The sequence below is a fragment of the Hydrogenophaga palleronii genome (genome assembly GCF_031457455.1).
In the GTDB taxonomy this organism is placed as follows: domain Bacteria; phylum Pseudomonadota; class Gammaproteobacteria; order Burkholderiales; family Burkholderiaceae_C; genus Hydrogenophaga; species Hydrogenophaga palleronii_A.
The window spans coordinates 1-57,671 of the sequence record NZ_JAVDWU010000018.1 but is presented as its reverse complement, the minus strand read 5'-3'; the positions used below and the strand labels follow the sequence as shown (position 1 = coordinate 57,671).

50 protein-coding genes (1 of these 50 running past the window's edge) are annotated in these 57,671 nt (G+C 65.4%); 30 read left to right on the top strand and 20 right to left on the bottom strand.

What is annotated here, in order from left to right:
* From J2W49_RS25550 to bfr, 3 genes are all read right to left on the bottom strand, one after another.
* On the bottom strand, positions 1-156 hold the 5' end (the start) of the coding sequence (locus tag J2W49_RS25550) for an NADP-dependent malic enzyme (RefSeq protein WP_310322696.1). Its footprint begins 2,172 nt before the window's first position; the window shows 156 of its 2,328 coding nt (coding positions 1-156); the start codon lies at positions 154-156; its stop codon lies beyond the left edge, outside the window.
* Positions 157-411: 255 nt separating this feature from the next.
* The gene (locus J2W49_RS25545; protein WP_310322694.1) at positions 412-651 is read right to left on the bottom strand and encodes a (2Fe-2S)-binding protein; all 240 of its coding nucleotides are present in this window, start codon (positions 649-651) and stop codon (positions 412-414) included.
* Between the two features lie 203 nt (positions 652-854).
* On the bottom strand, positions 855-1,325 hold the full coding sequence (gene bfr, locus J2W49_RS25540) for a bacterioferritin (RefSeq protein WP_310322691.1): 471 nt from the start codon (positions 1,323-1,325) through the stop codon (positions 855-857).
* A gap of 322 nt (positions 1,326-1,647) precedes the next feature.
* Between bfr and J2W49_RS25535 the strand changes: the two genes are divergently transcribed.
* From J2W49_RS25535 to J2W49_RS25500, 8 genes are all read left to right on the top strand, one after another.
* Positions 1,648-3,840, top strand: a complete 2,193-nt coding sequence (locus tag J2W49_RS25535; RefSeq protein WP_310322689.1) for a TonB-dependent hemoglobin/transferrin/lactoferrin family receptor — start codon at positions 1,648-1,650, stop codon at positions 3,838-3,840.
* Positions 3,841-3,886: 46 nt separating this feature from the next.
* Entirely contained in the window at positions 3,887-4,204 is a 318-nt protein-coding gene (locus tag J2W49_RS25530) for a hypothetical protein (protein ID WP_310322686.1), read from the top strand.
* A 36-nt stretch (positions 4,205-4,240) separates the two neighbouring features.
* Positions 4,241-5,332, top strand: a complete 1,092-nt coding sequence (locus J2W49_RS25525; RefSeq protein WP_310322684.1) for a hemin-degrading factor — start codon at positions 4,241-4,243, stop codon at positions 5,330-5,332.
* Positions 5,333-5,469: 137 nt separating this feature from the next.
* Positions 5,470-6,447, top strand: a complete 978-nt coding sequence (locus tag J2W49_RS25520) for a heme/hemin ABC transporter substrate-binding protein (RefSeq protein ID WP_310322682.1) — start codon at positions 5,470-5,472, stop codon at positions 6,445-6,447.
* 29 nt (positions 6,448-6,476) lie between these two features.
* Positions 6,477-6,971, top strand: a complete 495-nt coding sequence (locus J2W49_RS25515) for a VOC family protein (protein ID WP_310322680.1) — start codon at positions 6,477-6,479, stop codon at positions 6,969-6,971.
* Positions 6,968-8,086 carry a FecCD family ABC transporter permease gene (locus J2W49_RS25510; protein ID WP_310322677.1) on the top strand — a complete coding sequence of 373 codons (1,119 nt, stop codon included), beginning with the start codon at positions 6,968-6,970 and terminating at the stop codon, positions 8,084-8,086. The genes J2W49_RS25515 and J2W49_RS25510 overlap by 4 nt, the downstream gene beginning before the upstream one ends.
* Positions 8,083-9,051 (top strand): heme ABC transporter ATP-binding protein, encoded by a 969-nt coding sequence (locus J2W49_RS25505; RefSeq protein ID WP_310322675.1) that lies wholly within the window; start codon positions 8,083-8,085, stop codon positions 9,049-9,051. Before J2W49_RS25510 ends, J2W49_RS25505 begins: the two co-directional genes overlap by 4 nt.
* A 44-nt stretch (positions 9,052-9,095) precedes the next feature.
* The gene (locus J2W49_RS25500) at positions 9,096-9,548 is read left to right on the top strand and encodes a hypothetical protein (RefSeq protein ID WP_310322673.1); all 453 of its coding nucleotides are present in this window, start codon (positions 9,096-9,098) and stop codon (positions 9,546-9,548) included.
* Between the two features lie 46 nt (positions 9,549-9,594).
* Here the strand turns inward: J2W49_RS25500 and J2W49_RS25495 are convergent, their stop codons facing one another.
* From J2W49_RS25495 to J2W49_RS25455, 9 genes are all read right to left on the bottom strand, one after another.
* Entirely contained in the window at positions 9,595-10,719 is a 1,125-nt protein-coding gene (locus J2W49_RS25495; protein ID WP_310322671.1) for a DUF1513 domain-containing protein, read from the bottom strand.
* 12 nt (positions 10,720-10,731) lie between these two features.
* On the bottom strand, positions 10,732-11,811 hold the full coding sequence (locus J2W49_RS25490) for an imelysin family protein (RefSeq protein ID WP_310322669.1): 1,080 nt from the start codon (positions 11,809-11,811) through the stop codon (positions 10,732-10,734).
* Positions 11,808-13,301, bottom strand: a complete 1,494-nt coding sequence (locus J2W49_RS25485) for a di-heme oxidoreductase family protein (protein ID WP_405001086.1) — start codon at positions 13,299-13,301, stop codon at positions 11,808-11,810. The genes J2W49_RS25490 and J2W49_RS25485 overlap by 4 nt, the downstream gene beginning before the upstream one ends.
* 169 nt (positions 13,302-13,470) lie before the next feature.
* Entirely contained in the window at positions 13,471-14,667 is a 1,197-nt protein-coding gene (locus tag J2W49_RS25480; protein ID WP_310322667.1) for an imelysin family protein, read from the bottom strand.
* A 186-nt stretch (positions 14,668-14,853) separates the two neighbouring features.
* Positions 14,854-17,001: a TonB-dependent siderophore receptor gene (locus tag J2W49_RS25475; RefSeq protein ID WP_310322665.1), complete on the bottom strand. Its 2,148-nt coding sequence runs from the start codon at positions 16,999-17,001 to the stop codon at positions 14,854-14,856.
* A 516-nt stretch (positions 17,002-17,517) separates the two neighbouring features.
* Positions 17,518-18,486, bottom strand: a complete 969-nt coding sequence (locus J2W49_RS25470) for a 1-phosphofructokinase family hexose kinase (RefSeq protein ID WP_310322660.1) — start codon at positions 18,484-18,486, stop codon at positions 17,518-17,520.
* A 55-nt stretch (positions 18,487-18,541) separates the two neighbouring features.
* Positions 18,542-19,117 (bottom strand): MOSC domain-containing protein, encoded by a 576-nt coding sequence (locus tag J2W49_RS25465; protein ID WP_310322658.1) that lies wholly within the window; start codon positions 19,115-19,117, stop codon positions 18,542-18,544.
* A 4-nt stretch (positions 19,118-19,121) separates the two neighbouring features.
* The gene (locus tag J2W49_RS25460) at positions 19,122-20,519 is read right to left on the bottom strand and encodes an aminopeptidase P N-terminal domain-containing protein (RefSeq protein ID WP_310322655.1); all 1,398 of its coding nucleotides are present in this window, start codon (positions 20,517-20,519) and stop codon (positions 19,122-19,124) included.
* Positions 20,520-20,666: 147 nt separating this feature from the next.
* The gene (locus tag J2W49_RS25455; RefSeq protein WP_310322745.1) at positions 20,667-21,362 is read right to left on the bottom strand and encodes a nucleotidyltransferase family protein; all 696 of its coding nucleotides are present in this window, start codon (positions 21,360-21,362) and stop codon (positions 20,667-20,669) included.
* A 326-nt stretch (positions 21,363-21,688) separates the two neighbouring features.
* Here J2W49_RS25455 and tkt point away from each other — a divergent pair, with 326 nt between their 5' ends.
* The 4 genes from tkt (at position 21,689) to J2W49_RS25435 (ending at position 26,435) form a co-directional block, all read left to right on the top strand.
* Positions 21,689-23,773 (top strand): transketolase, encoded by a 2,085-nt coding sequence (gene tkt, locus J2W49_RS25450; protein WP_310322653.1) that lies wholly within the window; start codon positions 21,689-21,691, stop codon positions 23,771-23,773.
* 54 nt (positions 23,774-23,827) lie between these two features.
* Positions 23,828-24,826: a type I glyceraldehyde-3-phosphate dehydrogenase gene (gene gap / locus J2W49_RS25445; protein WP_310322652.1), complete on the top strand. Its 999-nt coding sequence runs from the start codon at positions 23,828-23,830 to the stop codon at positions 24,824-24,826.
* Between the two features lie 113 nt (positions 24,827-24,939).
* Positions 24,940-25,542, top strand: a complete 603-nt coding sequence (locus J2W49_RS25440) for a TetR/AcrR family transcriptional regulator (RefSeq protein WP_310322649.1) — start codon at positions 24,940-24,942, stop codon at positions 25,540-25,542.
* On the top strand, positions 25,539-26,435 hold the full coding sequence (locus tag J2W49_RS25435; RefSeq protein WP_310322647.1) for an alpha/beta hydrolase family protein: 897 nt from the start codon (positions 25,539-25,541) through the stop codon (positions 26,433-26,435). Before J2W49_RS25440 ends, J2W49_RS25435 begins: the two co-directional genes overlap by 4 nt.
* A 177-nt stretch (positions 26,436-26,612) precedes the next feature.
* On the opposite strand, the gene J2W49_RS25430 is transcribed toward J2W49_RS25435, so the two are convergent.
* From J2W49_RS25430 to J2W49_RS25420, 3 genes are all read right to left on the bottom strand, one after another.
* Entirely contained in the window at positions 26,613-27,362 is a 750-nt protein-coding gene (locus tag J2W49_RS25430) for an SPOR domain-containing protein (protein ID WP_310322645.1), read from the bottom strand.
* Positions 27,356-28,168, bottom strand: a complete 813-nt coding sequence (locus J2W49_RS25425) for a biotin--[acetyl-CoA-carboxylase] ligase (RefSeq protein WP_310322643.1) — start codon at positions 28,166-28,168, stop codon at positions 27,356-27,358. The genes J2W49_RS25430 and J2W49_RS25425 overlap by 7 nt, the downstream gene beginning before the upstream one ends.
* A 176-nt stretch (positions 28,169-28,344) precedes the next feature.
* A complete protein-coding gene (locus J2W49_RS25420) occupies positions 28,345-28,803 on the bottom strand; it encodes an SET domain-containing protein (protein WP_310322742.1) in 459 nt (152 codons plus the stop codon).
* Between the two features lie 189 nt (positions 28,804-28,992).
* On the opposite strand from J2W49_RS25420, the gene J2W49_RS25415 reads away from it, so the two are divergent.
* Entirely contained in the window at positions 28,993-31,971 is a 2,979-nt protein-coding gene (locus tag J2W49_RS25415; protein WP_310322641.1) for a DNA topoisomerase III, read from the top strand.
* 62 nt (positions 31,972-32,033) lie between these two features.
* Positions 32,034-32,678 carry a glutathione S-transferase family protein gene (locus tag J2W49_RS25410; protein WP_310322638.1) on the top strand — a complete coding sequence of 215 codons (645 nt, stop codon included), beginning with the start codon at positions 32,034-32,036 and terminating at the stop codon, positions 32,676-32,678.
* Positions 32,679-32,825: 147 nt separating this feature from the next.
* Here J2W49_RS25410 and J2W49_RS25405 read toward each other — a convergent pair whose 3' ends face one another.
* From J2W49_RS25405 to J2W49_RS25395, 3 genes are all read right to left on the bottom strand, one after another.
* A complete protein-coding gene (locus tag J2W49_RS25405) occupies positions 32,826-34,214 on the bottom strand; it encodes a sensor histidine kinase N-terminal domain-containing protein (RefSeq protein WP_310322740.1) in 1,389 nt (462 codons plus the stop codon).
* Between the two features lie 351 nt (positions 34,215-34,565).
* The gene (locus J2W49_RS25400; RefSeq protein WP_310322635.1) at positions 34,566-35,234 is read right to left on the bottom strand and encodes a response regulator; all 669 of its coding nucleotides are present in this window, start codon (positions 35,232-35,234) and stop codon (positions 34,566-34,568) included.
* Between the two features lie 67 nt (positions 35,235-35,301).
* Positions 35,302-35,784 (bottom strand): MarR family winged helix-turn-helix transcriptional regulator, encoded by a 483-nt coding sequence (locus J2W49_RS25395; protein WP_310322632.1) that lies wholly within the window; start codon positions 35,782-35,784, stop codon positions 35,302-35,304.
* Between the two features lie 143 nt (positions 35,785-35,927).
* Here J2W49_RS25395 and recA point away from each other — a divergent pair, with 143 nt between their 5' ends.
* Positions 35,928-37,061 (top strand): recombinase RecA, encoded by a 1,134-nt coding sequence (gene recA / locus J2W49_RS25390; protein WP_310322626.1) that lies wholly within the window; start codon positions 35,928-35,930, stop codon positions 37,059-37,061.
* 45 nt (positions 37,062-37,106) lie between these two features.
* Positions 37,107-37,571, top strand: a complete 465-nt coding sequence (gene recX, locus J2W49_RS25385) for a recombination regulator RecX (RefSeq protein WP_310322623.1) — start codon at positions 37,107-37,109, stop codon at positions 37,569-37,571.
* 12 nt (positions 37,572-37,583) lie between these two features.
* Here recX and J2W49_RS25380 read toward each other — a convergent pair whose 3' ends face one another.
* Complete coding sequence (locus J2W49_RS25380) at positions 37,584-39,143, bottom strand: MFS transporter (protein WP_310322620.1); 1,560 nt, start codon at positions 39,141-39,143, stop codon at positions 37,584-37,586.
* A 215-nt stretch (positions 39,144-39,358) separates the two neighbouring features.
* On the opposite strand from J2W49_RS25380, the gene J2W49_RS25375 reads away from it, so the two are divergent.
* The 5 genes from J2W49_RS25375 (at position 39,359) to J2W49_RS25355 (ending at position 44,624) form a co-directional block, all read left to right on the top strand.
* Complete coding sequence (locus J2W49_RS25375) at positions 39,359-40,057, top strand: response regulator (protein ID WP_310322618.1); 699 nt, start codon at positions 39,359-39,361, stop codon at positions 40,055-40,057.
* Positions 40,057-41,499: a sensor histidine kinase gene (locus J2W49_RS25370; protein WP_310322738.1), complete on the top strand. Its 1,443-nt coding sequence runs from the start codon at positions 40,057-40,059 to the stop codon at positions 41,497-41,499. The genes J2W49_RS25375 and J2W49_RS25370 overlap by 1 nt, the downstream gene beginning before the upstream one ends.
* Before the next feature lie 107 nt (positions 41,500-41,606).
* Positions 41,607-42,581, top strand: coding sequence for a Bug family tripartite tricarboxylate transporter substrate binding protein (locus J2W49_RS25365; protein ID WP_310322736.1), 975 nt, complete (start codon positions 41,607-41,609; stop codon positions 42,579-42,581).
* A gap of 85 nt (positions 42,582-42,666) precedes the next feature.
* A complete protein-coding gene (locus J2W49_RS25360; protein ID WP_310322616.1) occupies positions 42,667-43,110 on the top strand; it encodes a tripartite tricarboxylate transporter TctB family protein in 444 nt (147 codons plus the stop codon).
* A gap of 47 nt (positions 43,111-43,157) precedes the next feature.
* Entirely contained in the window at positions 43,158-44,624 is a 1,467-nt protein-coding gene (locus tag J2W49_RS25355) for a tripartite tricarboxylate transporter permease (protein WP_310322734.1), read from the top strand.
* A gap of 32 nt (positions 44,625-44,656) precedes the next feature.
* On the opposite strand, the gene argC is transcribed toward J2W49_RS25355, so the two are convergent.
* Positions 44,657-45,568: an N-acetyl-gamma-glutamyl-phosphate reductase gene (argC, locus tag J2W49_RS25350; RefSeq protein WP_310322614.1), complete on the bottom strand. Its 912-nt coding sequence runs from the start codon at positions 45,566-45,568 to the stop codon at positions 44,657-44,659.
* Between the two features lie 188 nt (positions 45,569-45,756).
* Between argC and sucC the strand changes: the two genes are divergently transcribed.
* The 9 genes from sucC to tfpZ all read left to right on the top strand — a co-directional run bounded on the left by sucC (position 45,757) and on the right by tfpZ (position 57,512).
* Positions 45,757-46,917 carry an ADP-forming succinate--CoA ligase subunit beta gene (gene sucC / locus J2W49_RS25345; protein ID WP_310322612.1) on the top strand — a complete coding sequence of 387 codons (1,161 nt, stop codon included), beginning with the start codon at positions 45,757-45,759 and terminating at the stop codon, positions 46,915-46,917.
* A 15-nt stretch (positions 46,918-46,932) separates the two neighbouring features.
* Complete coding sequence (sucD, locus tag J2W49_RS25340) at positions 46,933-47,826, top strand: succinate--CoA ligase subunit alpha (RefSeq protein WP_310322610.1); 894 nt, start codon at positions 46,933-46,935, stop codon at positions 47,824-47,826.
* Between the two features lie 242 nt (positions 47,827-48,068).
* Positions 48,069-50,813: a CHASE2 domain-containing serine/threonine-protein kinase gene (locus J2W49_RS25335; protein ID WP_310322609.1), complete on the top strand. Its 2,745-nt coding sequence runs from the start codon at positions 48,069-48,071 to the stop codon at positions 50,811-50,813.
* Complete coding sequence (locus tag J2W49_RS25330) at positions 50,810-51,595, top strand: Stp1/IreP family PP2C-type Ser/Thr phosphatase (RefSeq protein ID WP_310322607.1); 786 nt, start codon at positions 50,810-50,812, stop codon at positions 51,593-51,595. The genes J2W49_RS25335 and J2W49_RS25330 overlap by 4 nt, the downstream gene beginning before the upstream one ends.
* A gap of 43 nt (positions 51,596-51,638) precedes the next feature.
* Complete coding sequence (locus tag J2W49_RS25325; protein WP_310322604.1) at positions 51,639-52,265, top strand: FHA domain-containing protein; 627 nt, start codon at positions 51,639-51,641, stop codon at positions 52,263-52,265.
* Positions 52,266-52,341: 76 nt separating this feature from the next.
* Complete coding sequence (locus J2W49_RS25320; RefSeq protein ID WP_310322601.1) at positions 52,342-54,591, top strand: CHASE2 domain-containing protein; 2,250 nt, start codon at positions 52,342-52,344, stop codon at positions 54,589-54,591.
* A 143-nt stretch (positions 54,592-54,734) separates the two neighbouring features.
* Positions 54,735-55,547, top strand: coding sequence for a 3',5'-cyclic-nucleotide phosphodiesterase (locus tag J2W49_RS25315; protein ID WP_310322598.1), 813 nt, complete (start codon positions 54,735-54,737; stop codon positions 55,545-55,547).
* Positions 55,548-56,121: 574 nt separating this feature from the next.
* Complete coding sequence (locus J2W49_RS25310) at positions 56,122-56,610, top strand: pilin (RefSeq protein ID WP_310322595.1); 489 nt, start codon at positions 56,122-56,124, stop codon at positions 56,608-56,610.
* A 125-nt stretch (positions 56,611-56,735) separates the two neighbouring features.
* Positions 56,736-57,512, top strand: a complete 777-nt coding sequence (gene tfpZ, locus J2W49_RS25305) for a TfpX/TfpZ family type IV pilin accessory protein (protein ID WP_310322592.1) — start codon at positions 56,736-56,738, stop codon at positions 57,510-57,512.
* Positions 57,513-57,671 lie beyond the last annotated feature (159 nt).

Genomic DNA, 57,671 nt, shown 5'->3' with positions numbered 1-57,671 from the left:
CACACCGGGCGAATAGGCCAGGGCCAGGTCGCGCTGATTCGTGAGCTGCTTGGTGGCAGCAATGGCCACCTTGCCGGGCGTCGGAAACTCGTGGTACTCGAGGGCGGCACGGCGCAGTTCGGCGCGCTTGTTGTCCTGGTCGCTGGGGGTGCTCATGGCTTGTCTCCTGACGGTCCGTTTTATTGCAATGTGGAAGCGAATTGCGCATTCTAGATCTGTGGCCGGGAAAACCCCAGTCCGTAATAGTGCGTAACGCGCAGCGGTCCGCAGGGCATTTTCGACGGTTTTGCTGTCCATCGCCTGTCAACAGCCTTGGCGCAGACAAGCGCAGACGGCGCCGACCAGGCGTGAGCACGCCCAGGGCTTTCAAGGCGAAGAGAAAGGGAAGAAGAGGTCGACCCGACAGGCCGATCAGGCCGCAGCCAGCTGCAGCGGGATGATCGGGGCAGGCGTACCGGAAGTTTCAAGCTGCAGATGCGCCAGGGCATGGCTGCGGCAGCACTCCGACCAGACGGCGCGTGCACACGACTCGCATTTGCCGCATTGCGTGGCCACGCCCAGTTCCAGCTGGATGTCGTCAAAGCCCATGCCAGAGCGCGCCGCACGGGCGATGGTCTGGTCACTGACGCGATGGCAAACGCAAACGATCATGGTGAACGGGGCTCACGAATGGGAAACACGTGCTAATGATAATGGATCGTATTCCCATGCGCAACCGCCTTTCATCGCCTGCGGTCCTCATCCAGGGGGCACCGAAGGTCCGGCTTTGCCGGCCCAAAGGTGCCGTCCCCCCTCCAAGCGCCGAAGGCGCGCAAGGGAGGGGGGAAGCCGCGTCAGCGGCGCAGGGGGGAGTCTCAAGTGCCCATCTGGCTCTGCAGGTAGTTGGGCAGGCCCACCTTGTCGATCAGTTCCAGCTGGGTTTCGAGGAAGTCGATGTGCTCTTCCGTGTCGTCCAGGATGTCTTGCAGCAGATCGCGAGAAACGTAGTCGCGCGCGGTTTCGCAGTAGGCGATGCCGTCCTTGATGGTGGCTTGCGCGCCGCGTTCCAGCGCGAGGTCGCTCGAGAGCATTTCTGGCACGTTCTCGGCGATGTTGAGCTTGCCCAGGTCCTGCAGGTTGGGCAGGCCGTCGAGCATGAAGATGCGGTCCATCAGCTTGTCGGCGTGCTTCATCTCGCCGATCGATTCCTCGTATTCCTTTTTGGCCAGCTTGTCGAAGCCCCAGTGCTTGAGCATGCGGTAGTGCACGAAGTACTGGTTGATCGCCGTCAACTCGTTCTTGAGTTGCGCCTGCAGGTGGGCAATGGCTTGGGCGTCGCCTTTCATGGTGGGGTCCTTTCGTGTGGCTGTGACGGGCTGAACAACCCGACATCTTCTCACTGTTGAAAAGTTGTACAAGAAGCGAATTGTTTAATGCGAATCATTCGTATATGATCTGGGCTTGGATTCCCTTAGCCAGCCAGCACCCCGGCGTTTTTTGTACCCGGTGAATGCACCGCCAGCGCTGTTGTCAACCCTTCGGCCCTGCATCACCGTGACCGCTTCCCATTTCTGCGCCCTCCTTGGTTCCAAGGCACTTGCGTCTTCCAGGGACACAAAAAAACCTGCGTTTCATCTCTCGCCTGTCGTGGCAGCGTGCGGTCTCTTGATGGCAGCACCACTGGCCTGGTCTCAGGCTTCAGTGGAGGTCAATCCCTCGGCGCCAACAGCCGTGCGCGCGGGGGCCACCTTGAGCGAAGTGGTGGTCAGCGGCTCGCGCAGCGAGCGCAACCTGGAAGACGTGCCGGCGAGCATCGATGTCTTGTCCGGCGAGGCGCTCGACCCGGCCCGGGTGCAGGACATCCGGGATTTGGCCCGGGAGTTGCCAAACGTCAGCGTCAAGCGCGCGGCTCAGCGGTTCAGTGCCGTACAACCTGGTGGCACCGGCAGGGACGGCAATGCCGGATTCAATGTTCGCGGCCTGGAAGGCAACCGCGTGCTGCTCACGGTGGACGGCATCCGCGTGCCGCGCGAGCTCGCCAGCGGGGTCTTCGGCTCGGCGGTTTTTGGGCGCGACTACTACGACATGGGCCTGATCGAGCGGGTGGAAATCGTGCATGGCGCACACTCCGCGCTGTATGGGTCGGACGGACTCGCCGGTATGGTGGCCATGTACACCACCGAGCCGGCGCGTCTCATCAAACCCGGTCAGACATTTGGCGGTCGGGTGGGACTCACGCAGGACAGCGAAGACGACACGCGCGCCGTCGGCGCCACGCTCGCTGGTTCGGCCAGCGACACGGTGCAATGGCTGGGCAGTGTGCAGGCCGGGCGCAGCCGCGCACTGGACAACCAGGGCAGCAACCGTTCACAGAGCGCGGACCGCACCGCGCCCAATCCCCAGGAGGACCGCAAGCTCTCGGCGCTGGGCAAGGTTGTCATCAGCCCTGGCGCGGGCCAGAAGCACACCCTCACGCTGGAGCATGTCGACAAGGCCAGCGACGTGGAAGGCTACACGGGGCGCACCACGGCCATGGGTTTCCAGACGCTGGACCTGGACGGCACCACCGACATGACGCGCACCCGGGCCAGTTGGGACGGGCGCTTCAAGCTTGGCGCCCCCTGGGCAGACGAGCTCCGAGCCACGCTCGGCTATCAGACATCCGAATCTCAAGAAGTCACGCACGAAGAGCGCCTGGCTCTGGCGACCCATGCCCGAAGCAGCCGAACGCGCGACGTGACCTACAGCGAAGACCTGTGGCAAGGGGTTCTGCAAGCGGAAAAGACGTCCGCGTTGAACGCCAACTGGAGCGCGAACACTGTGTACGGCCTGGACGTCTCGGTGGCCGAACTGGACAACCTGATCACGGGCACACAGCCACCCGCCTACGAGCAGTACCCCTTGAAGCGCTTTCCCCCCACACGGGAGACCACCACGGCACTGTTTGTTCAGAGCGAGTTCGCCAGCGAACGCTGGAGCCTCATTCCCGCGCTGCGTTACGACCGTTTTGAACTCAAGCCCCAGGCCAGCGAGCTGTACCCGCTGGAGGCTGCTTCGCTCTCAGACTCGGCCGTCTCACCCAAGCTGGGCGTGGTTTTTCGTGCTGCGCCCACCTGGAGCGTGTTCGGCAATGTGGCGGCCGGGTTCCGCGCGCCCAGCCCGCTGCAGCTGAACAACTACTTCGAAAACCCGTTCGGCAACTACCGCAGCATTCCGAACCCGGACCTCAAACCCGAGACGAGCCGAACGGTGGAACTGGGCACGCGCGCGACCGCCGGCGCGCTGAACTGGGAGGCGGCGGTCTTCAGCGGCCGCTACAAGGACTTCATCGAAGACCTGGTGCAGGTCAGTGGTACCGGACGACCGGGTGACCCCACCCAGTTCCAGGCGGTCAACCGCGGACAGGTGCGCCTGAGTGGCTTTGAAATCAAGGGCAAGCTGGCGCTCGGCAAGCACACCGACCTGCGCCTGGGCTATGGGCAGACACGAGGCACCGACACCGAAACCGACCGACCGCTGAACTCGGTCAACCCGGCCAAGTTCGTGCTGGGCGTCGATCAGAAACTGGGTGCATGGACCGTTGGCGCCTTGTTGACCCACGTGGCACGCAAGTCGAAAAAACACATCGATTTCAGTGCCAACGCCAACCAGTTCGCCACCCCGTCCTTCACCACGCTGGATCTGCGAACTGCCTGGCAGCTGCGGCCTGGCCTGAAGCTCAGCGCCGCGCTGCGCAACCTCACCGACCGCACCTACTGGGAATGGACCAACGTGCGCGGCATCGCCGCCAACTCACCCGTGCTCGACAGCTACACCGCGCCCGGCCGCAACCTGGCGGTGGCGCTGGTGGCGGACTTCTGACGGCCAGCGGCCAGCACCTTTCACCCATCAAAAAGGAGAACGCGCCATGCATCACCCTTCTTGCGAAGCCTGCGACGAAGAATACACATTGCCCCCGGTTGAAGCCCTCATGGCAGGCACGCTGGCACTGCTCACCGGTTACGCGCAGTCGGCGCCTGACTGTGCGCACCGGCCCCTGATGGCCGCCAAGCTGGTGTCGAATCTGTTCTTTTTGTCAGGGCACCCGGACCTCTCACCAGCCATGCAAACCATGCTAGCCAACCTGCGCACACGCTGGCAGATGGAGGCCGAGCGGCAGCAACCCCACACCAGCCCACCCGCGCCCACACCGCTCTGGCACGCCGCGCCGGCAGGCGTGCAGTGAGCATTTCCAACCACCTCCACCTTCCCTGAGACTCACATGAGCACCGAACGCATCCCTGAACAATTCGCCCAGGCTCGTCTGGGTGGATTGCGTGCCCGCGAGGCCGCTGAAGCCATTGGCCTGAGCGAAGGCGCAGCCGTCGCAGCGCATGTGGGCGCCACCGATGGCCCACTGCGCGCGCACGCGCTGAATATCCAATGGCTCGCGCAACTGCAATCCCTGGAGGCGTGCGGTCCATTGCTGGCACTCACCCGCAACGACAGCGTGGTGCATGAAAAGACCGGCGTTTACCAGAAGCTGTCCGCGAGCGGCCACGTGGGTCTGGCACTGGGCGAGGACATCGACCTGCGCCTGTTCTTTGACCGTTGGCACGCAGGCTTCGTGGTGAGCGAAACCCCGGCCAGCGGTGGCGAGCCGCGCACCAGCCTGCAGTACTTTGACAGGCATGGCACCGCCGTGCACAAGGTGTACCCGCGCGAACAAACCGACACCACGGCCTGGCAACGGGTACTGGCATCGCACCAGGAGCCACAGCGCGAGGCGACTTTCGAAGCCAAGCCCGCCATCAGCGCGGCGGGGCACGCGAGTGCCATCGATGTACCAGCCTTTGCACGCGCCTGGCGTGCCATGACGGACACGCACCAGTTCTTTCCGCTGCTGCGCCAGTTCGGCCTGGAACGCCGCCAGAGCTTCCAGCTGGTGCAGGGGCAGTTCACGCACCGGGTGGAAAACGCCTCGGTGCGTGAGATGCTGATGGAGGTCGCCTTCGAAGGCACAGCCATCATGTGTTTCGTGGGCAGCCCGGGCTGCATCCAGATCCACACCGGACCGGTGAAACGGGTGGAGCCTTTGGAGATGCACGGCAAGACCCGGCTCAACGTGCTCGATCCCGGCTTCAACCTGCACCTGCGCGAAGACCGCATCGCCGACGTCTGGGTGGTCGAGAAGCCCACCGTGGACGGCGTCGTGACTTCGCTGGAAGCGTTCGATGCCGGCGGCGAACTGATGGCCATGTTCTTTGGTGCGCGCAAGCCGGGACAGGTCGAACAGCCGGCATGGCGCGATCTGCTGGCACACCTGCGCGTGCTGGAGCAGCCGGCACAAGACGTTCAGGCGGAGGCCGCATGAGCCCGCTGCCACCGACAGAAATCACGGCATTTGTCCCGGCGAGGGACTCCGCGCTGTCAAAGCGTTTCTACAGCGAGTTCGGCTTCACCCCTGTGGCCTGTCTGCCAGACGCCACCTCATGAACCCGACGCCCCGCCATGCCACGCCTTCCGCTCCCACCCCGCTCCGACAACACCTCGCGCAGAAGCGCGCTGCAAAGGCTCTCGCTCGCCGCCCTGGCTGGCTCGGCGGCGGTCGGCGCTGGCTGGCCTTTGCGCCTGAGGGCTGCGCCTGCGGTTGCGCAGAGCCCGAGCAGCCCACCCATCGCACGGCATGGCGCTGAAGCCCCACCCCGCCTGATCACGATTGGGGGCGGCATCACCGAGATCGTCTACGCGCTGGGTGCCCAGGATCAGCTGGTGGGCACCGACACCACCAGCCTGTACCCGCGAGCCGCACAGGCCACGCCCAAGGTGGGCTACATGCGCCAGTTGTCGGCCGAAGGCCTGCTGGCCTTGCGCCCGGATGCCGTGATCGCCGGCACCGACGCCGGACCGCCCGTGGTGCTGGACCAGTTGCGCAGCGCGGGCGTGCGCATTGAGCTGGTGGAGGCCGACCACAGCTGGGGGGAAGTGGGCCGCAAGGTGGCGGCGGTGGGGCGTGCGTCCAGGCGGGAGGCTGCCGCACAAGCCTTGAAGGAGCAGCTTGACGCACGCTGGCGCGCGGTGCGCGCGTCCATCGATGGGCAAGACACGCCAACGGCGCCCAGGGTGTTGTTCGTGTTGTCGCACAGCGGCAGCTCCACAGTGGCGGGTGAACAGACCGCTGCCGACGCCATGATCCGGTTCATCGGAGCGCGCAATGCCCTGGGCGGGTTCCGGGGCTACCGGCCCATGACGGCCGAGTCCATGGCCGCCGCCGCACCCGATGTGATCCTGACCACCACCCAGGGGCTTGAAGCCATTGGCGGCGAAGCCGCTTTCTGGCGCAGACCGGAACTGGCCCTGACCCCGGCCTATCGGCGCCGCGCAAAGGGAAGCGCGCTGGTGCACCTGGATGCGCTCGAACTGCTGGGCTTCGGACCCCGCCTGCCCGACGTGGTGGAGCGCCTGCACCGGCAAATCGTGCAGGCATGAAACCACTGACCACCCGCGAAGGAGCCGCAATGAACAAGCCACCCACCGTGGTGAGAACCCCCGATCTGGCCCGCTCGCTGGCCGACTACACGCAGGTGCTTGGCTTCAGCTGCGAACAGCACATCCCGGGGGTGGTGGCCTTGCTGTCGCATGGTTCCCTCAGCCTGCAACTCTGGGGCTGCGGCGCTCGCCCTGGTCGCTGGGAACAACCCGATCTGGTGGAGAACCGGTACTGGCCCGGGCATCACCGGGTGACGGTGAGCGGCATTCACACGTTGTATGCAAGCCTGCGCAGGGCGTTGTTGCGCCCTGTGCGCACGGGGCTGGCCGGTCCTGTCGCCGTGCACGCCGATCAACTGGCGCAGCGGCTCGGCACGCTTGGCCCCCGCCTGCAACCCTGGAAGGCCTGGGAATTCAGCCTCACCGATGTCGACGGCAACGTGCTGCACCTGATCGACTGGAGCCCTTGCCAACCCAGAGCTCAGACACCCCAAGCCCCCGGCGCCAGCTCGACGAAACCATGAACGTGTCCACTGCGCCCCAGCCTGCCGCTGCAAGCCCGGGGAATGCTGCGTGGCGCCGCGTGCACGCCCGCCAGCGGTTGCCCGGACCGGTGGTGTTGGGTGCACTGGCCCTGTTGCTGCTGCTGACCTTGCTGTTTGCCGTGGGTCAAGGGGCCTACAGCTTGCCGCTGCACGAACTGCCTGGCGTGCTCTGGGAGGCGCTGCCGTTCGGCCAGGCCGTGCAGCAGCCGCAAACCCACGAACTGGTGTTTTTCCACATTCGCCTGCCGCGCCTGGTGCTGGGCATCGTGGCGGGCGCCGGGCTGGGCCTGTCGGGCGCGCTCATGCAGGGCCTGTTCCGCAACCCTCTGGCCGACCCGGGTCTGATCGGTGTGAGCAGCGGCGCGGCACTGGCAGCGGGGGTCACCATCGTGATGGGCAGCCTGTGGTTTCCCGAACTGCCCCGTGCGCTGGGCAGCTGGACGCTGGTGTTGATGGCGTTCTGTGGAGGTCTCGCTGTCACGGTGCTGATCTACCTGCTCTCGCGCGGCGAAGGCGGCACGCGCGTGGGGCTGATGCTGCTCGCTGGCATCGCGGTCAACGCGCTTGCTGGCGCCGGTCTGGGCATGCTCAACTTCCTGGCCACCGACGAACAGCTGCGCAACCTGCAGTTCTGGTTGCTCGGCAGCCTGGGGGGCGCACGGTGGAGCGCCGTGGCGCTGGTGAGCGGGCTCACCCTGGTGGCGGGAGTGGTGGGCTGGCGGCTGGCCCGGCCCTTGAATGCACTGGCGCTGGGCGAAGCGCAGGCAGTGTTGCTGGGCGTGCCGGTGGAACGCGTCAAGCGCACGGCGATTGGCGTGACCGCGCTGGCCGTGGGCGCAGTCACCGCCACCACCGGCATCATCGGTTTCATAGGCTTGGTGGCGCCGCACATGGTGCGTATGCTGGCCGGGCCCGACCACCGCTGGGTGCTGCCCGGCTCGGCCCTGCTGGGTGCGGCCATGGTCACCCTGGCCGACGCCGTGGCCCGCACCGTGATGCAACCGGCCGAGCTGCCGCTGGGCGTGCTCACCGCCGCCGTGGGTGTGCCGTTCTTTCTGCTGTTGCTGCGCAGCGCACACGGGAGGCGGCTGTGACCGAACGGCTGCGCGACCCCGCTTGGCGCAACGCTTGCTGTGACGTGCCGGCGGGTGAATGTGCGCACTGGATGGAGTGCGATGGGGCGTCAGACGACGACACCGCTGTGCGGCCGCCGGTGGCAACTGCTGCTGAAACGCCCGCCTCTTCCCATGGCCAGGGGCTGGTGGCCCATCGCATTGGCGTTCGCGCTGGGGGCAGCAGCTTGCTGCAGGGCGTGGATCTGCAGCTGAGGTCGGGCGAAGTGGGTGCCATCCTCGGTCCCAACGGCGCGGGCAAGTCCACCTTGTTGTCCGTGCTCGCAGGCCTGCGCGCGCCAGACACGGGGGCGGTCTGGCTCAACGGGCAGCCGCTGCTGGTCGATGAATTGCACCGCGTTGCCCCACACCGGGCCGTGCTGCCGCAGGACACGGCCGTGGCGTTCGACTTCACCGTGCAGGAGGTGGTGGCGCTGGGGCGCTACCCGCACCGGTTGCGGCCCTCGCGCCAGGAGGCCGAGATCGTGCAGGCGGCCATGGCCGTCACTGGTGTGGGATCGCTGGCGAACCGGCCGGTGGGCAGCCTCAGCGGCGGCGAGCGCGCCCGTGCCCAGCTTGCGCGCGTGATGGCCCAGATCTGGGAAGCACCCGCCGACGACGCGCCCCGCTGGCTGCTGCTCGATGAACCCACCGCCGCGCTGGACCTGCGCCACCAGCACGCCACCTTGTCCACGGTGCGTCGCTGGGCGCGCGAGCAGGGAGTGGGGGTGCTGGCGGTGCTGCACGACCTCAATCTGGCGCTGCGCTACACCGATCAGGTGTGGGTGCTCGACCGCGGCCAGCTGCAGGTGAGCGGCCCGCCTGCCGAAGCGTTGACGCCAGCGCTGGTGCAGCGGGTGTGGCAGGTGCAAGCGACGCCGGTGCGCAGTGCCGACGGCGTGAGCCAGTTGCTCATTGCGGCCGATGGGCCGCTTCATTCGGCGTAGGTCGACACACAGGGAGAAACAACATGGCGACGATGCAAAGGGGAATGCATCCACCTTCACAGGTGGTTCGAGAGGTGCAGGAACTGACAGGTGAACACGGCGCACTGGCCCGGCAACTCGCCAGTTTGCAGGACCGTGTGAGCCGGCAGATCGCCGACTACGCGGCCCAGGTGCGGGTGCTGCAATCCGAGGTGGTGCGCTTGCGCGGGCGGCTGGTGCGGGCACGCACCGCGCTGCTCTGGGGCCTGACCAGGAGTGAGTTGCATCAGGTGTCGTTGTCGATGCCCCGGCGTGTGCTCATGGCCAGGGGCCTGTCGCTGGTGAGCGATGCCCTGCCGGAGGCCCACGCGGTGATCTGCCAGACAGCTTGTGCGGGTCATGCCCATCCCTGGCTGGAAGCGGACGGCGTGTGCAGGCGCACGGGGTCCGCTTGCGAGGCTGGACTCAACCCGGAAGAGAGTTCGACGCCGGCCTTGCCCCATCAGGTCGAACGCTGAAGCTGGCCACTTTTCGGACGGTGGCGAATCGAAGGCGCTCAGCCGCTCAGGCCCGGGGCCAGCCCTGCCAGTGGTTGTCGAACTGCACTGATGCGCCGGCACTGTGCGCCCGCACGCCCTCGGGGGCACACCACAGACTCTCGGTCCCGCTGGCCCACCAGTGGCGGTCGTGCCGGGCCAGCGCGGAGGCTCCTTCGTGTGTCTGGTTGCGCACCCAGCGCGCGCTCGCGGTGAACAGGGCCAAGTTGTTGGCACGCGGGCAGCTCACCACGAAGCCGCCACCGGGCAGGGCGCAGATGTCGCCGCCGTAGCCTTGCAGGGCGGGTTGTCCGATGGCTGCCTGCAGGCGTTGACCATCCCAGGCGGCGAACACGGGCGCGCGCTGTCGCGTCCCGGCGTCGGGGTGTTCGGCCTGCAAGGCGATGCCCACGGTGCCAGAGGCCGTATCCCATGCCAGATGGCGGATGCTCAGATGCGGGTCGGGCAGGCGCCATTGACCCAGCAAGCCGCCATCGCGCGCATCGAGCGCGACGAGTGAAGCGTCCATGCGCCCGAGTTCGCGCTTGCTGCGACCGGTTTCAGGCAGCGTGGGAATGCCGCCATTGGCCACGATCAGGCTGCCGGCGGGGATCGCGCCAACGCGCTGCGGCAGCACCAGCAGTTCGTGCGGGTCCATGCCCTGGGTCGGCCATTCGGTGGTCTTCGCCAGGGTGGTGCCATCGCGCACCGCGAGCTGGCCTTGCGCGGTCTCCAGGTCGGTTTCGCTGGTCCACACCCTGCGGCCATCTGCGCTGGCGGCCGCATGGCCATTGAAGCGCCGGTCGTCTTCGATCCAGTGCCATAACGTCTGGCCGCTCACCGGGTGCCAGCGCAGCAGCCAGTCGCCGGGTCGCCGCGCCACGGCCAGCACGCTGCCGCCCGCCTCCACCAGCAGGCCATGCGCGCGTGTGGGCACCGCGAGGGTTTGCCGCACCGACCAGTGCTGTGCGCCCACCTCGATCACGCCGATGCGCTGCTTGGCCGACGCCTGCCAGGCTGCGACCAACTGGGCATTCTCACGTGCCGCCCAGGCCGGCGCAAGGCCCAGGGCCGCCGCGCCCATCAGCCAGCGGCGGCGGGAGATCGCCCCTGCCGGTGTTGCACTGTCATCGGCTGCAGTGGATGTCTGCATGGCTTCGATCGGTCAATCGCCGTCCGCGTCGGAAAAGCCCAGCGGCACGTCCAGTGCGGGGGCCACCTCGTTCTGGAACAGCGCGGTCGCCGCCTTCATGGTCTGGGTCACAGCCAGCAACGCGTTCTCGTCCGAATCGGGTGTGAGCTGGTTCAGACCGACGGTGATTTTTTCCAAGGCCTGGCCCCAGCGTTGCGCCAGATCCAGCTCGCCTTTGCCCATGAGCAGGGCCTGCATGGGCACCAGGGCCTGGCCCGGTGCAGGCGGTGGCGCCCCTTGTGGCAACCGTGCCTGTGCGAGCAGGCTTTGCCACTGGGCGCGCCAGTCGCTCAGCGCGACCTCGCGATCGAGTCGGGCGAAAGGAACAGGTTCGCCTGCAGCGGACTTGCCGGTGGAGCGGTGGGTGGTGACGGGTTTTTCAATGTGGGCCCAGCGCAGGCGCTCTAGACCACCCAACCATTGGTTCACCCATTCGGCCAGCGCGGCCTGGGTGTCTTCGGGCGAGTCGGCCCAGTGCTTTTGGGCCGAAGTCGCCAGTGCGGTGGCCAGTTCACGCGCCTCGTGGGCGATGCCCTGTGCCACCAACTCGGCATAGCGACAGGCCGCGGATGGTTCCTTTTGGCGGCTCGCCTGCCATTGGTTCAGCAGCATCTCCAGCGCAGGGAAACCCTTGGCCGGCGTGCCCACACGCTCCATGTCGGCCAGCGAAGCGGGAGCCTTGTCCATCGAGCGGCGCAGCAGCGCCGGCCGCGTGGGCCAGAAATCGATCTGGCGCTGGGAGCGGCGCGTGAGCAAGGGTCCCACGGCGGGGGTCGACAGAGTTTCCCAGCTCAGCAGCGCGGCCTGCCATTGCTTGTGCAGCGCGGCCAGCGTGGCACCCCCCTGGCAATGCTGCTGCACAGCGTCGACCAGGTGCTCAGCCTGGGTTTTGAAGTCTCGCGCCAGCGGCGGCAGGTGGTGGGTGTACAGGCCCTGCATGGCCTGTTCGGCCGAGTAGTAAGGGGCTGCAACGGCGGGCGCGTTGGCTTGTGCGGCTGCGACCCCCGTCAGCGCCAAGCCCAGCGCTGCGACCAGCAACTGCCGACGGATCACAGCGACTCCACGAAGCGCACCAGCGCCTCACGGTCCTGGCGATTCATCCCGAGTACCCGTTCCTTGGCGGGCTGGGCTTCGCCACCGTGCCAGAGGATGGCTTCCAGCACGCCGTCGGCCCGGCCATCGTGCAGCAGGCGTTGGTGGCCGTTGACGTCCTTGATGAGCCCGATGCCCCAGAGCGGCGGCGTCTTCCACTGCCGACCGTTGGCCAGAAAGTCTGGGCGGCCGTCGGCCAGGTCCGGGCCCATGTCGTGCAGCAGCAGGTCGGTGTAGGGCCAGATGCGCTGGCCGCTGATGGCGGCGCTGGTCAGTTTCGGGAAAGGGGGCGTGCCCGTGACATAGCTGGGCCGGTGACAGGCGGCGCACTGGGCCTGCGCAAACAGCGCCTGGCCGCGCCTCACTTGCGGATCGCTCGGCTGGCGGCGGGCCGGCGGTGCGATCGAGGCGGTGTAGAAAATGACATGCCCCAAGGTGTCGTCGTCGATCTCGGGTTCGGCTGCGGTGGCCTGGGAAGCCGGCATCAGGCCGTCGCGTCCGGTGCGTCGGCCGCCGCCGTGCGGGGCGTTCAGGCAGTCCTTTTGAGCAGACGTGCAGGTCTCGCGCCAGAACACGCTGGTGGTGATGCCCATGTCGCCGAGGAAGGCGCCTGCGCTTTGGTGCGCCACGCTGCCGGTGTTGGCCTTCCAGCCGAATCGGCCGATGACCTCTTTCTGCGCAAAGGCATCCCAGACGCGGTTGGGCATGCCCTTGATAGGGCCGTCCAGGGCGGCCTGGGCACGGACGTTGGCCAGGATCTCGCTTTCGGGAATCGCCTCCAGCAGGCCCAGGCCGATCACCTGCGGTGCGATGCGCGGGCTGATCATGACGTCCTTGGCCATGGGGCCGTAGCCCAGTTGTGTCAGGCGGTAGATCGGCTTGTGCAAGCTGTAGCGCGTGCCGTCGGCAAAACGACCGTGCAACGGCTCGGACCGGATCTCCACGCGCCCTTCGGGCTTGACGCCCTGAACCGCAGCGTTGTTGAACTGGTCACCGTAGACAGGCTCGGGCTTGACGCCCGCATGCGGCTCGGGTGTACCGGCCACCGACAGGCGGATCAGCAGGGCCACGGTTTCGTCAGGCTCAGGGCCGATGGTGCGCTTCCAGTTCGGCGGTGCACCGCGCCCGTCCATGGCGTGGCAGCCGGCGCAGGAGCGGGCAATGAAGTGCGGCCCCAGGCCATCGCGAGCGGTGGTGGAAGCCGGCGCCTCGACCCAGTTGCGTTTGAAAAAGGAGTTGCCGATGACGAATCGGGTTTGTTCGGCGTCTGTGAGGTTGGCAAGGCCGAAAGAAAACGCCTGTCTGCCGGTGGCGAACACGGTGCCCTTGCCCCCCGTGTATTCGCCCAGCGGGTCAGGGTCGATTTCGGCATGCAGCACCAGGGCAGCAGAGCCGAGCATCAGAACCAACATGGCTAGCGCGAGGCGCGTGGCTGTGGAAGGAAGTTTCATGATCAGGATGCACGTGGCAGATGCATCAATGCGGTGGAGAGATGCCTTAGGTCAAGGGGCAGCAAGGGACGGCTCCGCCGGCCCAAGATGCCGTCCCCCCTCGAAGCGCCGAAGGCGCGCTACAGAGGGGGGAAGCCGCGTCAGCGGCGCAGGGGGGAGATCGCAACCTCTACGGCTCCACCAACGTCAGCTTGGTGATGCCCACGGCACCGGCCGACTCCACGAGCAACTTGGATTGTTCGACCAGGCTGGCAATGGTTTTTTCCACGATCGGGCGGCCCGCTGACCCCTGGATGATGGCGCGGTCGAACGGGGCCGGGATGCTCGCGGCGCCCTGGACCGATTCGGCGATCTGCGCCGTCGTCTTCTCGGCCAGAGCGACGTTCTTGGCGGCCACCAGATCACGCACGCCCGGGCCTTGCAGCTGGCTGCCGTCGCGCCGCTGGTACTGGCCCAGCCACACGTTCTGGATGCCCTTGGCGTTGGTCGCCGCGTCGCGGTGGGTGTTGTCGGAGAAGCAAGAGTGTTCGTCTTCCTGGTCCTGGGAGTTCAGCGCCACTTCCATGCGCTCGCCCGCCAGTTCGCCGCGCGAGAGCGAGCCCAGGCCCACAATGATCTTGCGCACCGATTCCTTGCCGCCTTTTTCAAACTTGGCGCGGTAGTTCTTCTTGCCCGGCTCCCAGGCCTTGGTGAGGTAGCTGAGGTCGTCGATCAGCAGACCGGTGGCCACGGTGAGGAACTGGCGGCGGCGGTCGGCGTTGGGTTTCTTGCCGTCCACATAGTCCTCGAAGGAGCGATCGCCCGCGCCGGTTTCGCTCAGGTCCTGGCCCCACAGCAGGAACTCGATGGCATGCCAGCCTGCGGCAATGTTTTCTTCGCCGCCACGCTCGTTGAACGCAACGAGGTTGGCCTTGGTGATCTTGAATTTGGCGTCGTTGATCAGACCGGCATTGGGCTTGCCTTCGACGTAGTCGACATAGGCTTCGTCCAGCGGCCAGGCATTGATCTGGCCTTCTGGACCTTTGTCGTCGTCGATCGGGCCACCGTAGAAGCGGAATGCCTCGGTCTGACCATAAAACTCGCGTGCGTCGAGCCAGGCTTGGCGGGCTTTGTTCAAGCCGTCGGCAGAAGGTGCTGCGACGAAGGTGGCGATGGCGGCCTGCATGTCCTTGGCGGCCGCCAGGGTGTCGCTGTAGTTGGCATGCACCAGCGCGGCGTAGTGCCGAGCCACGGCCTGGTGGTCAACGGAGGCGGCTGCTGCGGCGGCCTTGGGTGCCTGGCTGGTGGTCTGCGCCTGGGCGACGCCCGGCGAGAGCCATAAGGTGGAAACGCTGAGCACGGCCGCTGCAATGGCATTGAGTTTCATCTGGATGGACTCCTGAAAGTAAATGAGAACGATTCTATTTCAGTATCAATGCAGATGCACGCCATGCCGGGTGGCGTGATGGGCTGGCTGACCGTGCCTTGATCTGGGTCAAGTGTCTTGAGGCGCAGAAACAGCAATGCCCGGCAACGCCAGCCAGGCGTTCCGGGCATTGGGCAGGCCCAGTGATCAGAGCTTGTATTCCAGCGTGAGCGACGCAGTGCGGGGTGTGCCGTAGATGGCGCCGAACTGCACCGTGCGCAGGTACTTCTTGTCAAACACGTTGTTGACGTTCAGGCGCACGGTGGCCTTGTCGTTGAGCTCGTAGGCCGCAAAGGCGTCGACCAGTGCGTAGGCGCCCTGATTGGCCCCAGCCATCTTTTCCACATCGGACTGCCAGCGAACGCCCGAGCCCACACGCAGCTTGGGCAGTGCGGCAACGCGTGTGTCGGCGCGCAGCTTCAGCGTGCGCCGGGGCACCCATTCGTAGATGTCATTGCCATCGGCTCCGGTCAGCTTGAGCGAGGTGAAGCCGGCGGTGACCCGGGTGTCCTTGCCGACACGGCCGGTGGCCTCGATCTCGAAGCCGCGCGCTTTCACGTCCTTGGGTTCGTACCAGTTCTGCTGGGCAACGGGGTCGAAGCCCGCGATGGTGGCCATGCCCTTCTGCTCGGCGCTGAAGACGGCGAAGGTGGTCAGCAGGTTGCGGTCGAGCCATTCGGCCTTGACGCCGACTTCGGCGTTGACGCCTTTCATAGGCTTCAGGAAGGCGCCGTTGACGTCGCGCTGGTCCTGCGCCTGGAAGATGTCGGAGTACGAGGCATAGGCCAGCGCCTCGGGCGTCAGGTCGTAAGTGGCGCCGATGTAGGGGCTGGTCTTCTTGGTGGTTTCGTTGTCGAGGTTGGTGCCACCGCCGTAGATGGGGGTGCCGTCACGCTTGAGGTTGATGGCGTTGACGCCGACGATGCCCTTGAGCTTGTCGGTCAGAGACAGGCGGCCGGCGGCGTACAGGCGGGTGATGGTCTGGTCGCCATCGGCCGCCACCGACTTGGCACCCCAGACCGGCTCGGGATAGACGTCACCGCGGTAGGGGAATGCTGGCATTACCGGGAAGGTGGCACCCGCGTACGACTCGGTCAGGCTCTTCTGCTTGGAGTGGCTGAGTCCGACCACGGTCTCGTGCTGGCGGCCGAAGGCGCCAAAGCGGCCGGTCAGGTTGGCGTCGACCACGTCGCTGCTGGACCGGCTGTCGCTGCGATAGGGCCAACCGAGCAGCCCGGTATTGTCATCGTTGAGGTAGCCGGTCGCGGTGTAGGCATAGAACAGCTTGGTGGCGCCTTTGCCTTCGGTGCGGTTGTAGGTGAACTTGGCTTCCCAGTCGGGCGAGAGATAGTGGGTGTACTCCACGAAGGCGCTCTGCGTGCGGGTGTTCCAGAGCGTCCAGTCCTGTGCGGTGGACGCGGACACATCGAATTCGGCCAGCCTGCCGTCGGCATACGGCAGCGTCAGCGAGCCCCACATCGGCGAGCGCTGTTTGTTGTCCTGGTAGGTCAGGCCCAGGGTCAGCACGCCGTCTTGACCGATCTGGCCTTCGACGATGCCGGAGAAGGCGGTGCGCTTGTTGTTCAGGGCGCGCAGATGCGAATCCTTGTCCTCCTCGACCAGGACCAGGCGACCGGCCCATTTGCCGTCTTGCGTCAACACCTTGTTGTAGTCCAGGGCCGCGCGCTTGAGGCCGAAGGAGCCAACGGTGACGAGCGCCTCGCCACCGTCCTTGTTGGTGGGCCGTTTGCGAACGTAGTTGATGGTGCCGGACGCGTTGCCCACGCCGGTGAGCAGGCCGTTGGCGCCGCGGACCAGTTCGATCTTGTCGAACAGGTAGGTGTCTTGCTGGCCGACGACGAGACCCCAGTCGTTGGTCATGCCCAGGCCGTCGATCTGCGTCAGCATGACCTCGAAGCCGCGCGAACTGTAGGAAGTGCGGTTGGTCTCCCATTCGTCAACGGTGAGGCCGGTGCCGAAGCGCAGCGCGTCGTTGCTGTCGGTCGCGCCGAAGTCGCGCAGGGTTTCTCTGTCGATCGTGCTGATGGACTGGGGCGTGTCCTTGACTTCCATGGGCAGGTTGGTGGCACCCTTGGAAACGCGGTTCTCGCGTCGGGTGGTGATCACGACGGGGGACAGTTCCGGCTCGCTCGAGTTGGTGGCAGGCGGCGTGGCGGCCTCTGTCGCCGGCGCTTGCGCCAGGGCGGACGAATGCGCCCAGAGGCTGGCCATCAAAAGAGCAGAAGCGATGGCCACCGGGCGTTGCCGGGCGATGGAGTGTTGGGGTTTTTTCATGGGGTATGGGGCAATGTCGGGCGCGCGGGTCCGTGCCGCAACGCTTGGGGAGTGGGTAAGGACAGGGGGAGGACAGGCACGATGGCGCCCTGTCGGTGGGTCGTTGGCTGGCGGACGATTGGCTCGAAAAGCCGGTTGCTCGCCCGTTTGGCTGTTTCGAATGATAACGATTATCAGTCGTATTTTGTGAACTTTTTTGTCGCCATCTGATCTGCCGGAACCGGCCAAGACCCGGGAACACGCGACGACGGAACACGCGACGAGATGTGGCCCGTTCCGTGTCGAAAGCCGGGCCATCCATCCCCCTAAAAAGCGCGATGGACTGGGTGTCGGTGAAGCAACGGCGTCAGATACTTGCCTATTCTTTGTTCGAGCCGCTCACGCACGCCCAGCGGGTTGTTGGCATGCCTCGAAACGCGCAAAGATGGGCTGGTTGTTTGCTAGTGCTGATCATTGGCAACAACTTCTTGCTGTTTTTGTGTAAACCAAGTCGCTCCGAGACCTGGGTGGCTAGGCTCAGCCGGGCGTGCGCGTCAGTGCCACGGTGGGTTGCAGGCGCCGCACGTCTGCGGGGTCGCACAGGCCGGTGCCTGCCGACAGCAGGGCCGCCGAGCCGGCTGCCACGCCCCAGGTGAAGGCCTCGGTGAGGGGCCGGTGCTGCTGCAAGGCCCAGACCAGGCCACCCACGAAGCTGTCGCCCGCGCCCACCGCGCTGGCCACTTCAATGGGCAGGGGTTCGGCGACCCACGTGCCCTCGGTTGTGGCCAGCACCGCGCCCAGGTGGCCCAGCGTGAGCGCCACGACCTGGGCCCTGCCGTCGTTCACCAGCGCTGCCGCCGCAGCCTGCCAGGCGGCGGGCTCTTCCAGGGGTTGGCCGGTGAGTTCGCGCAGCTCGCGCAGGTTGGGCTTGATCAGGTACACGCCGTCGTCGAGCGCGGCGGCCAGTGGTGCACCTGCCGTGTCCAGCACCAGACGCGCGCCGCGCGCGCGGCACAGGCGGGCGAGCCGCGCGTAAAAGTGCATGGGCACCCCGGGCGGCAGACTGCCGCTGGCCACCAGCACATCGGGGAAAGGATCCAGCGCCTGCAGGTGGTCCAGCGTGGCCTGCCATTCCTCGGCGCTCAGTGTGGGGCCTGGCATCACGAACCGGAACTCCGCGCCGGAGCTGCTTTCGTGCACGGTGAAGCTGATGCGCGTGTCGTTCACTATGGGCAGCAGGGTGGCCGCGAGGCCTTCCTGCGTCAGCCGGGTGCGCAGCCAGTCGCCGGTGGGGCCACCCGCCAGGCTGAGTAGCGCGGGCGCGCCGCCCAGGCGGGCCAGCACCCGCGCCACGTTGATGCCACCACCGCCCGCGTCGTGCAAGGTGTCGCTGCAGCGCAGCTTGTGCGTGGGCACCACGCGTTCGGTTTCCGTGGCGAGATCGACCGCGGGGTTCATCGTCAGGCACAACACGGAAAGATCGGCAGGGGTGGCGGCTGGGTTCATCCCTGTGTTCTACCGCAAACCCCGCGCAATACCCAGATGGGCGGCGACCGGCGCGTCAGCGCAGGTGCTTGATGCGTTTGGCGGCGAAGGCCTCGCTCACGCGCAGGCCCTGGGTGCCGCGCTGCACGCTGAACGGCTGTCCGGCCTCGATCTGGCCGCTTTGCACCACGGCCATGTAGAAGCCGCTGCAGCCGTGGTCCATCATCAGCCTGCCTGCGTCGCGCAAGCCCATCACCGCGTTGAACTTGAAGCAGGGCTCGCGCGGCGCGGTCACGCGCAAAACGCAGCCCGGGAAGTGCAGTTCATCACCGATCCAGATCCTGGTTTCCAGCAGACCTTCGATCGTCAGGTTTTCGCCCAGGAAGCCGGGAGGCAAGGGGTCGTCGAACAGGTCCACGCCGCGCTCGCGGCGCAGGCGCTGCCACAGCGGCAGGTGTTCGGCGGGGTAGGCGTAGACCGCCTTGTCCAACCCGCCGTGCACGCTCAGGTCGGCCTGCTCGTCGCCTGCCAGGCCCAGCTTCTGTACCACCACCGGGCCAGCCACCGGCTGCTTGCCGATGCCGGAGAGCACCACGCGCCCGGCGGCCTGCAGGGGCCGCACCGCGCCGCAATTGACGCTGAGAACCCGCACCGGCTCAGCCGCGCATCAGCGCTTCGATGTCATCAACCTTCACCGGCACACCGCGCGACATCAGCTCGCAACCCTGCTCGGTAACCAATGCGTCGTCTTCGATGCGGATGCCGATGTTCCAGAACGCCTCGGGCACGCCTTCGCCCGGGCGCACATACAGGCCGGGCTCGATGGTGAGCACCATGCCGGGCCGCAGCACGCGGCTGGGGCGGTCTTTGATGGTTTCACCGCTGAGCGGGTCCTTGCGCTCGTTCACGGTGCCCACCTCGCCAGGCTCCACGTAGCTGCCGCAGTCGTGCACATCCAGCCCCAGCCAGTGGCCGGTGCGGTGCATGTAGAACGGAAAGTACGCGCGGTTGGCGATCACGTCCTGCGCGCTGCCCACCTTGTTCGCATCCAGCAGACCCACATCCAGCAAGCCCTGCGCCAGCACGGCCACGGTGGCCTCATGGGGATCGTTGAAGCGTGCGCCGGCTTTGGTGGCTGCCACGGCGGCATCCTGGCTGGCCAGTACCAGCTCGTACAGCGTGCGCTGCGGGCCGGTGAACCTGCCGTTGGCAGGAAAAGTGCGAGTGATGTCGCTGGCATAACCGTCGAGCTCGCAGCCCGCGTCAATCAACACCAGCTCGCCGTCGCGCACCGGTGCGCTGCCCGCGCTGTAATGCAGCACACAGGCATTCGCCCCGGCGGCCACGATGCTGCCGTAGGCCGGGTACTGCGAGCCGTGCTGGCGGAATTCGTGCAGCAGCTCGGCGTCCAGGTGGTGCTCGCGCACATCCTGCCCGGCGCGCAGCATGGCCGCGCTGCGCTGCATGGCGCGGATGTGGGCGCGCGCGCTGATTTCGCCTGCGCGCCGCATGGTCGCGATCTCATGCGCGTCCTTGAGCAGCCGCATCTCGTCCAGCAGGCTGCACAGGTCGCGCTGGGTGTCAGGGCACAGGGCACCATAGCGCACCCGCGCACGCACCTTGCGCAGCCAGCCGTCGACCTGGGCTTCAAGTCCGCTGTGGGTGGCAAAGGGGTACCACACCGTGGCGCGGTTCTCCAGCAGCTTGGGCAGCTTTTCTCCCAGTACCTGCACCGAAAACGCTTCGTTTACGCCCAGCACCTCCGGTGCTGCGTCTGGCCCCAGTCGATAACCATCCCAGATCTCGCGCTCGGCGTCCTTGGGCTGGCAGAACAGCGTGCTCGTGCCCTCTGCCGTGACGATCAGCCACGCATTCGGCTCGGTGAAGCCGGTCAGGTAGTAGAAGTAGCTGTCAAAACGGTAGAGGTAGCCGGTGTCGCGGTTGCGCAGGTGCTCTGGCGCGGTCGGCACGATGGCGATGCCGCCTGAGCCCAGTTGGGCGGCCAGCCGGGCACGGCGCCCGGCGTACAGGGAGGTGTGGGGGGTGGTGTCCATGGACAACATTGTCGGCTTTTTGATGCAACCCCGCATGTCACCGCGACGGCGCGAATATGTCCAGAGCACCCGCGGAGCCGGCTCTGCCGGTCCGCCAGGTGCGCCCCTTGGGGGTGACGCCGTAGGCGGCGCGGGGGGAGATGAGATTCACCCCAATTCCCTTAGCCGCTCGGGCGTGCCCACATCGGTCCAGGCGCCGGTATACAGCTCGGCACTCACCAGCCCGGCGGCCATCGCCTGACGCAGCAAGGGCGCCAGAGGCTCTGCCGTGCCCTGCGGGTTGCCGGGCACGATGCTGCACCAGGGTGCCTCAAACAAGGTTCGCCGGTACAGGCCCACCGTGCTGTAGGTGTACCGAACGGGCGCCTGGTCCAGGGCCAGGCCCTGTGCGGTCAGGCCGAAGTCACCGTGCGGGTTGTGGGTCGGGTTGGGCACGAGCCAGAGATGGGCCAGCATGCCACCGGCCACAAAGCGGTCCACGCTGGCCTGGGTGAAAACAAAGTCCGGCATGTAGACATCCCCGGCCAGCACCCAGAACACCTCGTCCAGCAAGGGAGCCGCGCGCGAGATGCCGCCGGCGGTTTCCAGCGCGTAGCCGAAGTCCTGGCCTTCGTCCGAGGTGGCCACTTCGGTGCCGGGGTGGGCAGCCTGCCAGTCGGCACAGAAAGCATCGATCTGTTCGCCCAGCCAGGCCGTGTTGACCACAAAGCGCCGGAAGCCGCCTGCCAGCAAGGCTTCCATGGGCCATTGCATCAGCGGTTGGCCACGCACTGTCAGCAGCGGCTTGGGCGTTTCGTCGGTCAGGGGGCGCATGCGCATGCCCCGGCCTGCCGCCAGGATCATGGCGGGAACGCTGCTGGGTGTGGAGGGTTTCAGGTTCATGCGCATCATGTGGAAATAAAACACCCCACGCCGCTTCCTTCGCGTCACCCCTCAAGGGGGTGGCACTGGCCGTCCGTCCTGAGCTTGTCGAAGGGCGGCCCGGCGGTGCCCCTGGATGGGACCGCTTCATGCGTCGTGGGTCGCGCTCTGCGCGGTGGAGCCACTGGGTTGAATTATGGTCCGCGTCCACAGCTCGCGGGTTGCGCGGGCGCGCACCGATAAAATCAGGGGTTTCGCGCGAACGCCCCACCTCACCCTACCCACCGCTTCCCCCAGCAGCACCCTTCATGTCAGACGCCTCCAGCACCACCAGCACTCCTGTTTCCGCCGCCACGCCAGGCGTGTCCTCCCAGGTCCAGGCCAACGCCATCCGCGCCCTGGCCATGGACGCGGTGCAGGCCGCCAACTCCGGCCACCCGGGCGCGCCCATGGGCATGGCCGACATGGCCGTGGCGCTCTGGGGCCGCCACCTGCGCCACAACCCAACCAACCCCGCCTGGGCCAACCGTGACCGCTTCGTGCTGTCCAACGGACACGGCTCCATGTTGATCTATTCGCTGCTGCATCTCACCGGTTACAAGTTGCCCATCGGCGAGCTGAAGAATTTCCGTCAGCTCGGCAGCAAGACCGCCGGCCACCCTGAGGTCGGCCACACGCCCGGCGTGGAAACCACCACCGGCCCGCTGGGCCAGGGCATCACCAACGCGGTGGGCATGGCGCTGGCCGAGAAGCTGCTGGCTTCCGAGTTCAACCGCGAAGGCCATTCCGTCGTCGACCATCACACCTACGTGTTCCTGGGCGACGGCTGCCTGATGGAAGGCATCAGCCACGAAGCCGTGGCCCTGGCTGGCGCCTGGAAGCTCAACAAGCTCATCGCCCTGTACGACGACAACGGCATCAGCATCGACGGCCAGGTCACGCCCTGGTTCATCGACAACACCGCCCTGCGCTTCACCGCCTGCGGCTGGAACGTGATCGGCCCCATCGACGGCCACGACACCGATGCCGTGGATCGTGCGATCGCCGATGCGAAGAACAAGGCGGATGCGCCCACCCTCATCATCTGCAAGACCCACATCGGCAAGGGAAGCCCCAACCGCGCCAACACCGCCAAGGCCCATGGCGAGCCACTGGGCCTGGAAGAAGTCAAGCTCACGCGCGAGGCCATGGACTGGCCGCACACGCCTTTCACCGTGCCCAAGGAGGTCTATGCCGCCTGGGACGCCAAGGATGCCGGCAAGGCGGCCGAAGCCGAATGGAACGAGCGCTTTGCCGCTTACAAGGCAGCCTTCCCCGAGCTGGCCAAAGAGTTCGTGCGCCGAATGAAGGGCGAGTTGCCGAAGAACTTCGCACAGACCGCGGTGGATGCCGCTGTGGCGGCGCACACCGAAGCCTTGACCGTGGCCAGCCGCAAGGCCAGCCAGCTCGCCCTGGAAACCTTCACCGCCGCGCTGCCCGAACTGCTCGGCGGCAGTGCCGACCTCACCGGCTCCAACCTCACCAACACCAAGGCCACGCCCGCGCTGCGCTTCAACCTGGCCGGCGAGGTGGTGAAGAACGAGGCCGGCCAGGGCGGTCGCCACATCAACTACGGCGTGCGTGAATTCGGCATGGCCGCCATCATGAACGGCGTGGCGCTGCACGGCGGCTTCATCCCCTATGGCGGCACCTTCCTCACTTTCAGCGACTACTCGCGCAACGCCATTCGCATGGCCGCGCTGATGAAGCAGCGCGTGATCCATGTGTTCACCCACGATTCGATTGGTCTGGGCGAAGACGGCCCCACCCACCAGTCCATCGAGCACGCCGCCAGCCTGCGCCTCATTCCGAATCTGGACGTGTGGCGTCCCGCCGACACCGCCGAGACCGCCGTGGCCTGGGCCGTGGCGCTGCAGAATGCCACCCGCCCCACGGCGCTGCTGCTTAGCCGCCAGAACCTGCCCTACGCACCCAAGAACGACCTGGGCCACATCAGCCAGGGCGCTTACGTGCTGGCCGAACCGGCCGAAGTGGGTCTGAAGAAAAAGGCCCAGGCGGTGATCATCGCCACCGGCTCCGAAGTGCAACTGGCACTCAAGGCACAGGATCTGCTGGCCAAGCAACACAGAATAGCCGTGCGCGTGGTCTCCATGCCCAGCACCACCACCTTCGACCGCCAGGACGCCGCCTACAAGGCCAGCGTGCTGCCCAAGGGCCTGCCGCGTGTGGCGGTTGAAATGGGCTCGACCGACGGTTGGTGGAAGTACGGCGTGTCGGCGGTGGTCGGCATTGACACCTACGGCGAATCGGCCCCGGCACCGGTGCTGTTCGAGCACTTCGGCTTCACACCAGAAAACGTGGCGGACACGGTGCGCGCCGTGCTGGCCCGCTGAGGTTTTTCATCCCTTTCCGTTTCATTTTTTCATCCATCCACAGGAGCTGAGGACATGGCTATCAAAGTCGGTATCAACGGTTTCGGCCGCATCGGTCGCAACGTGCTGCGCAGCGCGATCCAGAACTTTTCGGACATCGAGATCGTTGCCATCAACGACCTGCTGGAGCCCGACTACCTGGCCTACATGCTGCAGTACGACAGCGTGCACGGCCGCTTCAAGGGCGACGTCAGCGTCGACGGCAACACCCTGGTGGTCAACGGCAAGAAGATTCGCCTCACGCAAGAGCGCGACCCGGCCAACCTCAAGTGGAACGAAGTCGGCGCCGATGTGGTCATCGAGTCCACCGGCTTGTTCCTGGACAAGGTCACCGCGCAGAAGCACCTGGACGCTGGCGCCAAGAAGGTCATCCTGTCGGCCCCTTCCAAGGACGACACTCCCATGTTCGTCTACGGCGTGAACGACAAGACCTACAAGGGCGAGGCCATCATCTCCAACGCCTCGTGCACCACCAACTGCCTGGCGCCCATTGCCAAGGTGCTCAACGACAAGTGGGGCATCAAGCGCGGCCTGATGACCACGGTGCACGCCGCCACCGCCACGCAGAAGACCGTGGACGGCCCTTCCAACAAGGACTGGCGCGGCGGCCGCGGCATTCTGGAAAACATCATCCCCAGCAGCACCGGCGCGGCCAAGGCCGTGGGCGTGGTGATTCCCGAGCTGAACAAGAAGCTCACCGGCATGAGTTTCCGTGTGCCCACCTCCGACGTGTCGGTGGTCGACCTGACCGTGGAACTCAACAGCGAAGCCACCTACGAAGAGATCTGCGCGGAAATGAAGGCCCAGAGCGAAGGCGCCCTCAAGGGCGTGCTGGGCTACACCACCGACAAGGTGGTGGCCACCGATTTCCGTGGCGACACCCGCACCTCCATCTTCGACGCCGACGCCGGCATCGCACTGGACAAGACCTTCATCAAGGTGGTGAGCTGGTACGACAACGAATGGGGCTACTCCAACAAGTGCCTGGAAATGGTGCGCGTGGTGGCCAAGTAAGCCCTCGCTTCGATCCCCAATAAAAAAAGCGCCTTCGGGCGCTTTTTTATTGTGCGCGCCTGCGCGACACGCATGGCTTGACACTAGACCGACCGGTCTATAGATTGCGACCCATGCCCGATTCCGAAGCACCCAACCCCGGCACCCGCGAGCGCCTGATCGCCGCCATGGCCGACGCCCTGCGCCGCCGCGGCCTGCACGGCATCGGCCTGACCGAACTGCTGGCCCAGGCCGGCGCGCCCAAGGGCGTGCTGTATCACCACTTTCCCGGTGGCAAGACCGAGCTGGCCATCGCAGCCATCGATCAGGTGATGGACCGCATGCTGCTCGGCCTGGACACCCTGCTCACCCGCATCCCTGATCCCATCGAGGCCCTGCGCCACTGGATGACCAGCGCCACCGCCCGCCTGCGTGACACCGGCTTCGAATGCGGTTGCCCGCTGGCCACAGTGGCGCTGGAAACCACGCCAGACGATCCCCTGCTGCGCGCTGCGCTGGACCGGGCCTTTGCCCGCATGCGCGATCGCATTGCGCAGGCGCTGGAACAGGGCGGCGAGCCGCGTGAGTCGGTCCAGGGCCTGGCGGCACTGATCGTCGCGGCCTACGAGGGGGGTCTGCTGCAGGCCCGCGTGGCGCAAAGCACGCAGCCCATCGAACAGGCCACCCACACCTTGCTTTCCCTGCTGACCCTGCGTTCCCAAGGAGCCCGACCATGACCCCTGCCAATGAACACCCGGTGCACACCGAGCGCCTCACACTCACTGCCGACGACGGCTATGAGCTGGTGGCCGTGCGTTACCGCAGCACCGTCAAGCCCCGGGCGCATCTGGTGGTGGGCGGTGCCACCGCGGTGCCGCAAGGTTTCTACAAGCGCTTTGCCGAGCACGCGGCCCGTCGCGGCTTTGACGTGCTGACACTCGACTACAGGGGCATTGGCGCATCGGCGCCCCCCAGCCTCAAGGGTTTCCGCATGGACTACCTCGACTGGGGCCGCCTCGATCTGGCGGCCGGCATCCAGGCCATGCGAACCGAAGGCGTGCCACTGTACGTGGTGGGACACTCCTACGGCGGCCACGCCCTGGGGCTGCTGCCGTGCCCTGAATCGGTCGACGGCGCCTGGACCTTCGCCACCGGCGCTGGCTGGCACGGCTGGATGCCGCCGCTGGAGCGGCTGCGCGTGCTGTTCATGTGGCGCGTGCTGGGTCCGGTGTGGACCCGCATGGCCGGCTATCTCCCCTGGAGCAAACTGGGCATGGGCGAAGACCTGCCGCTGGACGTGTACCGCCAATGGCGCGACTGGTGCCGCTTCCCGCGCTACTTCTTCGATGACCCCCGGATGCAGGCCATCACCCAACGCTTTGACGACGTGCGCTTTCCCATCGTGGCGGTCAATGCCCTGGACGACGCCTGGGCACCACCCGCCTCACGCGACGCCTTCATGGCTGGCTACCGCAACAGCGCCGTGCGCGCCGTCACCATCGACCCGCGCCAGAACCAGCTCGGCGCCATCGGCCACATGGGCTACTTCCGCCCCAAAGCCAAACCCCTGTGGGACGAAGCCCTGGACTGGTTTGAAAGCCTGCCGGGATTGCGCCAAGCCGGGGCGTGATCCACGGCGCATGAGGTGGACCTAGAGGGGACGGCAGAGCCAGCAATCCTCTCCGGCGCGAGATGCCCCAATCCAGGGGCACCGAGGAACCGGCTTCGCCGGGCCTCAGGTGCCGTCCCCCCTCCAAGCCGAAGGCGCCAGAGAGGGGGGAAGCCGCGTCAGCGGCGCAGGGGGGAGTTACTCACAAGCCGTTAACGACTTGCCCGCCAAAGGACCACCCAGACTCTCTACGGCCGAACGTTGTGCCGCCGTGACAGCAGGCAATCGCAGGCTGTAGCTGACGCTTTCCGGTCGCTCCTGGGCCACGCGCGCGGTGCGCACGCCCTTGCGGGTCAGGTCCTGCATGCCCTGCTCGGCCGCCGCCTCGCTGGAGAACGTGCCCAGCGCCAGCCCGGGGCCGAGCGAAGGAATCGAGACCTCGCGGAAATCCACCTTGATGTCCCGCAGTTCGGTCTTCTTGCGGGCCATTTGCTCGCCGTCGAAGCGGCCCATGTAGACCACCCAGCGCCCGGTTGAGCGTACCTCGTTGACCTGCCATGAATTGGCGGGCCACCCGAGCATGCCGAGCGCGGCCCGCAGGCCATCGGCCTGGTTGGCGGTAAAGCCACCCACTTGCCAGCAAGCCGTCTCGGGCGCGGCCACGGCTGCCTGTGGGGCCTCTGCCGGAGGCGGAGTCTGTGCGGGGGTTTGGGCGGCAGGAGCGCTCTGAGTGGCAGGACCCGTAGCGGGCGCCGCAGGAGGCTCCGCGGGCTCGGCGCCTTGTGGACCATTGAGCAGGCGCAGCACCTCGGGCCGGATCTGCGCCTCCAGGCGCTCGGGCTCGTTCTCTACGCGCGGCGCCAAGCCTACCGGATCGAAGTGCCCTTGCGACCACAGGAAGTAACCCACATTGCCCAGCAGCAGCAACCAGATGGCCCATTTCAGCATGGGCGAACACTCACTTCCGAGCTGCTGATGTGGCGCATGCCCTTCGCAGTCAACACCATCAGAGCGCCGTCGGCGTCCACACCGCAGGCCGTGCCCTCGGTCCCGTCCGAGAGGCGCACCGCACGGTCGCGCAAGGCATCGCGCTGGGCGAACCGCTCAGCAAACGCAGCGAATCCGTTGGCGGCAAAGGCCTGGAGGTCGTTCACCAGCGGCACCACCACCCGCTCCAGCGTTTCGCCCGCATCCATGCCCACCAGCACCTCGGCCAGGCCGGCGGGCTCCATGGTCACCAGGGTGGAGGCGAGGTCCGCAGACGGTGCCACCGCAGACGCCATGGGCCGGGCGATGTTGATGCCCACCCCCACGACGACCAGCCGGGGTTGCGGGTTGGGCGCTGTGGGCGTCGCGCCCGAACCGGCGGTTTCCACCAGAATGCCGCCCAGCTTGCGTTCGTGGAGCCAGAGGTCGTTGGGCCACTTCAGTTTCACATCAGGGTGCAGGCTGTTCGCCAGGCTTACCCCCACCGCCAGTGACAGCCCCGACCAGTTCAGCGGCACCATGGGCAAGGCCAATGAAAAGGTCAGGGACTGGCCTGCCCGGCTGTGCCAGTGGCGCCCCAGCCGGCCCCGACCCGCGGTCTGTTCTTCGGCCACCAGCAGCAGCGGTTCCAGCAAACCGTCGCGCGCGCGCCGCATCAACTCACTGTTGGTGGAGTCGATGCTGCGCAGAACCTCCACGGTGAAGCCGGGCGCCGATGGCACCACCGCCTCCCAGATCGCTTCGGCGTGAGCCAGCAGATCAGACATGTCTGGATAAACGCTTAGTAGGGGACATAGAGATTGTGGTCTTCAATAATGCCGGAACACGACCTCGATGCGCGAAGAGGTGCAGTCCAGGGGCACCGCCGGGCCGGCTTTGCCGGACGGCCAGTGCCGCCCCCTTGAGGGGGTGACGCGAAGCGGCGCGGGGGTGTGTGTTTCATTCAACCCAATTTGGACGATCGCCCCGGCCGGCGCGGCGCCAGCAAGGTGCCGCGGCAGGCTTTGGCGCCGCACCAGCACGGATACTGCGCCTTGAGCTGGGCCGTGTAGGGCTCGTCGATCACCAGGCCGTAGTCATAGAACAATTCTTGTCCCGCAGGGATGTTGCGTCGGGCGCGAATGAACACCCGCCCGTCATCCACCTCGGCTTCGCAATTGGGATCGCAACTGTGGTTGATCCAGCGCGACGAGTTGCCGCCGTGCTTGGCGTCGATCACATGCTCTTCGTCGATGTGGAAATAGAACGTGTGGTTCGGGTCGCTGGGGTCGTGAGGATGCCGGCGCAGCGCCTCATTCCAGGTGATGATTTCACCCACGTATTCGATCAGGGTCTCGCCCTCAGCCAGGTCCACCACCGCGTACACCCCCTTGCCGTGCACGCCGGAGCGCCGGGTCTGGATGCGGCGAAGCCCTGCAGCCGGCGCCGCAGTTTCGCCAGAAGGGCGCGATTTGGGCTGGCGGGGGGGCTTGGCGAAACCAGGGGTTTTCGTCACGGGTGGAAATTTTGGTAAGGTTGTTTCATGCAGGTGCGCGCGAGTGTGCGCGTGCCCATGTGCGCGTGTACACGCGCGTGAAAGCAGATTGTAGAGATGAAAACTGAAGGTTTCGCTAAAACGGAAGGTTCTGCCAAAACGCTGGTCATTGCCGAGAAGCCGTCTGTGGCCCAGGACATCGTGCGTGCGCTGACGCCCGTGGCGGGCAAGTTCGAGAAGCACGACGATCACTTCGAGAACGAGCAATACGTGGTCACCTCGGCCGTGGGCCACCTGGTGGAGATCGCCGCGCCCGAAGAATTCGACGTCAAGCGCGGCAAGTGGAGCTTTGCCCACCTGCCGGTGCTGCCGCCCTATTTCGAACTCAAGCCGATCGACAAGACCAAGTCGCGCCTGTCGGCCGTAGTGCGGCTGGCCAAACGCAAGGACGTGGGCCAGCTCATCAACGCCTGTGACGCGGGCCGCGAAGGCGAGCTCATCTTCCGCCTGATCGAGCAATACGCCGGTGGCTTCAAGAACGGCGGCTACCAGGGGTTGGGCAAGCCCGTGCGGCGCCTGTGGCTGCAGTCCATGACGCCAGCGGCCATCCGCGACGGTTTCGAGAGCCTGCGCAGCGACGCGCAAATGCGCGGCCTGGCCGACGCGGCCCGCAGCCGGTCTGAAGCCGACTGGATGGTGGGCATCAACGGCACGCGCGCCATGACCGCCTTCAACTCGCGCGACGGGGGTTTTTTCCTCACCACCGTGGGCCGGGTGCAGACGCCCACGCTGTCCATCGTGGTGGAACGCGAAGAAAAAATCCGCGCCCACAAGAGCCGCGACTACTGGGAAATTCACGCGAGCTTCCTGGCTGAAGCCGGTGAATACCCAGGCAAGTGGTTCGACCCCGCCTTCAAGAAACCCACCGGCGACGACGCCGACCTGGAGCAGCGCGCCGACCGCGTGTGGAGCCAGCGCGAGGCCCTGGCCATTGCCGACGCCGTGCGCGGCAAGGCCGCCAGCGTCAAGGAAGAAAGCAAACCCACCACCCAGGCCAGCGGTCTGCTGTACGACCTGACCAGCCTGCAGCGCGAGGCCAACGGACGTTTCGGCTTTTCGGCCAAGACCACGCTGCAGCTCGCGCAAAGCCTGTACGAACGCCACAAGGCCCTGACCTACCCGCGTACCGATTCGCGCGCACTGCCGGAAGACTACCTGCCCACAGTGAAGCAGACCTTCGAGATGCTGGCCGACAGCGGCATGAAGCACCTGGCGCCACACGCGCTCACCGCGCTCAACAACAACTACATCCGCCCGACCAAACGCATCTTCGACAACAGCAAGGTCTCGGACCACTTCGCCATCATCCCCACGTTGCAGGCACCCAGTGGCCTGAGCGAGGCCGAGCAGAAGCTGTACGACCTGGTGGTGCGCCGCTTCCTGGCGGTGTTCTTCCCTTCCGCTGAATTCATGGTCACCACGCGCATCACGTCCGTTGTGAACCATCACTTCAAGACCGAAGGCAAGGTGCTGGTCAAACCGGGCTGGATGGCGGTCTACGGCAAGGAAGCCGCCGAAGACGTGGTCGACGCCAAAGAGGGCGACAAAGGCCAGAACCTGGTGCCGGTGCGCGACGGCGAGACCGTGCGCACCGAATCGGTGGAACCCAAGGGCCTCAAAACCAAACCTCCCGCCCGCTACAGCGAAGCCACGCTGCTGGGCGCCATGGAAGGTGCTGGCAAGCTGGTCGACGACGACGAACTGCGCGAAGCCATGCAGGAAAAGGGCCTGGGAACGCCAGCCACGCGCGCGGCCATCATCGAAGGCCTGCTGACCGAAAAATACATGTTCCGTGAAGGCCGCGAGATCATCCCCACGGCCAAGGCCTTCCAGCTCATGACGCTGCTGCGCGGCCTGGGTGTGGAAGAGCTCTCCAAGGCCGAACTCACCGGCGAGTGGGAATACAAGCTCTCCCAAATGGAGCATGGCAAGCTCAGCCGCGCCGCCTTCATGGCCGAGATCGCCGCCATGACCGAGCGCATGGTGAAAAAGGCCAAGGAATACGACCGCGACACCATCCCGGGCAACTACGCGACGTTGCAAACGCCCTGTCCGAACTGTGGCGGCGTGGTCAAGGAAAACTACCGCCGCTACGCCTGCACCGGCGCCGATGGCAACAGCGAAGGCTGTGGCTTTTCGTTCGGCAAGTCGCCCGCGGGCCGCACCTTTGAGCCCGAAGAAGCCGAAACCCTGCTGCGCGACAAGAAGATCGGCCCGCTCGAAGGTTTCCGTTCCAAGGCCGGCTGGCCCTTCGTGGCCGAGATCGTGATCAAGTTCAACGAAGAGGACAAGAACTGGAAGCTCGAGTTCGATTTTGGCGACGACAAGAAGAACGAAGAGACCGGCGAGCTGGTCGACTTCACCGGCGCTGAATCGCTGGGAGCATGCCCCAAGTGCGGTGGCGCTGTGTTTGAGCACGGCAGCAACTACGTGTGCAGCAAGGCCGTACCCACGGCCGAACAGCCCACGCCGAGCTGCGATTTCAAGAGCGGCAAGATCATCCTGCAGCAGCCGGTGGCGCGCGAACAGATGAGCAAGCTGCTGGAGACTGGCAAGACCGACCTGCTCGACAAGTTTGTCTCCATGCGTACCCGACGCGCGTTCAAGGCCTTCCTGGCCTGGGACAAGGAAGCTGGCAAGGTGAACTTCGAGTTCGAGCCACGCACCAGCAAGTTCCCACCGCGCAAGACAGCGCCGGGTGCGCCGGCCAAGGCCGCGCCGGCGAAGAAGGCCGCCGCCAAAAAGGCGCCTGCAGCCAAGAAGGCGGTGGCGGCCAAAACGCCCAAGGCCCCGCGCAAGACCACCGCCGCCACCGGCAAGCAGCCCAGCGCCGAGCTGGCCGCCGTGATCGGCGAAGGCGCGGTCTCGCGCCCCGAAGTGGTGAAGAAGCTGTGGGACTACATCAAGGCCAATGGCCTGCAGGACGCGGCCGACAAGCGTCGCGTCAACGCCGATGCCAAGCTGGCGGCGGTGTTCGGCAAGCCGCAGGTCACCATGTTCGAAATCGCCGGCATCGTCGGCAAACATCTCGCATGACCTGACGCTGCGCAGGCGTGAATTGACCATTCAGATCCGATTCAGACAACAGGAGACACACCATGAGCCTCAAGCTCTTTTATGCACCGGGCGCCTGCTCATTCGTGCCCCACGCCATGCTGGAAATGGCGGGCGTGGAATTTGAACCCACGATGGTCAAGCTGCACAAGGGTGAGCAGCGCAACCCCGACTACCTCGCACTGAATCCCCGCGGCCAGGTGCCGGTGCTGGTCGATGGGGACGAAGTGGTCACCCAGATCGTGGCCATCCTGCTGCATCTGGACGCCAAGCTGCCCATGGCCGGCATCCTGCCCTCGGCCGGCGTGGAGCGCTCGCGCGCGGTGCAAAAGCTGGTGTGGATGAACAACACCGTGCATCCCACGTTCACCCACGTGTTCATGCCAGAGAAGTTCACCGACGACGCGGAGGCGCAAAAGGCCATCCGTGCCTTCGGCGCTGCCCGCTACCGGGAAATGCTGCAAGAGATCGAAGCCATGGCACAGAAGGCCGCACCCTGGATGGTGGGCGAACGCCCCGGTGCGCTCGATGCCTACGCCCTCACGCTGCTGCGTTGGGGGGGCTACGCCGGCATCGACCCCACCACCCTGCCCGCCACCTGGGGCCTGGTGCAGCGTTTTGCCGAATTGCCCGGAGTGGCACGCGCCATCGAGCGCGAGCGGCTCCAGCTCAACGTGTTCAAGGGCTGACCCCCGCAGCGCTGCGCGCTACCCCCTTCAAGGGGGCGATACCAGTGGTCCGGCTCCGCCGGCCCAAGATGCCGTCCTCCCTCCAAGCGCCTGAAGGGCGCGCCAGAGAGGGGGGGGAAGCCGCGTCAGCGGCGCAGGGGGGAGCCTTCACGGATGTCCATGTCCTTCGTCGTGTCGTGGCTCGAAGCGCACCGAGGCGCGCAGGCCCTTTTGTGGGCCCTGGGTTTCAGCGTCCTGCATCGACATGGTGGCGCCGTGTTGCTGGGCGATCTCGTGCACGATGGCCAGGCCCAGTCCTGAGCCATCCACGTTCGTGCCCAGTGCGCGGTAGAACGGTTGCAACACCAGTTCGCGTTCGTTTTCTGGAATGCCCGGACCGTTGTCTTCCACCTGCAGGATCTGCACGCCGCTGAACCGGTCCACCAGCATGCGCACCGTGACCACGCCACCGCGCCCCGTGTAGTTGATGGCGTTGTCCACCAGGTTGCGCACCATCTCCTGCAGCAGGGTGGGGTTGCCCTCCATCAGGCATTCAGGAGGCACTTCTTCAGGGCCTTCGTAACCCAGGTCGATGCCGTGTTCGAGTGCTCTGGGCACCGAGTCGCGTACCACGCCGGTCACCAGCCGTGCCAGATCCACCGTGGCGCTGGGCAGCGTGCGGCCCGTCGTCTCGGCGCGTGCCAGCGCCAGCAACTGGTTCACCGTGTGGGTGGCGCGAGCGCTGGAGCGGGCGATCTGTTGCAGCGAGCCACGGATTTCCACCGGGTCCGTTTCACGCTGGGCCAGTTCGGCCTGCATGCGCAGCCCGGCCAGTGGCGTCTTGAGCTGGTGCGCGGCGTCGGCCAGAAAGCGCCTTTGTGTGGTCAGCGAGGCCTTGAGCCGGGTCAGCAGGTCGTTGATGGACGACACCAGCGGTGCGACCTCCTGAGGGATGAACGACTCTTCGATCGGGCTCAGGTCGTCGGGTTTGCGGGCGCGGATGCGTTGCTCCAGTTCGTTCAGCGGTCGAATGCCGCGCACCAGCGCCAGCCACACCAGCAGCACCGCCAGCGGCAGGATCACGAACTGCGGCACCATCACGCCCTTGATGATTTCCGTGGCCAGCGTGGAGCGTTTGCCCATGGTTTCGGCCACCTGCATGAGCACCAGTCGCTCGCCGTCGGTGTGGCGCGACAACCAGGTGTAGGCCACCCGCACCTCATCGCCACGCACCAGATCGTCGCGCAAGAGCACGCGTCCTGGCTCGGGCGCTTCGTTGTCGCGCGGCGGCGGAAAATCGCCCTCGCCGCTGATCAACTCGCCGCGCGGATCGAGCACCTGGTAATAGACCAGATCGCTGTCGTCGGCCCGCAGCAGGTCGCGCGCCTGGGGCGTGAGGTTGAACGTGACCTGCCCGTCCTGGCTCACCACGAACTGGGTCAGCGCCTGGAGGTTGAACTCCAGTGCGCGGTCAAACGGTTTGCTCGCAATGCCCTGCGCCACGAACCATGTCAGCGCCAGCGACAGCGGCCACAGCAGCAGCAGCGGCGTGAGCATCCAGTCCAGAATTTCACCAAACAGGCTGCGCTGCTCGCGCTGGAACAGCCCGAAAGAGATTTTGTCCCTGCCCGCGCCGGCAGAGATGGTGTCCCCCCCCGCGCCGGCTTTGCCGTCACCCCCCCGGGGGGGCAATCCCTGTGGCCCGGCGGAGCCGGTTCCACGGGATTTCTGGATCGACTCCCGCGCGCCGGAAAATTCGTTCTGGTTCAAGCGAAGACCCTTACACCCATGCCAAACGCAGGTGCCGGCGAAGGGGTTTCCTACCAGGGGCGCAGCGGAACTGGCTTTGCCAGGCCGCAGTGCGCCGCCCCCCCTTGGGGGGGTGACGGCGAAGCCGGCGCGGGGGGGTCAAATCTTTTCCAAGCAGTAGCCCAGCCCCCGCACCGTGGCAATGCGGATCGGGCCTTTTTCGATCTTCTTGCGCAGGCGGTGGATGTACACCTCGATGGCGTTGTTGCTCACCTCTTCGCCCCACTCGCACAGGCGCTCCACCAGCTGGTCCTTGCTGACCAGGCGACCGGCGCGTTGCAGCAGCACTTCCAGCAGCCCCAGTTCGCGCGCCGACAGCTCGACCATCTTGCCGTCAATGGTGGCCACGCGACCCGACTGGTCGTACTCGAGTGGGCCGTGCTTGATGGTGTTGGTGCTGCCCCCCATGCCGCGCCGAGCCAGGGCCCTGACCCGGGCTTCGAGCTCCTGCAGTGAAAAGGGTTTGGCCATGTAGTCGTCGGCGCCGTAGTCCAGACCCTTGACGCGTTCTTCCACGCTGTCGGCCGCCGTGAGGATCAGCACCGGCAGGGCAGACCCGCGTGATCGCAACCGCTTGAGCACCTCGAGTCCGTGCAGCCGGGGCAGGCCCAGGTCGAGAATGAGCAGGTCGAATTCGTTGTTTGTCATGAGCGCGGCGTCCGCTTCGGTGCCGCTGGCCACATGGTCGACTGCCGCACCGGTCGCGCGCAGGCTGCGCAACAGACCGTCGGCCAGGACTTGGTCGTCTTCTGCAATCAGGATGCGCATGCTTGTCTCCTTGTGATGGCATCGATTCTAGGGCGGGCGCGACGGCTGCACGCGCCGCAGCGAGCGCTCACCGGAACGCGTAGGCCTCCAGCCCCAGCGCCACCACGGTGGCCACATCGGTGCCCACCTGCGCCCGGAATTCACCCTCGGCGTGGGTCACCGCCTGGCGGAAGGCTTCCAGCCACAGCAGACCAGTGTCGGTGAACACGATGCGCCGGGCGCGCGCGTCCAGCGGGTCGGCTTCGCGTCGCACCAGGCCCCAGGCTTCGCACTGGGTGACCAGGTCGCCCATGGCCTGCTTGCTCATGCCGGCGCTGCGTGCGAGATCGGTCAGGCGCGACCCCTGTACGGCCAGGTGCCGGGTGATGTGGATGTGGGCCGCGCCGATCTGGTCGCGCGCGGCCAGGTTGGACAAGGCCAGTGGCACCCCGGGGTCGCGCGACATCAGGTGCAACACGCGTTCGTCGAAGCGGCGCAAGGCATGCCCCAGCAGGCGACCCAGGTGGTCGGCGCGCCAGCGATCGTCGGCCAGCAAGGGAGTTGTTGTCATGGATGCAAATGGTAAGGCAAACTGACGATATTTTGGTGTTTTGTTCTTAAACGCCGCTGTAAACTGCTGTTCAGGCATCCAGCCTGTACGCAAATACAAGTCTGGTAAGCAAACACCCACTCACAAGCTCAGGAGCACACAGCATGGACGCAGCCGTCAAAACCAACCCCCTCAACAGCGAAAAAGCCAAGGCCTTGCAGGTCGCGCTGGCCCAGATCGAAAAGCAGTTCGGCAAGGGCACCATCATGCGGCTGGGCGAGGGCGAGGTGATCGAGGACATCCAGGTCGTCTCCACCGGCTCGCTGGGTCTGGACATTGCCTTGGGGGTAGGTGGACTGCCGCGCGGCCGGGTGATCGAGATCTACGGCCCGGAATCGTCGGGCAAGACCACGCTCACGCTGCAAGTGATCGCCGAAATGCAGAAACTCGCCGGCACCTGTGCCTTTGTGGACGCCGAACACGCGCTGGACATCCAGTACGCGCAGAAACTCGGCGTGAATCTTCAAGATCTGCTGATCTCCCAGCCCGACACCGGTGAGCAGGCGCTGGAAATCGTGGACAGCCTGGTGCGCTCCGGCGCGGTCGACCTCATCGTGGTCGACTCGGTGGCCGCGCTCACCCCCAAGGCCGAACTCGAAGGCGAGATGGGCGATTCGCTGCCCGGCCTGCAGGCCCGCCTCATGAGCCAGGCGCTGCGCAAGCTCACCGCCCACATCAAGAAGACCAACTGCATGGTCATCTTCATCAACCAGATCCGCATGAAGATCGGCGTGATGTTCGGCAGCCCCGAAACCACCACCGGCGGCAACGCACTGAAGTTCTACGCCTCGGTCCGCCTGGACATCCGCCGCACCGGCACCATCAAGAAGGGCGAGGAGGCCATCGGCAACGAGACCAAGGTCAAGGTGGTGAAGAACAAGGTCTCGCCCCCGTTCAAGACCGCCGAGTTCGACATCCTGTTTGGTGAAGGCATCAGCCGGGAAGGCGAAATTCTGGACCTGGGCGTGGCCAATCGGGTGGTCGAAAAATCCGGCGCCTGGTACGCCTACAACGGCGAGAAGATCGGCCAGGGCCGCGACAACTCGCGTGAATTCCTGCGCGAGAACCCCGAACTGCGCTTCGAGATTGAAAACAAGGTGCGTACCGAGCTGGGCGTGCCCCTGCTGCCTTCCGACGAGGAAGAAGCGCCGGCCAAGGGCGGCAAGGCTGACAAGGCCGAAAAAGCAGGCAAGGCCGACAAGCTCGACAAAGCCGAGAAGGTGCTCGCGGCCGAATGAGGTCGGAAGGTGGCTGGACGACTGAACCCCTGAGCCGAGGCCGGCATGGGCTTTGACCAGCCTTCGCTCAAAGGCCGTGCCCTCCGGCTGCTGTCCGGGCGCGAGCACTCGCGCGCGGAACTGCAGCGCAAACTGGCCCCGTACGAAACCGAACCCGGCGAACTGGCCCGGGCGCTGGACGAACTGGAGGCCAAAGGCTTCATCAACGAGCAGCGCGTGGTGGAGTCGGTGCTGCACCGGCGCGCGGGCCGATTGGGCGCGGCGAGGGTGAGACAGGAACTGCAGGCCAAAGGCCTGGATCCCCAGGCGGTGGCAGATGCCGTGGCCAGTCTGCAGGACAGCGAAGAACCGCGCGCACGCGAGGTCTGGCGCAAGAAATTCGGTACGGCACCTCTGGACGCCAGCGACCGGGCCAAACAGATGCGCTTCCTGCTCACGCGCGGTTTCAGCAGCGAGGTGGTGCGGCGCGTGGTGCGGGGTGGCGCAACGGGCATCGACGCTGACGATTGATTTGATGCAGCTTCAGCCGTCCGAAGCCGCGCAAACCTCGGCCGGTTTGCTGGGGGTTCGAAACATGCGCCAGGCCAGCAGTGCGCTGACCACCATGATGCCGGTACCCAGCACCGCCGCCGCTTGAAGGCCATCCACGAAGGCAGCACGCGCCGCCATGCGCAGGGGCTCGGCGAGAGCGGCGGGCAATCCATCGGCCACCGTGAGTGCGCCACCGAGCGTGGACGCACTCGCCATGGCTTCTGCCGTCAGCCCGTCGGGCCACTGGCCGACCATGCCGGCCCGGTACAGGCTGGTGGTCAGGCTGCCAAACACCGCGATGCCGAGCGCACCCGAAAACTCCGAACTGGTCTCCGACAAAGCGGATGCCGCGCCTGCCCTCTCGGGCGGGGCCGAGCTGATGACGATGTCGTTGCCCAGCGCAAACACCGGCGCCATGCCCAGACCCATGAGCACCATGCCCCCCATGAGCCAGACCAGGCCATGAGCGCCGCCGGCCAGCGTCATGCCGGCGAAGCCGAAGGCGGCGATCACCAGGCCTCCCAGCATGGTTCGCGGTGCCGACCAACGCTGTGCCATGGCCGGCGTGAGCATCGACCCGACCACGAAGGACAGCGCCCACGGCACGGTGCAGACACCCGCCACCAATGGCGAGAGACCCAGCACCAGTTGCAGGTGCTGCGAGACGAAGATGTAGACACCGAACATGGCGAACGACGTAAGTGCATACGTGCAGATGGCCGCCGCGAAACGGGGCTGTCGGAACAGGCCAATGTCCAGCAGCGGGTAGTCGATACGGCGCTGGCGACGCAGAAAGGCCACGGCAGCCAGCAGTGCAATGGCGGCCACCACACCGGTCGCGAGGCCAAGCTGGCCCTCTGCCACCCGCTTGAGCACGGCGACGCCGCCAAGCGCGGCCACCAGAGAAAGCAGCACGCTGCCCAGATCAAGCCGGCCAGCGTTCGCGTCGCGGTATTCGGGCAAGAGGAACGGACCAACCACCAGCAGCAACAGCATCACCGGCACCGCCGCCCAGAAGATGGCCGGCCAGGCAAAGTACTGCAGGATCACACCGCCCACCAGCGGGCCGATGGCGCCGCCGACCGAATAGCTGGAGATCCAGATGCCGATGGCCACGCGCCGTTCGCGCTCGTGGCGAAACATGTTGGAGATGAGTGAGAGCGTAGACGGCGCCAAGGTGGCGCCCGCAATGCCCAGCAGGGCACGGGTGGCAATCAGGGCTTCCGCCGTGGTGGACAGCGCTGCGGCCACCGAGGCGGCGGCAAATGCGGCGGCGCCAATGAGCAGCAACCGCCGGCGTCCGAGCTTGTCACCCAGTGTGCCCATGGTGATCAGCAGGCCCGCCACCATGAAGCCGTAGATGTCGATGATCCAGAGCAACTGCGATGCCGAGGGGCGCAGATCAGCGCTGATGGCGGGCAAGGCCAGATTCAGCACCGTGAGGTCCATGGCGTAGACCATGCAGGGCAGGGCGATCACGCCCAGCGCGACCCACTCCCTGCGGGTCGCGCTGGGCGGAGCAACTTCGGGCAATGGCAGGGCAGCGGACACGGTGTTTCCTCAAAATGGGTGATGGCGCCTCAAGCCACAAACGGAAGAAGGTGGCGACGCATGCAGGCTCGTCGATTCACACGACGAACGGGCACCGCAGCATTCGACAGTCCCACCGCAAATTCTGGCGCAACCGGGCGGGTGGGGCGGTGAACGCGCCCGCCGCACACCCTGGCAGCTGTGACACACTCGCTTTCGAACAAGGAGGCCACCACATGCGCATCTTGCTGGTTGAGGACGAGCCCGATCTGACCCACTGGCTTTCGCGCACCCTGGCGCGCCATGCCGGCATCATGGTGGAGTGGGCCAACGATGGCGTGTTGGCCGACAGGCGCCTGGCGACCGAGGAGTTCGACGCCGTCGTGCTGGACCTGGGTCTGCCGGGTCTGGATGGTCACGGGGTGCTGACGCGATTGCGCGCGCGGGACGACCGCACGCCGGTGCTCGTGCTCACGGCACGCGATTCGCTGGCCGAGCGCGTGGGCACGCTGCACGAAGGGGCAGACGACTTTCTGCACAAGCCCTTCATGGTTGAAGAGCTCGAAGCCCGCCTGCTGGCGCTGGTGCGACGCGCCCGTGGCAACGACCATCCCCGCCTGGCCTGCGGTCCTCTGCAACTCGACACCGGAAGTCGGCGCTTCTCCGTGGCCGGCGAACCCTTGGCTCTGCCACCGCGCGAACACGCGGTGTTGCGGGCATTGATACAGCGCAGCGGCGAGCCCGTGACCAAGCAGCAGATCCTGGATCGGGTGCTGCCGGGCGACACCGATGTCAATCTCGAAGCCGTGGAGGTGCACGTGCACCGCCTGCGCAAGAAACTCGCCGGCAGCGGTGTGCAAATCACCACGGTGCGTGGCATGGGCTATTGCCTGGAGCCGGTCAACCCCACTGACCCTGCGTCCCCACCGGAATGATGAAGCGACCGGCCAGCCTGAAGTCCGCGCTGCTGTGGTGGCTGCTGCCGGGTCTGCTGATGATCATGGGCGGCACGCTGTGGTTCTCCAAGCAGCTGTTGCGCGACCAGGTGGATCTGGCCTACGACCGTGCACTGGCCGGGGCGCTGCGCGCCATCGACCACAACATCTCCACCGCCAGTGGGGGGCTCTCGGTCGAGCAGCCGTTTCTTCTTCTGGAATTCTTTGAATTGACGACCAATGCACGTGTGTACTTCCGCGTGGCCACGGAGAGCGGCCTGGCGGAAATCGGCAGCCCCTCGCTGCCGCTGCCCGATGCGCCGCTGGCGACGGGGCAGCCGCAGTTTTACTTCGCCACCCACGAGGAAACGCCGGTGCGTGTGGCGGCACTGGCCCGTTTCATGAACCCGCCGCTGCCCGGCGATCCCCAGCAGCGCGTGATCGTCCAGGTGGCCGAAAGTCTGGGTGAGCGGGAGGTGTTCCTGGCCCAGGTGCTGCGCCGCTCCGTGGAGCGCGACCTGAGCGGCATCGCGATGAGCGTGGTCTTGCTGGTGGCGGGCATTGTGATGACGCTGCGCCCGCTCAACCGCCTGCGCGAGGAACTGGAAGCGCGGCATGCAGACGACCTGCGCCCGATCGACGATGCCGGCCTGCCCACCGAGGTGCGGCCGCTGGTGGCGGCGGTGAACCGTCACATGTCGCGTTATGCGGCCATGGCCCGCACCCAGCGCCAGTTCCTCGACGACGCTTCGCACCAGCTGCGCACACCGCTCACGGTGCTGCGCACCCAGGTCGACTTCGCGCTGCGCGAAGCCGAGCCGGCACTGGTGCGCGAAGCCTTGCTGGCCATGCACGAAGGGCTCGACCGCGCGGTGCGCATGACCAACCAGATGCTGTCGCTGGCCCGGGTGCGGGATGCGTCGCTCGTTGAAGGCGGGCCACCCAGGGAGCTGCTGGACCTGAACGCGCTGGCCCAGGCGGTCTCCCGCACCTTGCTGCCTGCGGCGCGCGCGCGCCGGTTGGACTTTGGGGTCGAGACGCCCGACGAGCCGGTGTCGATCCTGGGGGTGGAGTGGCTGCTGCGCGAGGCCTTGTTGAACCTGGTGGACAACGCCATCCGCTACACGCCCGTGGGTGGGCGGGTGACGGTGCGGGTGTTTCACGACACGCGCCATGCGCTGCTGCAGGTGGAGGACAGCGGGCCAGGCATGAGTGAGCACGACATCGAACGGGCCGGCGTGCGGTTCCGGCGTGGCGCTGCCGGCAAGCTGCAGCCCGGTGCCGGTCTGGGGCTGGCGCTGGTCAGCACCATTGCCCAGTTGCACGACACTGCGCTTCGAATCGAGCCTCGCGAACCCGGTCCAGGCTTGCACATGAACCTGGTGTTTACCCTGGGTTTGCCCGCGAATGCGGCAGTGCAGCACAAAAAAACGGCGAATTGAAAGGCATCGGAAAGCCTTGAATTCGTAGCCTTCGCGGGTCAGTGGTGGCGCCCGCCACCCGGCACCCCCGACGTACTCAGGAGACAAACATGACCCCTAAGCTCTTCATGCGGCACACCATCGGTGCGCTGGTGGCCACCACCGCTCTCGCATTTTCACCCCTTGCCGCTACCGAACCGGCCCGCCCCGAATGCGTGGCCCCGGCGCAACCCGGTGGCGGTTTCGATCTGACCTGCCGACTCGCCCAGGCAGCGCTCAAGGACAGCGGTGCCTTGAAAGCGCCGATGCGCATCGTCTACATGCCCGGTGGTGTGGGCGCAGTGGCCTACAACAGCATCATCACCCAGCGCCCCGGTGATCCGGGCGCCATCGTCGCCTTCTCCGGCGGTTCGCTGCTGAATCTGTCGCAAGGCAAATTCGGCAAGTACACGGTCAACGACGTGCGCTGGGTCGCCGCCATTGGTGCCGACTACGGCGTGGCCGTGGTGCGCGACGACTCGCCGCACAAAGACCTGAAGAGCCTGATGGCCGCCTTCAAGACCGACCCGACCAAGATCGTGCTGGGCGCGGGCGGTTCGGTGGGCGGGCAGGACTGGATGAAGGCCGCGCTCACGGCCAAGGCCGCGGGTGTGGACTACAAGCGCATGCGATTCGTGGCGTTTGAAGGTGGCGGCGAAGCCGTGACCGCGCTGCGCGGTGGCCATATCCAGGCTTACATGGGCGACGCGGCAGAAGCCGCCACCCTCATGGACGCCGGTGCCCCCATCCGGGTGCTGGCGGTTTACCACAAGGAGCGCCTGCCCGGCAAACTGGCCAACGTGCCCACGGCGGCCGAGCAGGGCTACGACATCGAGTGGCCCATCATCCGGGGCTTCTACGTGGGACCCAAGGTCTCGGACGCCGACTACCAGTGGTGGGTCGACGCCTTCAACAAGACCATGGCGTCTCCTGGATACGCTGCCCTGCAGCAGCAGCAAGGCCTGTTTCCATTCAACCTGACTGGCGCCGAGCTTGACAAATTCGTCAAGGAACGCACCAAGTCCTACGGGGAACTCGCCTCCTCGTTCGGCCTGATCAAGTAAGGCCTCCCCGGGCGCCCGCGCCCTCTTCGCAGCCAGCCCCGCGCTCGCCGCGGTGGCGCGGCTGCCCGCATGGAAGTCAACCATCATGACCCTCAACGATCGCGTGCTGGGCGTTTTCGCCCTGCTGTTCTCTGCCTTGCTCACCTGGAAAGGCTGGGGGCTGGAAGCCCCGTTTGCCTACGAGCCTGTCGGCCCCCGGGCCTTTCCTCTGCTGCTCGCCGCCTTCATCGGCTTGTGCGGTCTGTGGCTGCTCGCCTTCGGGCGCGACGTGGCCGAGCCGAACCCGCCAGGGGCCAATCAGCGCATCGCATTGATGGTGGGCCTGGTGGTGGCCTACGCGCTGATCTTCCAGTGGTTGGGCTTCATGGCATCCACCGCACTGATGACCGCCTGCGTGGGGCGCCTCTTTGGCGGCAGCTGGCGCCAGTGTGTGATGGGCGGCGTGGCCATGGGCATCCTGTTCTACCTGCTCTTCGACAAGGTTTTTGATGTGGTTCTGCCCACGGGCATTCTGGGAGCACTGCTGTGAACGTCCTTGATCATCTCGCACTGGGTTTCGGCGTTGCCTTCTCGCCCATGAACCTGTTGGTGGCCGCCATCGGCTCCTTTCTTGGCACCATCGTTGGTGTGCTGCCTGGCTTGGGGCCCATCAATGGTGTGGCCATGCTGGTGCCCATTGCCTTTGCCATGGGACTGCCGCCCGAGACCGCCCTCATCTTGCTGGCGGCCGTGTACGTGGGCGCCGAGTACGGCGGGCGCATCACCTCCATCCTGATCAACGTGCCGGGCGAAGCGGCCTCGGTGATGACCACACTGGATGGCTACCCCCTGGCCCGCCAGGGTCTGGCCAGCGTGGCGCTGTCGCTGTCGGCCTGGGCCTCCTTCATCGGCTCCACCGTGGCCATCCTGGGCATCGCGGCCTTCGCACCGCTGGTGGCGAACTGGGCCTTGGCCTTCGGCCCGGCCGAGTACTTCGTGCTGATGATCTTCGCGTTCTGCGCGCTGAGCAGCCTGCTGGGCGACAAGCCTGTCAAGGGCGCGCTGGCTGCGGCCATCGGGCTGGCCATTGCCACTGTCGGGGTGGATGCCAACTCCGGCGTGTACCGCTACACCTTCGATCTGCCCGAGCTGGCCGACGGCGTGGACTTCGTGGTCGTGGTGATCGGTCTGTTTGCCATCGCCGAGATGCTGCAGATGTTGGAGAACCTGCTCACTGGGCAGAAAATTGAAGTGCCACCCAGCGCGCGCAAGCTATTCAATCTGCAGGAGCTTCGCTTCACCTGGTGGACCACGGTGCGCTCCGCGCTGATGGGCTTCGGCATCGGCGTGCTGCCGGGCGCGGGTGCCAGTGTGGCCTCGGCCGTGGCCTATGCCAACGAAAAACGCCTGCACGAGGGCAAGGACCCCAACGCCAAATTCGGCAAGGGCGACCTTCGCGGTCTGGCCGCGCCCGAGGCGGCCAACAACAGCGCCGCCACCGGCTCGTTCATCCCCATGCTCACGCTGGGCGTTCCCGGCTCGGGCACCACGGCGGTGATGATGGGCGCGCTCACGCTCTACAACATCACGCCCGGCCCGGTGCTCTTCGAAGCCCAGCCCGCGCTGGTCTGGGGCTTGATCGCGTCGCTGTTCGTCGCCAACGTGATGCTGCTGCTGATGAACGTGCCCATGGTGAGGGTATTTGCTTCCATGCTGTCCATCCCCGGCTGGTTGCTGGTCCCGGGCATCCTGTCGATCAGCTTCATCGGTGTGTATGCACTCAGTGCCAGCACCTTTGACCTGCTCAGCATGACCGGCATCGGGGTGGTGGGCTACTTCCTGCGCAAGATTGGCATGCCGATGGCACCCATGGTGCTGGGTGTCGTGTTGGGTGGCCTCATGGAACAAAGCCTGCGCCGAGCCCTGTCGATCACCAACGGTGAACTCGGCATCCTGTGGTCCAGCCCGATGACCGTGGGGCTGTGGGTGCTGGCCGCAGCGGTGCTGATCGTGCCGCCCCTGCTACGCAAGCGGCTGGCCATGCGCAACGCCCCAGCGACTTGAGCGACCCGCGTAGCGGCAGAGCGTGGGAGTCCTTAAATGCCCAGCATCAATTTGAGGTTCTGCACCGCAGCGCCACTGGCGCCCTTGCCCAGGTTGTCGAGCCGGGCCACCACCACCGCGTGCTGCGCTTCCGCATTGCCAAACACGCGGATCTCCAGCTCGTTGGTGTTGTTGAGCGCCAGCGCGTCGAGCTTGCCGTCTTCGGTGGCCGGCATGACACGCACCCACTCGCTGTCGGCGTAGTGATTGGCGTAGATGGCGTGCAGGTCGGTCACGGTCGGCTGGCCGGGCAATGTGTCCAGGTGCAGCGGCAGTTCGACCAGCATGCCCTGGGCGAAGTTGCCGACCGCAGGCACAAAAATGGGCCGACGGGTCAGGCCGGTGTAGGCCATGATTTCAGGGATGTGCTTGTGTTTCAGGCCCAGGGCGTACAACTCGTAGGCGGGTGCGCTGGCCTTTTCATAGGCCTCGATCATGGTGCGGCCACCACCGGAATAGCCACTGACCGCAGGCAGGCAGACCGGGTGATCCACAGGCAACACGCCCGAATCGACCAGCGGTCGCAGCATGGCAATGGCGCCGCTGGCGTAACAACCAGGGTTGGCCACCCGGGTGGCATTGGCCACCGCTTCGCGCTGGCCAGGGGTCAGTTCGGGAAAACCGAACACCCAGTCGGGTGCGGTGCGGTGGGCGGTGGAAGCGTCGATGATCTTGGGTTGGCGACCCGGCAACGCGTCGATCATCGCTACAGATTCACGAGCGGCATCGTCGTGCAGACAAAGGATGACCAGGTCGACCTGGGACATCAGCGCGCGTTTGGCGGCTGGGTCCTTGCGCAGTTCGGGCGCAATGCTCACCAGCTCCACCGCCGGGATCAATTCCAGCCGCTCCCGGATCTGGAGACCCGTGGTGCCTGCCTCGCCATCAATGAATATCTTGGCCATCGCCTTGCCGCCTTGTCAGTTCAGATTCAGGGGAATGTACACACAATCCCGGGTTGCGCAGTGATGCAGCGTCCCAGGTTGGTGCATCGCAGCATGATACATTTCGCGGTTGCTGTGTCCAGTGCCTGCGTTCGGCCGCCTGCTGTTCGACCGGGAACAAGAAACCCATCCAGTCTGAGAGAGACCTCATGAAAATTCACGAGTACCAAGGCAAGGAAATCTTGCGTCAATTTGGTGTGCCTGTGCCCCGTGGCATTGCGGCGTTCACGGTGCAGGAGGCGGTCGAGGCCGCACAGAAACTGGGCGGCCCGGTGTGGGTGGTCAAGGCACAGATCCATGCCGGCGGGCGTGGCAAGGGCGGCGGTGTGAAGGTGGCCAAGAGCATTGACGACGTCAAGGCCCGCGCCACCGAGATCCTGGGCATGCAGCTCAAGACCCACCAGACCGGCCCCGAAGGTCAGAAGGTGCGCCGCCTCTATATTGAAGACGGCGCCGATATCAAAAACGAACTCTATGTGTCCCTGGTGACCGACCGCGCGACGCAAAAGGTGGCCCTGATCGCCTCCAGCGAAGGCGGCATGGACATCGAGGAAGTGGCCCACGCCACGCCCGAGAAGATCATCACCGAGATGATCGACCCGCTGACTGGCATCACGCCCGAACAAAGCAAGAAGGTCGCGGCGGCCATTGGCCTGACCGGCGCCTCCATCGATCAGGCTGTGGACATCTTCGCCAAGATCTACAAGTGCTACATGGACACCGACGCGTCCCTGGTGGAAATCAACCCGCTGAACTGCGACTCCAAGGGCGATCTGATGGCGCTGGATGCGAAGTTCAACTTCGACGCCAACGCGCTGTTCCGCCACCCTGAAATCGTGGCCTACCGCGATCTGGACGAAGAAGACCCGGCCGAAGTGGAAGCCTCCAAGTTCGACCTGGCCTACATCAGCCTGGACGGCAACATCGGCTGCCTGGTCAACGGCGCCGGCCTGGCGATGGCCACCATGGACACCATCAAGCTGTTCGGTGGCGAGCCGGCCAACTTTCTGGACGTGGGCGGCGGTGCCACCCCCGAGAAGGTCACCGAAGCCTTCAAGATCATGCTCAAGAACCCTAAGGTTGAAGGCATTCTGGTCAACATCTTCGGCGGCATCATGAAGTGCGACACCATCGCCACCGGCGTGATCACCGCCTGCAAGGCCGTGAACCTCAATGTGCCGCTGGTGGTGCGCATGAAGGGCACGAACGAAGAGCTGGGCAAGAAGATGCTGGCCGAGTCCGGCCTGCCCATCATCGCGGCCGACACCATGGCCGAAGCCGCGACCAAAATCGTTGCTGCCGTCAAGTAAGCCCGGAGAACACACATGTCGATCTACATCAACAAAGACACCAAGGTCATCACCCAGGGCATCACGGGCAAGACGGGCCAGTTCCACACCGAAAAGTGCCAGGAATACGCGAACGGCAAGAACTGCTTCGTGGCCGGTGTGAACCCCAAGAAGGCCGGCGAGTCGATCTTCAACATCCCGATCTACGCCTCCGTGAAGGAAGCCGCATCACAGACCGGTGCCACCGTGTCGGTGATCTACGTGCCGCCCGCAGGCGCTGCGGACGCGATCTGGGAAGCCGTGGAAGCCGATCTGGACCTGGCGATCTGCATCACCGAAGGCATTCCGGTCAAGGACATGCTGATGGTGCGCAACAAGATGAAGGCCAAGGAAGCCGCTGGTGGCAAGAAGACCCTGCTGTTGGGACCCAACTGCCCGGGCCTGATCACCCCCGACGAGATCAAGATCGGCATCATGCCCGGCCACATCCACCGCAAGGGCCGCATCGGCGTGGTGAGCCGCTCCGGCACGCTGACCTACGAAGCCGTGGCCATGCTGACCGAAGTCGGCCTGGGTCAGTCGAGCGCCGTGGGCATTGGTGGCGACCCCATCAACGGCCTCAAGCACATCGACGTGATGAAGGCCTTCAACGACGATCCGGACACCGATGCCGTGATCATGATCGGTGAAATCGGCGGTCCCGACGAAGCCGAAGCCGCCCAGTGGTGCAAAGCCAACATGAAGAAGCCCATCGTGGGCTTCATCGCTGGCGTGACCGCGCCTCCCGGCAAGCGCATGGGCCACGCCGGCGCGCTGATCTCCGGCGGCGCCGACACGGCCGATGCCAAGCTCGCCATCATGGAAGAGTCGGGCTTCATCATCACACGCAACCCGTCCGAGCTGGGCAAGTTGCTGAAAGCGCAGCTGTAAACCCCACAACACACGCTCCAGTGTGAAGAAGGCAACGTTCGCGTTGCCTTTTTTTTCGCGCTCAGTCAAAGTGAGGCGTTAAATACACAGCTGGGCTTGAACTTTGGCCAGGTTTGAAACAAAATGCAACAAACCAGAGCCGGAGTCCCTGTGCCCCAGACCCATCACGCGGTGACACCCGCCGGGATGTTGGGTGACTTGTCCAAGGTGCACGACCAATCGCATTTTCTGCAGGGTGATATTTGTCCAGCAAGCGAGCAAAAAAGACAGAAGGGAGGCGAGGCCCGTTCTGGCGTACCGACACCTTTGTGGGTCTGGCGGTGATGTTGCTCGCGCTGGCCCTGCACGCGTCGACCGATCTCTTCGCCGGGCTTGAACGGCGCTTCTACGACTTCGGCGTGGCCAGCAGTGACAGGCAGCCCAGCGACCGGATTGCCGTGATCGCCATTGATGACCGCAGCATCGCCAACATCGGTCGCTGGCCCTGGCCACGCGAAGTGCATGCGCAGCTGATCGACCAGCTGTCTGCGGCAGGCGCCAAAACCATCGCCCACACCGCGTTCTTTTTTGAGCCCCAGACCGACCGCGGTCTGGTGGAGCTGCGTGCGCTGCAAGCCCGCATCGACGGCACTTCCACCACGGGGGCACCCATTGGCGAGCTGAGCGAGGTGGCGCGCAGCGAGCTGCAATCCTTCATCGCCGATGCCGAGCGGCGTCTGGACGCCGATGCGCGCCTGACTGAAAGCATGGCGCGCGCGGGCAATGTCATCGTGCCGTCGCTGTTCAGTCTGGGCGAGCCCCAGGGTCGCCCGGACGCGCCCTTGCCCGCCTTTGCGCAGCGCAACGCCATCAGCGACCCCATCGGCTTCGGGCTGCCGGCGTTGCGCACGCAACAACCTCTTGCTGCCATCGGTTCGGCGGCCGTGGCTGTCGCGCACCTCAACCAGACCGCCGACGCCGATGGCGTGGTTCGAAGGGAGCCGCTGTTCATTCACTTCGACCGCATGGCGGTGCCGTCCATGGGGCTGAGCATTGCCGCCCACAGCCTGAACCTGAGCATCGCCGACATCGGCTGGGTGCCGGGCGAGGGCGTGCGGCTGGGAACCAGGATCATTCCCAGCGACGACGCGGCCCGTGTGCTGCCGCAGTTCTACAGCGATGGCGGCGCTCAAAGGGCCATTCCGGTGGATGCCTTCTACGACGTGATCTCGGGTGCCATTCCCGCCAGCAAGTACGCCGACAAGATCGTGATCATCGGTGCCACCGCCGCGGGCGTTGGGGGAGCGTTCGCCACGCCGGTGTCCGCGTCGATGTCGCCCGCCGAAACCATGGCGCACATCACCTCCAGCATTCTGGGTGGTCATTTCATTGCGGAGCCCTTGTGGGGAGGCCTGGCGGTGCTGGGCGCCATGCTGCTGGTCGGGCTGTACGTGGTGGTGGGTTTGCCCAGGCTGGACGCAGCCGCCAGTGCCTGGATCACCGCGGCGTTTTTTGTCGCCATGCTGGGGTCGCAATTCGTGCTGCTGTCGTCGGGGTCTGTCTGGCTTCAGCTGGTTTTTCCCGCCAGCCTGTTGCTGATCGGCCACGGCGCCATCACCACGCGGCGCTTCCTCGCGACCGAGGCCGGCAAACAGCACACGGATCGCGAGTCGGCCGAGACCAACCGCATGATGGGCCTGGCGCTGCAGGGTCAAGGCCAGCTCGACATGGCCTTTGACCGGTTTCGCCGGGTGCCTCACAGCGCCGAGCTGATGCAGAACCTGCAGCAGCTCGCCATGGACTACGAGCGCAAGCGCCAGTTCAACAAGGCCGAGGCGGTGTACGCCCACATGGCCGACATGGACCCCAAGGACGCGGAGGTCAAGGCCCGCCGCAGCCGTGCCAGGACCCTGGCGGAAACCGTGATGCTGGGCACTGCGGCGTCTCACCCGGCCGGCACGCTGCTGCTCTCGTCGGGCGGTGTGGAGAAACCGATGCTGGGCCGCTACCAAGTGGAGAAGGAGCTGGGCAAGGGGGCCATGGGCGTGGTGTACCAGGGGCGCGATCCGAAGATCGGTCGTGTCGTGGCCATCAAGACGCTTGCGCTCAGCGCCGAATTCGAAGGCGATGAACTGCAGGACGCGCGTCAGCGCTTTTTTCGCGAGGCAGAAACGGCAGGGCGACTGCAGCACCCGCACATCGTCACCATTTTCGACGCGGGCGAAGAACACGATCTGGCTTTCATCGCCATGGAGTTCCTGCAAGGCCGCGACCTGCTGGAGCACACGCGGGCGGGCCACCTGCTGCCCGTTGAGGCGGTTCTTCGCATCGGTGATCAGGTGGCGCTCGCGCTGGACTATGCCCACCGCCAGAATGTCGTGCACCGCGACATCAAGCCCGCCAACATCATGTTCGACCCTGCCACCCAATCGGTGAAAGTCACTGATTTCGGCATTGCCCGCATCACCGATGCCAGCAAGACCAAAACCGGCATGGTGTTGGGCACCCCGAGTTTCATGTCGCCAGAGCAGTTGGCGGGGCAGCGCGTGGATGGCCGTTCCGATCTCTATTCGCTCGGCGTGACCTTGTACCAGTTGTTGACCGGCAGCCTGCCACTGACAGGCGATTCCATGGCGGCCCTGATGTACCAGATCGCCAACCAGCCCGCGCCCAGCGTGCGCAGCGTGCGTCCGGCATTGCCGCAGGCGCTCGCCGATATACTGGATCGGCTGCTGGCCAAATCGCCCGATGCCCGCTTCCAGACAGGGGCCGAGCTCTCGAACCGGTTGCGTGAGGTGCTGGCTACCGGCCTGCAGGACAAACAGGAAAATGCGGCCCACACCGCTATCGAAACCGCATTTGCCAAGACGCTGGCATGGGCACCCGGGCAGGAAGAAGCGACCACCACCACAGGTTTCGAAACCACCGCCGTGATCGTGCAGACGAACCCTTCAGACAACAACCATCCAGCAGGTTTGCGGGGCCGCCCCAACCCAACTCGATCATGAATTTTGAGTATTACAGCCTCACCGACACGGGCATTCTTCGGGAGAACAACGAAGACTCCGTGGCGCTGGATGTCGAAAACCACATCGCCATCCTGGCCGATGGCATGGGCGGCTACAACGCAGGTGAGGTGGCCAGCGCGATGGCCACCACCTTCGTGCGCAGCGAGCTGGGGCGCTGGATGGCCGAGGGTGGCGCACAGGCCAGCTCGCGGGAGATCAAGCGCGCGATGGAAATCTGCATCGACAACGCCAACCGCTCCATCTTCAACGCGGCCAACTCCCAGCCGCAGTACGCCGGCATGGGCACCACGCTAGTCATGGGTGTGTTCCAGGAAGCCCGTACGCTCATTGGCCATGTGGGCGATTCGCGCTGTTACCGCCTGCGCGACGGCAACTTCGTGCAGCTCACGCGCGATCATTCCCTGCTGCAGGAACAGCTCGACGCCGGCCTCATCACGCCCGAACAGGCCCAGTTCGCCACCCACAAGAACCTGGTCACCCGCGCCCTGGGCGTGGAAGACACGGTGTTGCTCGAAGTCAACGAATTCCGTGTCGAAGAGGGTGATCTTTTCCTGCTGTGCTCCGACGGATTGAGTGACATGCTCTCCGATCAGCGCCTCGCCGCCCTGCTCGTGACGGCCGGCACGCTGGACGAAAAAGCGCACGCCCTGATCGACGCAGCCAATGACAGTGGCGGACGCGATAATATTTCGGTCATACTGGCAGCCGCCAAGAGCAAACCTTTGCGCAAGGGTTTGTTGTCTCGAATGCTGGGTCAATGATCGCCTTCCAGATCCCGTTTACAAGAGTCCACAGGAGTCGGCCATGCCGAAAATGATCGTTTCCATCGACGGTGTCGTCATGAAAGAAGTGCAGCTCACCAAAGACCGCACGACACTCGGGCGCCGTCCCTACAACGACATCGTCATCGACAACCTGGCGGTCAGCGGTGAACACGCGGTCATGCAGATGTCCGGGGCCGATGTGTTCCTGGAAGACCTCAACAGCACCAACGGCACCTACGTCAACGGCAAGGCGATCAAGAAGCAGCAGTTGCAAAATGGCGACACGATCGAGATCGGCAAGTACAAGATCAAGTTTGCGAGCGACAACTTCTCGGACCAGCACGAGAAGACCATGGTGATCAATTCGGGCGCCGTCGTTGCGAAAGCTGCCCCTGCCGCCCCGGTGGGCAATGCCGCCATCAAGGTCATGTCGGGTACGGCGGCCGGGCGCGAGGTGCCACTGGTCAAGGTGGTCACCACCATCGGCAAACCCGGCGTGGCCGTGGCCGCCATCACGCGTCGCCCCCATGGCTACGTGGTGGCCCTGGTTGAGGGGGCGACACGCCCCACCGTCAATTCCAAACCTTTGGGTAGCGAAGCCATCGACCTGCGGCACGGCGACCTGATCGAACTGGCGGGCACGCAAATGCAGTTCATCCAGAAGTGATGGTGGCGGGCGCAGGCCCAGACCCCTGGCCGTCGGCAGTCGACCGGTCTTTCTCCGTCGGGCTGCGGCACCACCCATGCAGGCGCTGAGCCAACACGGCGCACGCATTGCCGTCACCGTGCTGCCGCTGATTTTTGCGCTGCTGCACGCCGTGGGTGCGCTGCCCATGGGCGTGCTGCAGCGGCTCGACAACATCATCTTTGACGCCCGCCTGCGCGCCACCATGCCGCAGACCCTGGACGAGCGCGTCGTGATCATCGACATCGACGAACAAAGCCTGGCCGAGGTGGGCCGCTGGCCCTGGTCGCGCAACCACCTTGCGCGCCTGGTCGACACCCTGTTCGACGAACATGGTATTGCCCTGCTGGGCTTTGACACCGTGTTCGCCGAGCCAGACAACAGCTCGGGCCTGCGCCAGCTGGATGCCCTTGCCCAGGGCGACCTGGCCGATGTGTCGGGCCTGGTCGAACACATCGAACGACTGCGCCCGCAGTTGGACCACGACGCGCTTCTGGCCCGCAGCCTCAAGGACCGGCCCGTGGTGCTGGGTTATTACTTCACCAGCGACCGCAACGGTCGCACCAGCGGCGTGTTGCCAGAGCCGGTGATGGAAGCCGAAGCCCTGCAAGGGCGCAACATTCGCGCCACCCGTTGGGACGGCTATGGCGCCAACCTCGCCTCGCTGATGGCGGTGGCGCCGCAGGCCGGGTTTTTCAATGCGGTCTCTGCCAGTGATGGCGTGGTGCGCGCGCTGCCACTACTCGCCGAGTATGAGGGACGTTACTACGAATCGCTGGCGCTGGCGATGTTCCGCCGGCTGGTGGGGCTGCCCAAGGTGGAGCCGGGCTTTCCCGCAGGCGACCCGCTGCAGCGCCACCACCAGGCACTGGAAAGCGTGCGTCTCACCCAGGCGGGAACCGAGCTGGCCATTCCTGTGGACGATCGGGTGTTGGCGCTGGTGCCGTACCGGGGCCGGGGCGGGCCACAGGGCGGATCGTTTCGCTACCACTCGGCGGCCGATGTGCTGGCCAACCGTGTTCCACGCGATGCGCTCAAAGGCAAGATCGCGCTGCTGGGCACCACCGCCCCTGGCCTGCTCGATCTGCGCGCCACGCCCGTGGGCGAAACCTATCCGGGTGTGGAAACCCATGCCAACCTGATCGCCAGCCTGCTTGACGGTGACATGCTGGTGCGGCCCGACTACGCGCTGGGTTACGAAGTGGTGGTGTTGATCGTTGCAGGCCTGGTGCTGGCGTTGTGCCTGCCACTGCTGTCGGCCGCACGGGCCGTGGCGTTGAGCCTGGGGGTGGTGGCCGCCATTGTGGCGCTGAACTTCTGGCTCTACCTGGGCCACGGCCTTGTCCTGCCGCTCGCCAGCAGCCTGGTCATGGCGGCGCTGGCCTTTGCCCTCAACATGAGCTACGGCTACCTGGTGGAAAGCAGGTCCAAGCGCGAACTCGCCCAGCTGTTTGGCACCTACGTGCCACCAGAGCTGGTTGATGAGATGGTGAAGGACCCCGACCGCTACACCATGGCCGCTGACGCGCGTGAGCTCACCGTGATGTTCTGCGACATGCGAGGCTTCACCCGCCTGTCTGAAACCATGGCGCCCACCGAACTGCAGGCCCTGCTCAACACGGTGTTCAGCCGCCTCACCCATGTCATTCGGCGGCATCGCGGCACCATCGACAAATACATGGGCGACTGCGTCATGGCCTTCTGGGGGGCCCCTGTGCATGCGCCCGATCACGCGGCACTCGCCGTGCACGCCGCACTCGACATGGCCGCCGAAGTCGACGCCATCAACCGCGGACACGCGCAACAAGGCTTGCCCGCGATCAGCGTGGGCATTGGCCTGAACACCGGTGACATGTGCGTCGGCGACATGGGCTCTGACGTGCGCCGCAGTTACACCGTCATTGGCGATGCCGTCAATTTGGCCTCCAGGCTGGAAGGCCTCACCGCGCAGTACGGCGTGCCCATCGTGGCCAGCGAAGCCACACGGGCCCAGTGTCCGACCATCTTGTGGCAGGAACTCGATCGCGTGCGGGTCAAGGGCAAGGCGCAGGCCGTGACCATTCACACACCGCTGTGTCCGGCAAGCGACGCCTCCCCAGAGTTGAGGAGCGAATTAGGCCTGTGGAACCAGACCCTGCATGCCTGGCGTGCGCAGCGGTGGGACGATTGCGACGTGTTGTTACTCAACCTGACTCGCCAGAATGCGGAAAAAGTCCTTTACCAGCGCATGGCGCAACGGGTAGCCTTCATGCGTCGCTCACCGCCCGAATCCACCTGGGACGGCGCCACCAATTTCGACACCAAATGAATTCACTTTCCACTCAAAGCAAGACGCGAACCGCTGCAGCCATCTGTGCCGAGGCACAACCCGGCAGCACCGCAACGCTTGGCTTTGAACGGCGAAAGCGATAAGCCCGGCCCGCCGGTCCACCACCACCTGCTGACACCATCATGAGGGTTCGCGTTCTGGGCTGTTCCGGTGCCATTGCACAGGGCTGCCGCACCACCTCCTTTCTGCTGGACGACGACGTGCTGATCGACGCCGGCACCGGCGTGGGCGATCTCACGCTGGACGAGATGGCCGCCGTGAACCACGTGCTGCTGACCCATTCGCACCTGGACCACGTGGCCAGCCTGCCCCTGATGATCGATGCCGTGGCCGCGCGCCGCCTGGCCGCAGGCGCGCCACCGCTGCACGTGCACGCCCTGCCCGGCACCATTGCCGCGCTCAAGGCCCACATCTTCAACAACCTCATCTGGCCGGACTTCTCCTCCATCCCCAGCGCCGCCAGCCCGCTGATGCGCTGCACCCCCATCGCCGTGGGCGAAGTGCTGCAGGTGGGGGGCAAGGCGGTGGAAGTGCTGCCTGCCGTGCACACCGTGCCAGCCGTGGGGTTTGCGGCCAACAGCCCGTCCGGCCACTGGGTGTTCAGCGGCGACACCAGCCGCAACCCCGCGTTCTGGCAACGCGTGAACCAGCTGCCGGTGGCCATGCTCATCATCGAAACCGCCTTCAGCGACCGCGAAAAAGCCCTGGCCCAACGCAGCCTGCACCTGGCGCCCAGCGTGTTGGCTGAAGAGCTCGACCAGATTGCCCCGGCCGAAGCGGGCGCGACTTACCCGATCTACATCACCCACACCAAACCCGCCGAGACCGGACTCATCATGGAAGAGATCCGCGGTTTCGACGAAAGGCCAAGCCGCGCAGACGCAGCGCGCCACGACATTCGCTGGCTGAGTGCGGGGATGACGTTTGAGCTCTGAGGAGAACACCCCCCTGCGCCGCTGACGCGGCTTCCGCCCTCTCTGGCGCGCCCTTCGGCGCTGGGAGGGAGGACGACACCATCGGGCCGGCGGAGCCGGACCTTCGGTGTCCCTGGACAAATGCACCTCGCGCCAACGGCTGTACCTCTTACTCCCTCTCCCGCTTGCGAGAGAGGGTCGGGGTGAGGGTCTTGGCCTGCGACGGTCTTGTTGACTGCTCAAAAGACGGGTCATGTTGACCGACCGCTGAAACACCCATCCATTCATAGGGTATCGCTGGTCAAAGACCTCAATCTCTTTCGTGAAAGCCTAATCAATGGAACGGTACTCTCGGAGTGGCCCGGACCTTGCATGACCGCCCATCCCCGACCACCGGTACGACGAAAAACGTCACCCCAGTGCGACCCGACAAAATTTGTCACTGCGTCTCAACCCCATGCGACACATTTCGTCACCCACCCCCGGCGAACCGTGAAATAGCACGCGAAACACCTACCAATTCAAGCTGGCACGCTCCCTGCACTAGGGTTACCGTTACCAACCCCCCAACAACCCCCTCAAGGAGTTTTTTTCCATGAAGCGTTCCATGCAAAAAGGTTTCACCCTGATCGAATTGATGATCGTGGTGGCCATCATCGGTATTCTGGCTGCTGTTGCCCTGCCAGCTTACCAAGACTACACCATCCGCGCAAAAATTTCGGAAGGCCTGGTGCTGGCGTCTGCTTTGAAGACTGCCATCACCGAAACCCATCAGTCGCGCGGCCCCGGCACTAAACTGTGTAACAGCCAAGCCACCTGCGACGTTTTGGGTTACACCGTCACCGATGCTGCGGCAATGACAGCTTCTGGCAACCGCAATGTCGACTCAGTGATGAGTGCAGCTAACGGTACGATCACCATTGCGTACGACGCTTCCGTGGTACCTGCAGCTAATAACACCATCTTTATCGTGCCTACGCCTGCTGATTTGCAGCTCGCAACATCGGCTGGTGCCACCATTAGCTGGGCGTGCACCACCGGCACGGTGCTGCAGAAATACCGTCCCGCGACCTGCCGCACCTGATCATGCATGCGCCGCTTGGCGCGGTCGATTTGCTTTTGCTCTTTGGCTAGCGTTTAAGATTTGACGGCCTCTTCGGAGGCCGTCAGCGTTTCCGAACATTGTTCAATGCCCACTACCTGCTCATGATGAAGTCGCTCGCCCAGTCTCAGCGAATGGCCCAGGCCGTCCGTGCATCCCTGCTTCATGTGGTCTGCAGTCTGGCCGTAGCCCTTCTGGCCGGCGCTCTGGTTTTTGGTTTGTGGTATCCGTTCCCCTACAGCGAGATGGCGGGGGGGCGAGAATTGTTCCTGCTGATCGTTGGGGTGGATGTGGTCTGTGGCCCGCTCCTGACCCTGGTGATCTACAGCCCGCACAAGCCGCGTTCCGAACTCGTGCGAGACATCGGCATGGTGGTGCTGATCCAGCTTGTCGCGCTGGGCTACGGTCTCTGGACCGTCATAGAGGCTCGCCCGCTCTTTCTGGTCCATGAAGTGGACCGATTCAAGGTCGTGGCCATGCCAGACATTGAGCGCGAGGCGCTTGCGACACTTCCGGTAAGTCTGCGTCCCACACTTTTCTCCAAACCACGTGTCGTGGCCATCAGGGAGCCATTGGATGAGCAAGAGCGTGACAAAGTGCTGTTTGCCGCGCTCGCAGGGGGACGTGACTATGCCGAACGTCCGGAGTTCTATCTGCCCTACGAGGGCGAATCGGCTCGCAAGACGCTGATCAAGGCGAGCCCGCTCACACTCTTTCTGGAACGCTATCCGGATCAGGTCGATGCTGCCAAGGCAATGGCCTTGAAACGGGGAGGAGAGGAGGCACAGTGGTTCACCCTGCCCGTCATTGCCCGCCAGGACTGGGTGGCGGTGCTCGACGAAAACGGTCAACTACAGGGGTTCTTGCAAGGCGACGGTTTTTGAAGGGCTTGGTTTCCTTGCAGTCTGCTTGCTTTCTTTCATTGGCACTTGGCCCCTTGCGACGCGTGATTGATGGGATGGACTCCCCCGTTTGTTTGCGCGAAATTCGCGCTCTGGTCTTCATTGGCGTGGGGATCAGGTCTTCAACAAACGAAAGGAGTC

Coding starts and splice junctions, on each gene's coding strand:
- J2W49_RS25545 (WP_310322694.1), bottom strand. CDS start 651: ATGATCGTTTGCGTTTGCCATCGCGTCAGTGACCAGACCATCGCCCGT.
- bfr (WP_310322691.1), bottom strand. CDS start 1,325: ATGAAAGGCGACGCCCAAGCCATTGCCCACCTGCAGGCGCAACTCAAG.
- J2W49_RS25535 (WP_310322689.1), top strand. CDS start 1,648: ATGGCAGCACCACTGGCCTGGTCTCAGGCTTCAGTGGAGGTCAATCCC.
- J2W49_RS25530 (WP_310322686.1), top strand. CDS start 3,887: ATGCATCACCCTTCTTGCGAAGCCTGCGACGAAGAATACACATTGCCC.
- J2W49_RS25525 (WP_310322684.1), top strand. CDS start 4,241: ATGAGCACCGAACGCATCCCTGAACAATTCGCCCAGGCTCGTCTGGGT.
- J2W49_RS25520 (WP_310322682.1), top strand. CDS start 5,470: ATGCCACGCCTTCCGCTCCCACCCCGCTCCGACAACACCTCGCGCAGA.
- J2W49_RS25515 (WP_310322680.1), top strand. CDS start 6,477: ATGAACAAGCCACCCACCGTGGTGAGAACCCCCGATCTGGCCCGCTCG.
- J2W49_RS25510 (WP_310322677.1), top strand. CDS start 6,968: ATGAACGTGTCCACTGCGCCCCAGCCTGCCGCTGCAAGCCCGGGGAAT.
- J2W49_RS25500 (WP_310322673.1), top strand. CDS start 9,096: ATGCATCCACCTTCACAGGTGGTTCGAGAGGTGCAGGAACTGACAGGT.
- J2W49_RS25495 (WP_310322671.1), bottom strand. CDS start 10,719: ATGCAGACATCCACTGCAGCCGATGACAGTGCAACACCGGCAGGGGCG.
- J2W49_RS25485 (WP_405001086.1), bottom strand. CDS start 13,301: ATGAAACTTCCTTCCACAGCCACGCGCCTCGCGCTAGCCATGTTGGTT.
- J2W49_RS25480 (WP_310322667.1), bottom strand. CDS start 14,667: ATGAAACTCAATGCCATTGCAGCGGCCGTGCTCAGCGTTTCCACCTTA.
- J2W49_RS25475 (WP_310322665.1), bottom strand. CDS start 17,001: ATGAAAAAACCCCAACACTCCATCGCCCGGCAACGCCCGGTGGCCATC.
- J2W49_RS25470 (WP_310322660.1), bottom strand. CDS start 18,486: ATGAACCCAGCCGCCACCCCTGCCGATCTTTCCGTGTTGTGCCTGACG.
- J2W49_RS25460 (WP_310322655.1), bottom strand. CDS start 20,519: ATGGACACCACCCCCCACACCTCCCTGTACGCCGGGCGCCGTGCCCGG.
- J2W49_RS25455 (WP_310322745.1), bottom strand. CDS start 21,362: ATGATCCTGGCGGCAGGCCGGGGCATGCGCATGCGCCCCCTGACCGAC.
- tkt (WP_310322653.1), top strand. CDS start 21,689: ATGTCAGACGCCTCCAGCACCACCAGCACTCCTGTTTCCGCCGCCACG.
- gap (WP_310322652.1), top strand. CDS start 23,828: ATGGCTATCAAAGTCGGTATCAACGGTTTCGGCCGCATCGGTCGCAAC.
- J2W49_RS25440 (WP_310322649.1), top strand. CDS start 24,940: ATGCCCGATTCCGAAGCACCCAACCCCGGCACCCGCGAGCGCCTGATC.
- J2W49_RS25435 (WP_310322647.1), top strand. CDS start 25,539: ATGACCCCTGCCAATGAACACCCGGTGCACACCGAGCGCCTCACACTC.
- J2W49_RS25430 (WP_310322645.1), bottom strand. CDS start 27,362: ATGCTGAAATGGGCCATCTGGTTGCTGCTGCTGGGCAATGTGGGTTAC.
- J2W49_RS25425 (WP_310322643.1), bottom strand. CDS start 28,168: ATGTCTGATCTGCTGGCTCACGCCGAAGCGATCTGGGAGGCGGTGGTG.
- J2W49_RS25415 (WP_310322641.1), top strand. CDS start 28,993: ATGAAAACTGAAGGTTTCGCTAAAACGGAAGGTTCTGCCAAAACGCTG.
- J2W49_RS25410 (WP_310322638.1), top strand. CDS start 32,034: ATGAGCCTCAAGCTCTTTTATGCACCGGGCGCCTGCTCATTCGTGCCC.
- J2W49_RS25405 (WP_310322740.1), bottom strand. CDS start 34,214: ATGCTCACGCCGCTGCTGCTGCTGTGGCCGCTGTCGCTGGCGCTGACA.
- J2W49_RS25400 (WP_310322635.1), bottom strand. CDS start 35,234: ATGCGCATCCTGATTGCAGAAGACGACCAAGTCCTGGCCGACGGTCTG.
- J2W49_RS25395 (WP_310322632.1), bottom strand. CDS start 35,784: ATGACAACAACTCCCTTGCTGGCCGACGATCGCTGGCGCGCCGACCAC.
- recA (WP_310322626.1), top strand. CDS start 35,928: ATGGACGCAGCCGTCAAAACCAACCCCCTCAACAGCGAAAAAGCCAAG.
- recX (WP_310322623.1), top strand. CDS start 37,107: ATGGGCTTTGACCAGCCTTCGCTCAAAGGCCGTGCCCTCCGGCTGCTG.
- J2W49_RS25375 (WP_310322618.1), top strand. CDS start 39,359: ATGCGCATCTTGCTGGTTGAGGACGAGCCCGATCTGACCCACTGGCTT.
- J2W49_RS25370 (WP_310322738.1), top strand. CDS start 40,057: ATGAAGCGACCGGCCAGCCTGAAGTCCGCGCTGCTGTGGTGGCTGCTG.
- J2W49_RS25365 (WP_310322736.1), top strand. CDS start 41,607: ATGCGGCACACCATCGGTGCGCTGGTGGCCACCACCGCTCTCGCATTT.
- J2W49_RS25360 (WP_310322616.1), top strand. CDS start 42,667: ATGACCCTCAACGATCGCGTGCTGGGCGTTTTCGCCCTGCTGTTCTCT.
- J2W49_RS25355 (WP_310322734.1), top strand. CDS start 43,158: ATGAACCTGTTGGTGGCCGCCATCGGCTCCTTTCTTGGCACCATCGTT.
- argC (WP_310322614.1), bottom strand. CDS start 45,568: ATGGCCAAGATATTCATTGATGGCGAGGCAGGCACCACGGGTCTCCAG.
- sucC (WP_310322612.1), top strand. CDS start 45,757: ATGAAAATTCACGAGTACCAAGGCAAGGAAATCTTGCGTCAATTTGGT.
- sucD (WP_310322610.1), top strand. CDS start 46,933: ATGTCGATCTACATCAACAAAGACACCAAGGTCATCACCCAGGGCATC.
- J2W49_RS25330 (WP_310322607.1), top strand. CDS start 50,810: ATGAATTTTGAGTATTACAGCCTCACCGACACGGGCATTCTTCGGGAG.
- J2W49_RS25325 (WP_310322604.1), top strand. CDS start 51,639: ATGCCGAAAATGATCGTTTCCATCGACGGTGTCGTCATGAAAGAAGTG.
- J2W49_RS25320 (WP_310322601.1), top strand. CDS start 52,342: ATGCAGGCGCTGAGCCAACACGGCGCACGCATTGCCGTCACCGTGCTG.
- J2W49_RS25315 (WP_310322598.1), top strand. CDS start 54,735: ATGAGGGTTCGCGTTCTGGGCTGTTCCGGTGCCATTGCACAGGGCTGC.
- J2W49_RS25310 (WP_310322595.1), top strand. CDS start 56,122: ATGAAGCGTTCCATGCAAAAAGGTTTCACCCTGATCGAATTGATGATC.
- tfpZ (WP_310322592.1), top strand. CDS start 56,736: ATGAAGTCGCTCGCCCAGTCTCAGCGAATGGCCCAGGCCGTCCGTGCA.